This window comes from Mesorhizobium sp. CA4, assembly GCF_020165075.1.
Classification (GTDB): domain Bacteria; phylum Pseudomonadota; class Alphaproteobacteria; order Rhizobiales; family Rhizobiaceae; genus Mesorhizobium.
In genome coordinates, this window is the sequence record NZ_JAIUHK010000019.1 from 56842 (window position 1) to 111638 (window position 54797).

Annotated in this window: 56 protein-coding genes, 1 tRNA gene and 1 pseudogene (2 of these 58 only partly in view); 19 read left to right on the top strand and 39 right to left on the bottom strand. The window is 64.2% G+C overall.

All coding sequences use genetic code 11. The features are described 5' to 3' along the window. Together LB528_RS16935 and LB528_RS16940 are read left to right on the top strand one after the other, a co-directional pair. Positions 1–933, top strand: the 3' portion of a protein-coding gene (locus LB528_RS16935; RefSeq protein WP_224715614.1) for an acyltransferase family protein. The gene continues 159 nt to the left of window position 1, outside the view; the window shows 933 of its 1092 coding nt (coding positions 160–1092); its start codon lies beyond the left edge, outside the window; its stop codon occupies positions 931–933. A 25-nt stretch (positions 934–958) separates the two neighbouring features. After that, positions 959–2242: an O-antigen ligase family protein gene (locus tag LB528_RS16940; protein WP_224715615.1), complete on the top strand. Its 1284-nt coding sequence runs from the start codon at positions 959–961 to the stop codon at positions 2240–2242. Positions 2243–2339: 97 nt separating this feature from the next. On the opposite strand, the gene LB528_RS16945 is transcribed toward LB528_RS16940, so the two are convergent. The 10 genes from LB528_RS16945 to LB528_RS16990 all read right to left on the bottom strand — a co-directional run bounded on the left by LB528_RS16945 (position 2340) and on the right by LB528_RS16990 (position 12230). Next, complete coding sequence (locus tag LB528_RS16945) at positions 2340–2915, bottom strand: DUF1349 domain-containing protein (protein ID WP_224715616.1); 576 nt, start codon at positions 2913–2915, stop codon at positions 2340–2342. Between the two features lie 20 nt (positions 2916–2935). Continuing rightward, positions 2936–4375, bottom strand: coding sequence for an aldehyde dehydrogenase family protein (locus LB528_RS16950; RefSeq protein WP_224715617.1), 1440 nt, complete (start codon positions 4373–4375; stop codon positions 2936–2938). Positions 4376–4489: 114 nt separating this feature from the next. Beyond that, positions 4490–4975: a hypothetical protein gene (locus LB528_RS16955; RefSeq protein ID WP_224715618.1), complete on the bottom strand. Its 486-nt coding sequence runs from the start codon at positions 4973–4975 to the stop codon at positions 4490–4492. Between the two features lie 72 nt (positions 4976–5047). Further along, positions 5048–6112: an ABC transporter ATP-binding protein gene (locus tag LB528_RS16960; protein WP_224715619.1), complete on the bottom strand. Its 1065-nt coding sequence runs from the start codon at positions 6110–6112 to the stop codon at positions 5048–5050. A gap of 3 nt (positions 6113–6115) precedes the next feature. Beyond that, on the bottom strand, positions 6116–6964 hold the full coding sequence (locus LB528_RS16965) for a carbohydrate ABC transporter permease (protein ID WP_127234467.1): 849 nt from the start codon (positions 6962–6964) through the stop codon (positions 6116–6118). Beyond that, positions 6964–7887 (bottom strand): carbohydrate ABC transporter permease, encoded by a 924-nt coding sequence (locus LB528_RS16970; protein WP_224715620.1) that lies wholly within the window; start codon positions 7885–7887, stop codon positions 6964–6966. The genes LB528_RS16965 and LB528_RS16970 overlap by 1 nt, the downstream gene beginning before the upstream one ends. A gap of 186 nt (positions 7888–8073) precedes the next feature. Continuing rightward, positions 8074–9351, bottom strand: coding sequence for an ABC transporter substrate-binding protein (locus LB528_RS16975; RefSeq protein WP_224715621.1), 1278 nt, complete (start codon positions 9349–9351; stop codon positions 8074–8076). Between the two features lie 24 nt (positions 9352–9375). After that, positions 9376–10596, bottom strand: coding sequence for a PLP-dependent transferase (locus LB528_RS16980; RefSeq protein ID WP_224715622.1), 1221 nt, complete (start codon positions 10594–10596; stop codon positions 9376–9378). Then, complete coding sequence (locus tag LB528_RS16985) at positions 10593–11324, bottom strand: FadR/GntR family transcriptional regulator (RefSeq protein ID WP_224715623.1); 732 nt, start codon at positions 11322–11324, stop codon at positions 10593–10595. The genes LB528_RS16980 and LB528_RS16985 overlap by 4 nt, the downstream gene beginning before the upstream one ends. 198 nt (positions 11325–11522) lie before the next feature. Continuing rightward, the gene (locus LB528_RS16990) at positions 11523–12230 is read right to left on the bottom strand and encodes a DJ-1/PfpI family protein (protein ID WP_224715624.1); all 708 of its coding nucleotides are present in this window, start codon (positions 12228–12230) and stop codon (positions 11523–11525) included. A gap of 86 nt (positions 12231–12316) precedes the next feature. Between LB528_RS16990 and LB528_RS16995 the strand changes: the two are divergent. Then, positions 12317–13265 (top strand): annotated as a pseudogene (locus LB528_RS16995) (GlxA family transcriptional regulator). 176 nt (positions 13266–13441) lie between these two features. Here the strand turns inward: LB528_RS16995 and LB528_RS17000 are convergent. The 11 genes from LB528_RS17000 to LB528_RS17050 form a co-directional block, all read right to left on the bottom strand. Then, on the bottom strand, positions 13442–14095 hold the full coding sequence (locus LB528_RS17000) for a DUF2161 domain-containing phosphodiesterase (protein ID WP_224715625.1): 654 nt from the start codon (positions 14093–14095) through the stop codon (positions 13442–13444). A 68-nt stretch (positions 14096–14163) separates the two neighbouring features. Beyond that, complete coding sequence (locus LB528_RS17005; RefSeq protein ID WP_224715626.1) at positions 14164–15441, bottom strand: L-fuconate dehydratase; 1278 nt, start codon at positions 15439–15441, stop codon at positions 14164–14166. Between the two features lie 51 nt (positions 15442–15492). Continuing rightward, positions 15493–16224: an SDR family oxidoreductase gene (locus tag LB528_RS17010; RefSeq protein WP_224715627.1), complete on the bottom strand. Its 732-nt coding sequence runs from the start codon at positions 16222–16224 to the stop codon at positions 15493–15495. Between the two features lie 17 nt (positions 16225–16241). Continuing rightward, a complete protein-coding gene (locus LB528_RS17015; protein WP_224511642.1) occupies positions 16242–16688 on the bottom strand; it encodes a MaoC/PaaZ C-terminal domain-containing protein in 447 nt (148 codons plus the stop codon). Positions 16689–16696: 8 nt separating this feature from the next. Beyond that, the gene (locus LB528_RS17020; RefSeq protein WP_224511643.1) at positions 16697–17770 is read right to left on the bottom strand and encodes a Gfo/Idh/MocA family protein; all 1074 of its coding nucleotides are present in this window, start codon (positions 17768–17770) and stop codon (positions 16697–16699) included. Then, a complete protein-coding gene (locus LB528_RS17025; protein WP_224715628.1) occupies positions 17763–18092 on the bottom strand; it encodes an L-rhamnose mutarotase in 330 nt (109 codons plus the stop codon). Before LB528_RS17025 ends, LB528_RS17020 begins: the two co-directional genes overlap by 8 nt. Positions 18093–18103: 11 nt before the next feature. Continuing rightward, complete coding sequence (locus LB528_RS17030; RefSeq protein ID WP_224715629.1) at positions 18104–19216, bottom strand: mandelate racemase/muconate lactonizing enzyme family protein; 1113 nt, start codon at positions 19214–19216, stop codon at positions 18104–18106. 1 nt (position 19217) lies between these two features. Beyond that, entirely contained in the window at positions 19218–20315 is a 1098-nt protein-coding gene (locus tag LB528_RS17035; RefSeq protein WP_224715630.1) for an ABC transporter ATP-binding protein, read from the bottom strand. 5 nt (positions 20316–20320) lie between these two features. Further along, positions 20321–21187, bottom strand: a complete 867-nt coding sequence (locus LB528_RS17040) for a carbohydrate ABC transporter permease (protein WP_224715631.1) — start codon at positions 21185–21187, stop codon at positions 20321–20323. Positions 21188–21189: 2 nt separating this feature from the next. Further along, positions 21190–22086 (bottom strand): carbohydrate ABC transporter permease, encoded by an 897-nt coding sequence (locus LB528_RS17045; protein WP_224715632.1) that lies wholly within the window; start codon positions 22084–22086, stop codon positions 21190–21192. A gap of 119 nt (positions 22087–22205) precedes the next feature. After that, entirely contained in the window at positions 22206–23522 is a 1317-nt protein-coding gene (locus tag LB528_RS17050) for an ABC transporter substrate-binding protein (RefSeq protein WP_224715633.1), read from the bottom strand. Between the two features lie 148 nt (positions 23523–23670). Between LB528_RS17050 and LB528_RS17055 the strand changes: the two genes are divergently transcribed. Together LB528_RS17055 and LB528_RS17060 are read left to right on the top strand one after the other, a co-directional pair. Beyond that, a complete protein-coding gene (locus LB528_RS17055) occupies positions 23671–24459 on the top strand; it encodes an IclR family transcriptional regulator (protein ID WP_224715634.1) in 789 nt (262 codons plus the stop codon). 164 nt (positions 24460–24623) lie between these two features. Further along, positions 24624–25463: an amidohydrolase family protein gene (locus LB528_RS17060; RefSeq protein ID WP_224715635.1), complete on the top strand. Its 840-nt coding sequence runs from the start codon at positions 24624–24626 to the stop codon at positions 25461–25463. Positions 25464–25486: 23 nt separating this feature from the next. On the opposite strand, the gene LB528_RS17065 is transcribed toward LB528_RS17060, so the two are convergent. The 10 genes from LB528_RS17065 to LB528_RS17110 form a co-directional block, all read right to left on the bottom strand. Continuing rightward, positions 25487–25921: a type II toxin-antitoxin system VapC family toxin gene (locus LB528_RS17065; RefSeq protein ID WP_224715636.1), complete on the bottom strand. Its 435-nt coding sequence runs from the start codon at positions 25919–25921 to the stop codon at positions 25487–25489. Further along, positions 25921–26163, bottom strand: a complete 243-nt coding sequence (locus LB528_RS17070; protein ID WP_224715637.1) for a type II toxin-antitoxin system Phd/YefM family antitoxin — start codon at positions 26161–26163, stop codon at positions 25921–25923. Before LB528_RS17070 ends, LB528_RS17065 begins: the two co-directional genes overlap by 1 nt. Positions 26164–26320: 157 nt before the next feature. Beyond that, the gene (locus tag LB528_RS17075; protein WP_224715638.1) at positions 26321–27286 is read right to left on the bottom strand and encodes an ABC transporter permease; all 966 of its coding nucleotides are present in this window, start codon (positions 27284–27286) and stop codon (positions 26321–26323) included. Positions 27287–27290: 4 nt separating this feature from the next. Beyond that, entirely contained in the window at positions 27291–28232 is a 942-nt protein-coding gene (locus LB528_RS17080; protein ID WP_224511668.1) for an ABC transporter permease, read from the bottom strand. Then, complete coding sequence (locus tag LB528_RS17085; RefSeq protein ID WP_224511670.1) at positions 28229–28966, bottom strand: ATP-binding cassette domain-containing protein; 738 nt, start codon at positions 28964–28966, stop codon at positions 28229–28231. Before LB528_RS17085 ends, LB528_RS17080 begins: the two co-directional genes overlap by 4 nt. After that, the gene (locus LB528_RS17090; protein WP_224511672.1) at positions 28959–29696 is read right to left on the bottom strand and encodes an ATP-binding cassette domain-containing protein; all 738 of its coding nucleotides are present in this window, start codon (positions 29694–29696) and stop codon (positions 28959–28961) included. The genes LB528_RS17085 and LB528_RS17090 overlap by 8 nt, the downstream gene beginning before the upstream one ends. Positions 29697–29891: 195 nt before the next feature. Continuing rightward, positions 29892–31076: a substrate-binding domain-containing protein gene (locus LB528_RS17095; RefSeq protein ID WP_224715639.1), complete on the bottom strand. Its 1185-nt coding sequence runs from the start codon at positions 31074–31076 to the stop codon at positions 29892–29894. Between the two features lie 26 nt (positions 31077–31102). Beyond that, positions 31103–32230 (bottom strand): extracellular solute-binding protein, encoded by a 1128-nt coding sequence (locus tag LB528_RS17100; protein ID WP_224715659.1) that lies wholly within the window; start codon positions 32228–32230, stop codon positions 31103–31105. Positions 32231–32244: 14 nt separating this feature from the next. Further along, complete coding sequence (locus LB528_RS17105) at positions 32245–33405, bottom strand: CaiB/BaiF CoA transferase family protein (RefSeq protein WP_224715640.1); 1161 nt, start codon at positions 33403–33405, stop codon at positions 32245–32247. 3 nt (positions 33406–33408) lie between these two features. After that, complete coding sequence (locus LB528_RS17110; protein WP_224715641.1) at positions 33409–33960, bottom strand: MaoC family dehydratase; 552 nt, start codon at positions 33958–33960, stop codon at positions 33409–33411. Between the two features lie 204 nt (positions 33961–34164). On the opposite strand from LB528_RS17110, the gene LB528_RS17115 reads away from it, so the two are divergent. Then, positions 34165–35277 (top strand): lactonase family protein, encoded by a 1113-nt coding sequence (locus LB528_RS17115; RefSeq protein WP_224715642.1) that lies wholly within the window; start codon positions 34165–34167, stop codon positions 35275–35277. Between the two features lie 13 nt (positions 35278–35290). On the opposite strand, the gene LB528_RS17120 is transcribed toward LB528_RS17115, so the two are convergent. Then, the gene (locus LB528_RS17120; protein ID WP_224715643.1) at positions 35291–35647 is read right to left on the bottom strand and encodes a hypothetical protein; all 357 of its coding nucleotides are present in this window, start codon (positions 35645–35647) and stop codon (positions 35291–35293) included. Between the two features lie 521 nt (positions 35648–36168). On the opposite strand from LB528_RS17120, the gene LB528_RS17125 reads away from it, so the two are divergent. The 4 genes from LB528_RS17125 (at position 36169) to LB528_RS17140 (ending at position 38407) form a co-directional block, all read left to right on the top strand. Continuing rightward, the gene (locus LB528_RS17125) at positions 36169–36627 is read left to right on the top strand and encodes a YbhB/YbcL family Raf kinase inhibitor-like protein (RefSeq protein WP_224511684.1); all 459 of its coding nucleotides are present in this window, start codon (positions 36169–36171) and stop codon (positions 36625–36627) included. 63 nt (positions 36628–36690) lie between these two features. Next, positions 36691–37191 carry a DUF6496 domain-containing protein gene (locus LB528_RS17130; RefSeq protein ID WP_224511686.1) on the top strand — a complete coding sequence of 167 codons (501 nt, stop codon included), beginning with the start codon at positions 36691–36693 and terminating at the stop codon, positions 37189–37191. A gap of 191 nt (positions 37192–37382) precedes the next feature. After that, on the top strand, positions 37383–38120 hold the full coding sequence (locus LB528_RS17135; RefSeq protein WP_224511689.1) for a Crp/Fnr family transcriptional regulator: 738 nt from the start codon (positions 37383–37385) through the stop codon (positions 38118–38120). A 41-nt stretch (positions 38121–38161) separates the two neighbouring features. Then, positions 38162–38407: a hypothetical protein gene (locus LB528_RS17140; protein ID WP_224715644.1), complete on the top strand. Its 246-nt coding sequence runs from the start codon at positions 38162–38164 to the stop codon at positions 38405–38407. Positions 38408–38782: 375 nt separating this feature from the next. Here the strand turns inward: LB528_RS17140 and LB528_RS17145 are convergent. Together LB528_RS17145 and LB528_RS17150 are read right to left on the bottom strand one after the other, a co-directional pair. Further along, a tRNA-Ala gene (locus tag LB528_RS17145) sits at positions 38783–38858 on the bottom strand. Between the two features lie 175 nt (positions 38859–39033). Continuing rightward, complete coding sequence (locus LB528_RS17150; protein WP_224511695.1) at positions 39034–39426, bottom strand: TIGR02300 family protein; 393 nt, start codon at positions 39424–39426, stop codon at positions 39034–39036. 194 nt (positions 39427–39620) lie between these two features. Here LB528_RS17150 and aroA point away from each other — a divergent pair, with 194 nt between their 5' ends. From aroA to rpsA, 3 genes are all read left to right on the top strand, one after another. Further along, positions 39621–40979 carry a 3-phosphoshikimate 1-carboxyvinyltransferase gene (aroA, locus tag LB528_RS17155; RefSeq protein ID WP_224715645.1) on the top strand — a complete coding sequence of 453 codons (1359 nt, stop codon included), beginning with the start codon at positions 39621–39623 and terminating at the stop codon, positions 40977–40979. Positions 40980–41076: 97 nt separating this feature from the next. After that, on the top strand, positions 41077–41727 hold the full coding sequence (cmk, locus tag LB528_RS17160) for a (d)CMP kinase (RefSeq protein WP_224511697.1): 651 nt from the start codon (positions 41077–41079) through the stop codon (positions 41725–41727). A 194-nt stretch (positions 41728–41921) separates the two neighbouring features. Further along, positions 41922–43619, top strand: coding sequence for a 30S ribosomal protein S1 (gene rpsA, locus LB528_RS17165; RefSeq protein ID WP_224511698.1), 1698 nt, complete (start codon positions 41922–41924; stop codon positions 43617–43619). Positions 43620–43698: 79 nt separating this feature from the next. Here the strand turns inward: rpsA and LB528_RS17170 are convergent, their stop codons facing one another. From LB528_RS17170 to LB528_RS17185, 4 genes are all read right to left on the bottom strand, one after another. After that, entirely contained in the window at positions 43699–44406 is a 708-nt protein-coding gene (locus LB528_RS17170; RefSeq protein ID WP_224511699.1) for an SDR family NAD(P)-dependent oxidoreductase, read from the bottom strand. Between the two features lie 198 nt (positions 44407–44604). Continuing rightward, entirely contained in the window at positions 44605–46185 is a 1581-nt protein-coding gene (locus LB528_RS17175) for a 5-guanidino-2-oxopentanoate decarboxylase (RefSeq protein WP_224715646.1), read from the bottom strand. After that, the gene (locus LB528_RS17180; protein WP_224715647.1) at positions 46182–46856 is read right to left on the bottom strand and encodes a TetR family transcriptional regulator C-terminal domain-containing protein; all 675 of its coding nucleotides are present in this window, start codon (positions 46854–46856) and stop codon (positions 46182–46184) included. Before LB528_RS17180 ends, LB528_RS17175 begins: the two co-directional genes overlap by 4 nt. Then, positions 46826–47698, bottom strand: a complete 873-nt coding sequence (locus tag LB528_RS17185; protein WP_224715648.1) for a dimethylarginine dimethylaminohydrolase family protein — start codon at positions 47696–47698, stop codon at positions 46826–46828. Before LB528_RS17185 ends, LB528_RS17180 begins: the two co-directional genes overlap by 31 nt. Before the next feature lie 210 nt (positions 47699–47908). Between LB528_RS17185 and LB528_RS17190 the strand changes: the two genes are divergently transcribed. The 6 genes from LB528_RS17190 to LB528_RS17215 all read left to right on the top strand — a co-directional run bounded on the left by LB528_RS17190 (position 47909) and on the right by LB528_RS17215 (position 53586). After that, complete coding sequence (locus LB528_RS17190; protein WP_318012312.1) at positions 47909–48724, top strand: ABC transporter ATP-binding protein; 816 nt, start codon at positions 47909–47911, stop codon at positions 48722–48724. 53 nt (positions 48725–48777) lie between these two features. Further along, a complete protein-coding gene (locus tag LB528_RS17195) occupies positions 48778–49575 on the top strand; it encodes a transporter substrate-binding domain-containing protein (protein WP_224715649.1) in 798 nt (265 codons plus the stop codon). A 147-nt stretch (positions 49576–49722) separates the two neighbouring features. Next, positions 49723–50433, top strand: coding sequence for an ABC transporter permease (locus LB528_RS17200; protein WP_224715650.1), 711 nt, complete (start codon positions 49723–49725; stop codon positions 50431–50433). Beyond that, a complete protein-coding gene (locus tag LB528_RS17205; RefSeq protein WP_224715651.1) occupies positions 50433–51242 on the top strand; it encodes an ABC transporter permease in 810 nt (269 codons plus the stop codon). Before LB528_RS17200 ends, LB528_RS17205 begins: the two co-directional genes overlap by 1 nt. Positions 51243–51347: 105 nt before the next feature. Continuing rightward, positions 51348–52349 carry an Ldh family oxidoreductase gene (locus LB528_RS17210; protein ID WP_224715652.1) on the top strand — a complete coding sequence of 334 codons (1002 nt, stop codon included), beginning with the start codon at positions 51348–51350 and terminating at the stop codon, positions 52347–52349. A gap of 253 nt (positions 52350–52602) precedes the next feature. Further along, positions 52603–53586, top strand: a complete 984-nt coding sequence (locus LB528_RS17215) for a complex I NDUFA9 subunit family protein (RefSeq protein ID WP_224511712.1) — start codon at positions 52603–52605, stop codon at positions 53584–53586. A 109-nt stretch (positions 53587–53695) separates the two neighbouring features. Here the strand turns inward: LB528_RS17215 and LB528_RS17220 are convergent, their stop codons facing one another. Further along, positions 53696–54797 carry the 3' portion of a cytochrome P450 gene (locus LB528_RS17220; RefSeq protein ID WP_224715653.1) on the bottom strand. It continues 269 nt past the right edge of the window, so only the last 1102 of its 1371 coding nucleotides appear in the window; its start codon lies off the right edge, out of view; the stop codon is at positions 53696–53698.

Consider the following 54797-nt stretch of genomic DNA (forward strand, 5'->3'; position numbering starts at 1 on the left):
GGCTTCGTCATCGCGCATGCCTATGACCGCAAGATCGAGAGCGGCATGGGCTTCGGCACGTTCGTGGCCATCCGCCTGATCCGGCTCTATCCGCTCTATCTCGCCGGCACGCTGCTCGGCTTCTTCTACCTGCTGGTCAAGAACAGGCTGATGCCGGCCGAATACATGCCGTTGTCCGAGATCGGCATGCAGCTGACGACCGGCATGTTCTTCATTCCGCTGGTCAGCGACGCCTACCACACGATCTTCCCGCTCAATCCGGCGTCATGGTCGCTGTTCTTCGAGCTCATCGTCAACATCGCCTATGTCGCGGTCTTCGTGCTCTTGTCGAGGCGCGTGCTGACGGGGATCGTCGCCGTCAGCCTCGTGCTGCTCGTCGTCGCTTCGATCCTCGCCGGCACGCTGGATTTCGGCATGACCGGCAACACCATCCTCAGCGGCCTACCGCGGGTGACATTCTCCTTCTTCCTGGGCGTGCTGCTCTGCCGGTCGATGACGCGCTGGCAGGGCGGCCTCGGCTTCCTGCGGCGCGGCTTGTGGGTCGAGGGCGCGATCCTGCTCACGCTTGCCGTCTTCGCCATCGCTCCGGCGGGCGGCGCGCGCGTTGTCTACGACCTCGCGGCAATCGTCATCGCCTTCCCGATCATGGTGATGACCGGCGCGGTGGCCCCGACCGCGCCGCTTCTGTCAGGCTTCTATGGCTGGCTCGGGCGGATTTCCTATCCGGTCTACATCATCCACACGCCGATGCTGATGATCATCGCCGGGGCCGGCAAGGCCTTCTCGATCGATCCTTTCGCGCATCATCCCTGGTTCGGCATCGTAATGGCGGCCTCGGTCGTCGTCATTGCCGATATCGCCACGCGCGTCTATGACGAGCCGGTGCGGCGCTTCCTGCAGCGGCAGATGCAGCGCGCCCGGGCCGTGGCGTAGGAAAGGGCTCGACGGACAATCCGGCATGAAGATTCTGAAATCCATTCTGATCGATCCCGATCGCAACGAGACCTACGGCACCTTCGCCGTCGCGGTTTCCATGATCGCTTTCGCCTACTCGCCCAATTTCGGCCAGATCCTGATCCTCGCCTATTACGCGGTCTGGCTGCCGCTGCTGTTCGTCGATTACCGGCGCTTCACCTGGAGGCTATCCAGCGCCTGGCTGCCCATTCTGCTTGCGGCCTATGTCTGCTTCTCGGTGTTCTGGTCCCAGGCGGCGGGCATCAGCGCGCGCGCAGCGGTGCAATATTCCTCGCATATCGTCTGCGCCTATGTCGCGGCGCGCACAATCAGCGTGCGCACGCTGGTGGTCGGCTCGCTGATCGGCACTTTCGTCGTTCTGCTCTATTCACTCGGAGTCGGCGGTTACGCGCTCGATACGATCGACGGCACGGTCAATTTCGTCGGCGCCTTCGGTTCCAAGAACCAGATCGGCTTCTTCTCTTCGCTCGGCATCTTCTTCTGCCTGGCGTTCCTTGTCTTCTACCGGCGCAATTGGCTGGGCTTCGTATGGACCGCGCCGATCATGCTCTTGTCGGTCTATATGCTGGCCATCGCCCATTCGGCGACGTCGGTGGCTTCGCTGCCGGCGGTGGTCGGCATCGTGATGCTGCTCAGCATGACCAAGGTGTTGTCGCTGCGCTATCGCCGCGTGCTGTTCATCATCGGCGCCGGGGCGCTGGTGACGGGCGTCGCGGCAGCGCTCAACCTTGGCCTGCTGGATTTCGTGCTCGGCATCTTCGGCAAGGATTCGACACTCACCGGCCGCACCTATCTGTGGGAGCAGGGCTGGGCAGCGGCGCAGGAGCATCCGCTGCTCGGCTATGGCTATGCCGCCTATTGGGTGCAGGGTTTTGCCGACCCGGAGCGGCTGTGGGCGGAATTCTATATCTCTACGCGCTCCGGCTTCCATTTCCACAACACCTATGTCGAGACGCTGGTCGAGATCGGCTTCGTCGGCGTCACCTTGCTGGCGCTGGTCATCCTGCGCTCTTTCTACGGTCATGTGTCGAAAGTGGTGTTCGGGGAATGGAGCGCCGATTCGGTGGTGCTTGCCGGCGCGACCGGGCTGATGCTGATCCGCTCCTTCTTCGAGGTCGAGATGCTCGGCCCCTATTTCATGGCGTCCTTCATCGTCTATTACGGCCTGTTCACGCTGACTCCGTTGCCGGCTTTCCGGCGCCGCAGAGTGGCCCTTCCAGCCGAGGACGAGAGTCCTGCCAATGGCCGTATGCCGGCCCCGGTCTGATTGGGGCAACTCCTGGAAGTGGGCGGCGGCGTAAATTCCGGGCGGAGGGTTACGCCGATGGCGCCACCTGACCGCTCACACTTTTCCTGGAATTGCTCTAATCGTGCAACTCCTTGGAAATCGGCGGACCAACCACAAAATCCGAAAAGGTCGCCTCGAAACCTTCGCGTTGCGGCGAGCAGCACATCATGCCGACATCGACCGATTTCGAGATCGGGAAGTAGGCCAGCCGCACCGGTTTCCAGTGGCCATCCGAGGCGTCCAGATATTGGATGCGGATCGCCTCGGCGTGACGGGTCAGGCGGATCCTGACGCCGTCCTTCCCGGCGGCGATGGCGACCAGCGACCAGTCGGAGGTGTCGTTGGTGACGACGACGGAGAAGTAGGCCAGCCCGTCGGTGTATTCGACGCCGGCCTTGATCCAGTGCGTTTCGCTCAGGCGCAGCATCAGCCCCGCCTGATCGTAGAGCACTTTGTAGTCGCCCTTGACGGTGACCTCGGCGCTGAAGTCACCCTCGACGGGACGGTAGAGGAAATGGCCGTTGTCGCGCCAGAAACCGTAGAAGGTCTCGCGCCAGAAGTCAGTGTCCTTGCCCGTTCGGACGGTGAGCGTGCCCTCGCCGACCGTGTGGTGCGGCGGCGGGTTGAGCCATGTCATGTCGGCCACGCTCATCGGTCTGCTCCCGGATTGGATTAGCCGGCGAATGTATAGGCGGTCTTCACCGTGGTGTAGAACTCCATGGCGTAACGGCCCTGCTCGCGCGGACCGTAGCTGGAGCCCTTGCGGCCGCCGAACGGCACGTGGAAGTCGACGCCGGCCGTCGGCAAATTGACCATCACCATGCCGGCCTCGGAATTGCGCTTGAAATGCGTCGCGTGCTTCAGGCTGGTGGTACAAATGCCGGAGGTGAGGCCGAACGGTGTGTCGTTGGCAACGCTGAGCGCCTCGTCATAGTCCTTGACGCGGATGACATTGGCGACCGGGCCGAAAATCTCCTCGCGCGAGATGCGCATTTCGTTCGTCGAGCCGAGGAACAGTGCCGGCCTCAAATAGAAGCCGGGCGTTTCGCGCTCCAGCCGCTCGCCGCCGAAGGCGAGCTCGGCGCCTTCCTGGCGGCCGATGGCGATATAGTCCTCGTCCTGCTTGAGCTGGGTCTGATCGACGACCGGGCCGATCTGCGTCTTGGCATCGAGCGCGTCGCCGATGACGAGCTTGTCCAACCGCTCCTTCACCGCATCGACGAAACGGTCGTGGATGCCCTCGGTGACGATCAGGCGCGAGGACGCGGTGCAGCGCTGGCCGGTCGAGAAATAGGCGCCGTTGATCGCGCAATCGACGGCCACCGCGAGGTCGGCGTCATCGAGCACGACAAGGGGGTTCTTGCCGCCCATTTCGAGCTGGAACTTGCGCATATGCTCGACGCTCGCCGCGGCGACACGCTTGCCTGTGCCGGCAGAGCCGGTGAAGGAGATGGCATTGACGTCGGGGCTATCGAGCATCGCCTGGCCGACCACCGAGCCTTTGCCCATGACGAGATTGAGCACGCCCTTGGGCAGGCCGGCGCGATGCAGGATATCGACGATGGTCCAGGCGCTTTCGGGAACGAGTTCCGCCGGCTTGAACACGATCGTGTTGCCATAGGCCAACGCCGGAGCGATCTTCCAGGCGGGAATAGCGATCGGGAAATTCCACGGCGTGATGATGCCGACGACGCCGACGCCCTCGCGGGTCATCTCGACGCCGACGCCCGGCCGCACACTCGGCACCATCTCGCCCGACAGGCGCAGCGTCTCACCGGCGAAGAAATCGAATATCTGCGCGGCGCGGATGGTCTCGCCGACGCCCTCGGCCAGCGTCTTGCCTTCCTCGCGGGCGAGCGATCGGCCGATCTCGTCTTTGCGCGCCATGATCTCGTCGGAAGTCTTCTTCAGCACGGCGTGGCGGGCAAGAGGCCCGGAACGCGACCAGGCAGGGAAGGCCGCCTTAGCGGCGGCGATGGCCTGTTTTGCCTCCTCCGGCCCGGCCGAAGCGTATTCGCCGACGACATCGTTGGTGTTCGAGGGATTGATGTTGCGCGAGCCGGCCTCGCCAAGCCACTCGCCGTCGATCAGGTTCTTGCGCAGCACGGTCATGTTCTTTTTCCTTGGGTTTGGTCGCGGCGGCCTTCGGCCGAGGTCAATTGTCAGACAAATGATATAGCCATTGCCTGGCAGGAGGTCTACCCGCCTATGCGACAAAGCTAGGACTCAGGTCGAGAACGACCAGAACAGGCAGGCGAGCGTGACCGCGCCGAAGATGACGAAGAACAGGCTTCTGAGCAGGATGTTGCGGCGAAGCTCGTTCATGGTGAGATGCGCCGCTACGATCACTGCCACGAACAGGAAGCGCCAGTTGAAGAGCGCCCAAAGCACCTCATGCTGGCCGAAGGCCCATCTGGCGGCCAGCGAGCCGACGATGGTCGCGAACAGCATGATCGTCGCCCAGAAGACCGCATCGGCGGCATGCGTCAGCACGATGCCGGCGGCGCGGATCGGCAGGATCATCATCAGCATCGCGCCGAAAAAATAGACGGCGGCGATCGCAAGGAAGGAGCCGGCGTCGGCAGTACCGTCGAGACGCTTCACGCCGAACGCGCCATAGGGGTAGCCGTGCCTCGCCACGGCCAATGACAGCGCCATCAGCAAGGCGCTCAGAACCGTGATCAGTGCGAATGTGCCGAGGGCCTTGCTCATGCCTTTTCCTGTCGAGACGAATCAACAGGTGCGATTTTAGCCCAGGGCCTTTCGCCCCGCATCGACGACAGGCTAGCCGATCCGATTTCCGCTCTTCGGATCGAACAGATGCAGTGCAGCCGGATCGGCGGCGAGGCGGATCGTGTCGCCCGGCCTCACGTCGCTGCGGCCCATGACGAAGACGCAGACCTGCTGGTTGGCCAGCCTGACATAGAACTGCGTCGACAGGCCGAGCGGCTCGACCACCTCGACCTCGGCCTTCAGCGCGCCGTCGACCAGCTTGATGTGCTCGGGCCGCAGTCCGATGGTGAGGTCATCGCCGTCGCTCAGCGGCAACCCATCCGGCAGCCGTAGCTTCTGGCCATCGGCGAGCACGGCATCGACCTTGCCACCCTTGGCGACCTTGGCCGGCAAGAAGTTCATGCCCGGCGAGCCGATGAAGCCGGCGACGAAGGCGTTGACCGGACGGTCGTAAAGCTCCAGCGGACGGCCGACCTGCTGCACAAAGCCGTCATGCATGACGACGATGCGGTCGGCCATCGTCATCGCCTCAACCTGATCATGGGTGACATAGACCGACGTGGTCTTGAGCTGCTGGTGCAGCGCCTTGATCTCGGCGCGCATATGGACGCGCAATTTGGCGTCGAGGTTCGACAGCGGCTCATCGAACAGGAACACTTTCGGGTCGCGCACGATGGCGCGGCCCATGGCGACGCGCTGGCGCTGGCCGCCGGAGAGCTGGCGCGGCAGGCGGCCGAGATAGGGGTCGAGGCCGAGTCGCTTGGCGGCGGCGCCCACCCTGCCGTCGATCGTCGTCTTCTCGGCCTTCTTCAGCATCAGGCTGAAGCCCATGTTGGAGGAGACATCCATATGCGGGTAGAGCGCATAGGACTGGAACACCATGGCGATGTCGCGGTCCTTCGGCGCGACATCGTTGACCAGCCGCTCGCCGATATGGATCTCGCCGCCGGTGACTTCTTCCAGGCCGGCGATCATGCGCAGCAGCGTGGACTTGCCGCAGCCGGACGGGCCGACCAGCACGACGAACTCGCCATCAGCGATCTCGAGATCGACGCCGTGCAGGATGCGCAGCGCGCCATAGTCCTTCTCGACGTTTTGCAGCGTGACGGAAGCCATCTTTTATCCTTTGACCGCGCCGGCGGTGAGACCGGTGACGAGATAGCGTTGCAGGAAGGCGAAGAAGACGCAGACCGGGATGAGCGCCAGGATGGAGGCCGCCATCATCTGCCCCCAGTCGACGGCGAACTTGCCGATGAAGGTGAGCAGGCCGACGGCGAAGGTCTTCTGCTCGTCGCTGGAGATCAGCATCAGCGCGAACAGCAATTCGCTCCAGGCGGCGGTGAAGACGAAGCCCAGCGTGGCGCCCATTCCCGGCAAGGTCAGCGGCACGATCACCCGGCGCATCGCCTGAGCGCGGGTGCAACCGTCGATCATCGCCGCCTCCTCAAGATCCTTCGGGATGCCGTCGAAGAAGGATTGCATCAGGAAGGTGGCGAAGGCGGTGTTGAAGGCGGTGTAGATGATGATCAGGCCGATCAAGCTGTTGGTGAGGCCGAGGTCGCCCATGATGCGGTAGATCGGCGGGATGACCATGACGAGCGGGAAGGTCTGGGTGAGCAGCAACAGGATCGCCAGCGTCGCCTTGCCGCGGAAAGTGAAGCGCGACATGGCATAGCCGGCAAGCGTGGCGATGACCGTGACAAAGGCGGCCGTCGACACCGAGACGATGACGCTGTTCAGGAAATAACGCGGAAAGTCGGAGGCCTCCAGCACCGTGGCGAAGTTCTTCAGCGTCGTCTGCGACGGCCAGAAGGTGATGCCTTCGGAATAGAGCAGGCGCTCGGGCGTCACCGAGATCTTCAGCGTCCAGAAGATCGGGAAAAGCGCGAAGATCACGTAAGCCGCGATAGCCGCATAGAGGCCGATGCCGCCGAAAATGCGCGAGGAGGTGGAGCGACCGGCGATCATCAGACGTGCCTCACCAGCGTGCGGCGGATGGCGATCAGGCCGATGGCGTAGGCGATGAGCAGCACCAGAAGCAGCACCGCGACAGCCGAGGCATAGCCTTTGTCCAGCGACTTGAAGGCGCTGACATAGATGTAGACCGGCACCGTGCTGGTCGAGCCCGCCGGTCCGCCCTCGGTCATGACGAAGATCAGGTCGGCGAAGGTGGCGATCCAGATGGTGCGCAGCATGACGGTAATGACGATGGTCGGCGCCAGGAAGGGCAGCGTCACCTTGGTGAAGCGCTGCCATGGCGAAGCGCCGTCGATGGCAGCCGCCTCATGCAGTTCGGAGGGGATCGACTTCAGCGCCGCAAGCAGCGTGATGGCGAAAAAGGGAATGCCGAACCAGATGTTGGCGACGATCGGCCCCCACATGGCAGTGGCCGGATCGGACAGAATATTCGTCGGCTCCGCTTTCAGGCCAAGCGCGAACAGCCAATGCGGCAGCGGCCCGATGATCGGGTTGAACAGCCAGGCCCAGGTGAGGCCCGAAAGAAAGGACGGCACCGCCCAAGGCAGGAACACGACAGCCTGCACGACCTTGCGGCCGTAGAAGGGCTTGTCGAGGAGCAGCGCCAGGCCCAGGCCAAGGAAGAACTGAAAGAACAGGCTGGCGACCGTCCACCACAGCGTGTTGATCAGCGCCTGGCCGAGCACCTGGTCGGAGAGCATCGCCTGATACTGGGCGAGACCGACATATTGCGACTTGAAGGCCGAGAATTTGCGGAAGGAATAGCTGATGCCGATGATCAGCGGCACCAAAAGCACCAGGACCAGCAGGACGATAGAAGGCGAAAGATAGAGCCACGGCTCGACCGCGGCCTTGCTCAGCCGTTGCTTTCGCGGCCGGGCGGCGGATCGGATCTCGGACACTGCGTAGGTCATGCGTGTTGGCTCTACGGTGGTGAGTGGGTGCCGCCATGGCGGCAGCTTCCTTCTCCCCGTTCAACGGGGAGAAGATGCCGGCAGGCAGATGAGAGGCCGCGCGAACTTATGAAATGCTGGCGCCGCCCCCTCATCCGTCACTTCGTGACACCTTCTCCCCGTGAACGGAGAGAAGGAAGAAGGGCGTCACTTCTTGTTTTTCGCCAGCCAGTCCTGCTGTTCCTTGGTCAGGAACTTGGCCCATTCGTCGGCCACGTCCTTGGCCTGCTTCTGGCCGAGCAGCACTTCCTGAAAATTCTTGATCGCCACCTGGTCGACGAAGTTGCCGAGGTTTTCCAGATGCGTCGGCGGTGTCACCATTTCATATTTGGAGCTGTCGTTGAGCTCGGTAAACCAGCCCTTGAACTGCTCGGTCTTGAAATGCGCGTCCTGGTCGGCGCCGTTGTGGATCGGCACGACGCCGACTTCCTTGGCCCATTCCAGATTGTCCTTGGGCGACAGAAGTGTGGCCATCAGCTTCCAGGCCTCGTCCTTGTGCTGGGAATTGGCGAACATCGCCCAGCCGGCATAGCCCAGCGTCGGATAGGATTTACCGCTCGGACCCACGGGAAGCGGCGCCACCGCGAAGTCGTCGGCGCTCATCTTGTCTGCGATGCCGAGCAGCGCGTCGGGATCCTGGTTCAGCATGGCGCAGGTGCCGGAATAGAAGCCGGTGACGGTCTCATTGAAGCCCCAGCTCACGGAATCTTTCGGCGCCAGACCGTTCTTGTACATGTCGGCCAGCATCTGCAGCCCCTTGACCGAGCCTTCGTCATTGATGGTCGAGACACCATCGTCGGTGAAATAGCCGCCCTTGCCGTCGGCGATGTTCATGAACATGTGCATGCCGTTGAAGGCGCCGGGGCCGCCGCGCAGGCAGTAGCCGTATTTGCCGGGAATGGCGGAGATCTTCTTGGAAAAGGAGACGAACTCGTCGAGGTTTTCCGGCGGCCGGTCGAGGCCGGCTTCCTTGAAGAGCTTCTTGTTCCAGAACAGCGCGTTCACATAGTAGCCATAAGGGATCATGAACTGCGTGTTGTTGACGGTCGAGCCGAACTGCTTGGCGCGGTCGCCGAGCGTCTTGGCGTCGGGCCATTTGGCCATGTAAGGGCCGAGATCCTCAAGCTGGCCGTTGTTCGCGTAAAGGCCCATCCAGCGCTCGGGCATTTCGACGACGTCGGGCGTGTCGCCCGCCTGCACCATGGTGAGGAACTTCTCGAAGGCCTGGCCCCAGGGCAGCGAGACCACCTCCACCTTGATGCCCGGATTCGCCGTCTCGAATTCGGCGATCTGCTTCTTCAGGAATTCGGTGCGCGGCGGGCTGGTGATGACCTCGACCAGCTTGATGGTGGTATCGGCCAGCGCGCCGCTGGCGGAAATCGCCAGGCCGGCCACGGCGGCAAACATGATGGTCAGTTTTTTCATCTTCGGGACTCCCATTTTGGACGACTATTTTTTTGATTTGTCGAAGGCTTTACTTTTGTCGAAGGCTTGGGCGATGTCGGCCCAGAGGTCCTCGACATTTTCCAATCCGACGTTGAAGCGGATGGTTCGAGGGCTGACGCCGAAGCGCGCCATCGAATTGATGCCCGGTGTCTGCTCGAGCGAGGCTTTTGCCGGCACGACCAGGCTTTCATGGCCGCCCCAGCTGACGCCGATGCGGAAATATTTCAGCGCGTCGACGAAAGCCGGGATGTCGACATCCTCGGTGACCTCGAAGGAGAACAGTCCGGCATAGCCGGCTAAAGTCTTCTTGCCGGGGTGGTTGGAATAGGCGGGGTGGTTGACCCGCTCGACCTTGCCATGCGCCTTCAGCCGCTCGGCAATGATGAGCCCGCTTTTCATGTGGTGCGGCAGGCGCAGCGGCAGCGTGCGCAGGCCGCGCAGCAACAGCCAGCCTTCGAAGGGCGACAGCTTGCCGCCAAGCTGCGAATAGGTCTGCTCGTTGATGTGCTTGATGTGGGCGGACGAACCCGCCACCACGCCGGCGACGGTGTCGCTGTGGCCGCTCAAATATTTCGAGGCCGAATGCAGCACCAGGTCGACGCCGTGCGAGATCGGCTTCTGGAAGACGGGCGTCGCCCAGGAATTGTCGATGGTGGTGACGATGCCCTGCTCCTTCGCCAGCCGGGTCAGATGCGCCAGGTCCTGCAGCTCGAACATCATCGAGGTCGGGCTTTCGAGGTAGAGCAGCTTGGCGCCGGGAAGCGCGGCGGCGACCGCATCCGGGTCCGAGCCGTCGACATAATCGACCTTAATATGGAGGCGTGGGAAGAGCCGCTCGAACAGGCGGTAGGCGTCGCCATAGCAGTTGCGCACGGCAACCATGCGCTCGCCGGCGCCGACAAAGGCGAGCACGGTAGCACTGATCGCCGCCATGCCGCTCGAAAAGCCGCGCGCGGCCTCAGCGCCTTCCAAGGCGGCGACACGCGCCTCGAACTCCATCACCGTCGGATTGTCGCCGCGCGAATAGATCGGCTGCTTCCTTCTGCCGGCAAACGTGTCGGCCATGTCGGCGTAATTGGCGAAGGTGAACAGCGAGGTCTGGTAGATCGGCGGCACCACGGCGCCGCCTGGAAACGGATCGTCATGCGCCAGCAACGTCGCCGCCTCGCCGAGATAATCGCCGGCCAGCGGGGCCGGGTCGAAGGTGTTGGGCTGCTCGTTCATCTGCGGTCCGAAAGTTTGAGGTTAGCGGCACCGCGCTTCAGATCGTCCTCGACGGTGGCGATTAGCTTCAGCGCCTCGGCGCGCGCGCCGTCCGGATCATGCGCGGCGATGCGGTCGAAGATGGTGCGGTGATAGGGAAAGCTGGCGTGGCCGAAGTCGCGCACGCCGAGCGGATGCTCCCAGAAGCGGTGGAAGAGCTCATGCATGGCGCTGATGATCTGCTCGAACAGCGGATTGCCCGAGGCGCGGTAGACCGCCTGGTGGAACTCCCAGTCCTCCTCCGAGGACATGCCGGCGCGGGTGCGGAAGGCATCTTCCATGATGTCGAGCTTGCGCTCGATCTCGGCGATCTCGGCCTTGCCGCCGCGGATGGCGCAAAGGGCGGCCGCCTCGGCCTCAAGGGCCCGGCGGATCTCCAGTGTGCGCATCAGGCCGGCGAAATCATTGCCGCCGGACAGCGTCAGCGGCATGTGCAGCATATCAGGCGAGACGGCGGCCTTGAGATAGGTGCCTGAGCCCTGCCGCCGCTCGACGAGGCCGAGACCCTCCCAGCGGGTCAGGGCCTCGCGCACCGTGTTGCGGCTGACCCTGAGGCGTCCGGCGAGAATGCGCTCTGTCGGAAGCTTCTCGCCGGGGCCTAGGGCCTCCTGCCGCACGAAGCCCGCCAAGGCCTTCAGCACCGCGTCATCGCGGGCCGTGGTCTGGATAGGGGGCAGGAAATCGGTCACGCCAGGAGAAGCCAAATTGGTTCAATGGTCCAACCAATTCTGCACAGGCCGCGGGACGTGTCAACGGTCGAAACGAGGCTTGGCCGAACGGCGCGGATTTCCGCCATTCGGCCCTCTTTGTTGAGCGATTCCGGACAGAAGGCGACGGCGAAGTCGCCGAGCTTAACCGCTCACGCTTCTCCCGGAATTGCTAGGGTTTCAGGCGTGGATGCGCGCCGGCGTGGCCGCCGCGCGCTCCTCGCGCCAGCGCGCGAACATCTCCTCACGCACCCGCCGCGAACCCGAGAGCCGCGCTTTCGCCTCCGCCAGGACGGCCGGCGAGGCCTCAGCCGGTGTGCCGGAGCGGAAGGGAGGCGCCGGCGCGTATTCGAGCGAGAGCTGCACGACCTCCGCTTCGGCCTGCCCCAGCAACCTTGCAACCAGCGCCAGGCCGAAATCGATGCCCGAGGTGACGCCGCCGGCGGTGATCAAATTGCTGTCCTCGACGATGCGCGCATCGACAGGGATCGCGCCGAACTCCTCAAGGAAATCATGTGCATACCAATGCGTGGTGGCGCGCTTGCCCTTGAGCAGCCCGGCCGCGCCGAGCACCAGCGCGCCGCTGCACACCGAGGTGATGTAGCGCGCCTGCGTCGCGCGCTTCCGGACGAAATCGAGAACCGTCTTGTCCTCCAGGAGCGCGTTGACGCCGCCACCGCCTGGAATGCACAGCACGTCGAGAGGCGGGCAATCGTCGAAGGTCGCCGTCGGCATGAGGGACAGCCGCGTCGACGATGTCACCGGATTGCGATCCTTCCAGATCAATTCCACTTCGGCGCCCTTGACCGTTGCCATGACCTCGTAAGGCCCGGTGAGGTCGAGCTGCTGGACGTTGGGAAATACGAGGATGCCGAAACGAAGGGACATGGGAATCTCCACTGGTTGACTCCGGGCAATCTAAGGCACCATGCTTTGGCACGATCGCCATTCACCCCTCATTTCAGGCCAAACCCATGCACCGCATCGAAATCCTCGCCTATCCAGACGTCCAGCTCCTCGATGTCAGCGGACCGCTCCAGGTTTTCGCCAGCGCCAACGACTTCAGGACACAGGCCGGCGACGCGCCCGCCTATGAGGTCGTCGTCGTCGCCGCTTCGCTGCGGATCAGGACATCGTCCGGTCTGGTGCTGGAGGCAGCGGCACTGCCGGCGCACGGGAGCGAGATCGACACGGTGATCGTGCCCGGCGGCTGGGGCGTCAACGCTGCCTGCGAGGATGCCGAGCTGGTCCAATGGATCATCGGCCGCTCGCGCGACGCGACGCGGACAGCCTCCGTCTGCAGCGGCGCCATGCTGCTGGCCGAGGCCGGCCTGCTCGACGGGCGCCGCGCGGTTACCCACTGGGGCCGCTGCGCGGAGTTCGCCAAGCGCTTTTCCGGCCGTCCGGCTGGAACCCGACCCGATCTTCATTCGCGACGGCAGTGTCTGGACCTCGGCCGGTGTGACGGCGGGCATCGACCTTGCGCTGTCCTTCGTCGAGGCCGACCTTGGCCGACGCTTGGCATTGGCCGTGGCGCGCGAGCTGGTCGTCTTCCTGAAACGTCCCGGCGGCCAGGCGCAGTTCAGCCAGACCCTCAAGCTGCAGGAAGGCGACGGGCGCTTCGACCGGCTGCATGGCTGGATCCTGGACAATCTGAGCGCCGACCTTTCCCTGGAGCAGTTGGCCGAGCGCGCCGCCATGAGCCGGCGCAGTTTCTCGCGCCGCTATCAAGAGGCAACCGGGCGGACACCCGCCCGTGCCGTCGAGGAGATCCGCATTGAAGCGGCGCGGCGGATGCTGGAGCGGGGGCAGACGGTCAGCCAGACGGCCCGGCGCTGCGGCTTCGGCTCCGAGGAAACGATGCGGCGCGGCTTTCTACGCGTCCTCGGCACCAACCCGCGCGACTACCGCGAGCGTTTCTGATCGCGATAGCCGCGCGAGTGGAATAGTTTCGCGATCTCCGTCACGGCGGATCTTTCGGAGCGCGCCAGGGAAGGACACCGCTGGCGCAACCCGGTCTGGCGCACAAGGACGGTTCCTTCGGCGAGTGGTAAGCCGGGCCAAGTGGCAAGCCGGCGAAGATTCGCCGGCGCGAGGGCCTATAGCGCCGCCGGCCCAATCGCGGCAAGGCCGGCTTCTGTCAGCGCGTAGATGCCGCGCTCGGCGCGGGCGAACCAGCCATAGTAATTATGCTGCAGGATGCTGGCAGCGCGCGGCGAAAGGGTTTTGAGATCGCGCGGCCGTTTCGGACCGTCGGCCATAGCGGCGGCGCAGGCCAGCGCCTCCTGGCGATAAGCGGTCATGATCGGCTTCTTGCGCGTGCTGCCGCCGATGGATGGATCGCCCTTGCGGCGATGGTGCTCCTCGACCAACCGCGAGCGTCGGCGCGGGTCGCGGCGCGGCGGCAAGGCGGCGGGACTGAGCAGCAACTCCACCTCGCCCTTCTTGCCGACGCCCAACAGGCCGAAGCCGAGACGGCGGCAGAGCGCGCGGAAGCGGCGGTCGTGCTCGCGGCCCTTGCCGCGCGCCGACATCAAAGCAGCCAGCCAGACCTCGTCGCAGGCCGCCGCGCGGTCGACGGCTTGCAGGACGAGCTCGAGGTTGAACTGCAGCTTGAGCTCACAGATGACGACGACATCCGGCTCGCCCGCGCGCACGCCGACCACGTCGCAGCCGCCGATCTCGCCCTTGACGGCGAAATCCATGCTCTCGAGGAACCGCTTCACCGGCTCGTAGAGGGAAGTCTCCTGCATGCGATATGCCATAGCCGATTCGCAGCGGTCCGGTCGCGCGGGCGTAGCACAGTTTGCAGCGCCAGCCTTCAGGGGCGATGCAGGTAATCCTCGATCGACTGGGGTTTCATCTCGATCGAGAAGCCGGGGGCACCTGGGGGCATATAGGCGGCGTTGCGGATCACGCAGGGTTCCAGGAAATGCTCGTGCAGGTGGTCGACATATTCGATGACCCGCCCGTCCTTGCTGCCTGATACCGCGACATAGTCGATCATCGACAGATGCTGGACATATTCGCATAACCCCACGCCGCCGGCATGCGGCCATACCGGCAGGCCGAATTTGGCGGCGATCAGCAGCACCGCCAGAACCTCGTTCAGCCCGCCCATGCGGCAGGAATCGATCTGCACGACGTCGATCGCGCCGCCTGCGATGAACTGCTTGAACATGATGCGGTTCTGGCACATCTCGCCGGTCGCGACCTTGATCGGCGCCACAGCCTTGCGGATCTTGGCGTGGCCGGCGACGTCGTCGGGACTGGTCGGCTCCTCGATGAAGAAGGGCTTGGCGAAGGCGAGGTCCTTGAGCCAGTCGATCGCCTGGTCGACCTCCCAGACCTGGTTGGCGTCGATCATCAGGTGACGGTCCTGACCGATTACCTCGCGAGCGATCCTGAGACGGCGGATATCGTCGGCGCGGTCGCGGCCGACCTTCAGCTTGATGTGGTTGAACCCGTCGTCGACCGCTTCCTGGCAGAGGCGCCTGAGCTTGTCGTCCGGATAACCGAGCCAGCCGGCCGAGGTGGTGTAGCAGGCATAGCCTTCGCGCTCGAGCGTGGCGATGCGCTCGGCCTTGCCGGCCTCGGCCTTCTTCAAAATCTCCAGCGCCTCGGCCGGCATGATGGCGTCGGTGAGATAGCGAAAGTCGACGATGCGCACGATCTCTTCCGGGCTCATCTCGGCGACCAGGCGCCAGACCGGCTTGCCGGCTTCCTTGGCCCAGAGATCCCAGACCGCGTTGACCACCGCGCCAACGGCAAGATGCATGGCGCCCTTGTCCGGCCCGATCCAGCGCAATTGGCTGTCGCCGGTGACGTGATGCCAAAAGCGGCCGGGGTCCTCTTTCACCCAGTCGAGATCAAGCCCGACGACGAGATGGCGCAGCGCTTCGATCGCCGCGCAGCATATCTCGTTGCCACGGCCGATGGTGAAGGTGAGGCCATGGCCTTTCAGCGACGGAACATCGGTGTCGAGAATGACATAGGCGGCCGAATAGTCCGGGTCCGGATTCATCGCGTCCGAGCCGTCGAGGCTTTGCGATGTCGGGAAGCGCAGGTCGAGGGTTCTGAGGTCTGTGATTTTTGTCATTGCTGCCTCTTAACTGGCCTGTCTCGTAACTCAACTGGCGGCCGAACGGCCTCAGATCGACCAGCCGCCGTCGATGTTATAGGCCTGCCCCGTCGTATAGGTGGCGCCGGCCAGATAGACTGCAAGATCGGCGATCTCTTCCGGCGTGCCGATCCTGCCCATCGGCTGGCGGGAGATGAAGGCCGCGCGCGCCGCCTCATAGTCGCCCTGCGCCTGCATGCGGCCCTGAAGCGAGGGGCTCTCGACGGTGCCCGGGCAGATGGCGTTGCAACGTATGCCCTTGGCGACGTAGTCGGCGGCAATCGATTTTGTCATCCCGATCACGGCCGCCTTGGTCACGCCATAGGCAAAGCGGTTCGGCACGCCCTTCGGCGCGCCGGCGACGGAGGCCATGTTGATGATCGAACCATCGCCGCGCTCCAGCATGCCGGGCAGCACGGCGCGGATGGTGCGGATCATGGCGCGCACATTGAGATTGAAGGCGAAGTCGAGATCCTCGTCCTTCATCTCCAGGATCGAGCCGGCATGGACGAAGCCGGCGCAGTTGAACAGCACGTCGACTTGGCCGATTTCGGCGAAGGCGGCTTTCACCGCGTCGTCGTTCAGCACATCGAGTTTTCGCGTCGTAATACCGGGCGTCTTGCTAAGTTCGGCCAGGGCCGCTTCGTTGATGTCTGTGGCATGGACAATGGCGCCCGCCTTGGCGAAAGCCAGCGCGCTTGCCCGTCCGATGCCCTGTGCGGCCGCCGTGACGACCACGACCTTGCCAGTGATATCCGCCATGTTCCTGTCTCCGTCTTTCAGCCGGGCCGTCGCTCGACGATATAGATGTGATCCGCCGCCAGCACGACCTCGTCGCGCTGGTTCAAAACCTCGACGCGTTCGATGACGCGTCCCGCGTTTGGCCGTTTCGGGTCGTCTTCCTTGGCGGCGATGGTGGTGCGCGTGCGGATCGTGTCGCCGATGAAGACCGGCTTGATGAAGCGCAGCCGGTCGTAGCCGTAGGAGAAGGCGACGGGATTGACGATGCTCGCCGTCAGCCCGACGCCGACCGAGAAGACCAGCGTGCCATGCGCGATGCGCTGGCTGAAGGGCGTCGTCTTCATGAACTCGGCATCCATGTGATGCGGGAAGAAATCGCCGGTGTGGCCCGCATGGACGACGAAGTCCGTCTCCGTAATGGTGCGGCCGCTGGTGAGGCGCGACGAGCCGATCTCGTACTCCTCGAAATAGGTGGTCTGTTCCATGTCCGGCCTTACGGCTTTGCGGCCAGCGGCGTCGCCGGCGCGGCACTCGATTTGTAGGCGGCCTCGACCAGCGCCATGGTGTGCCAGGCATCCTCGACGGAGCTGACCAGTTCGGCGTCTTCGCCGGATGCGAAGCGCTGGACGTTGGCCATTCGGCCGACAAAGGCATCAGGGAACCATTCGCCGGCGAGCGGCACGGCGACCCAATCTGACCCGCCTTTCGGATAGATTTCCAGAATATCAGGCTCGCCGCGCGGATAATCGAGGTTGAGGCCGAGCTTGACATAGGCCGCGCCCTCGGTGCCGCAGATGCGGAACTCGCAGGCCTGGTAGCGGCGCCCGAATTTGTGGTCGTGGTTGATCGAGAGCGCGCAGCGCACCGTGTCGCCATAGTCCAGTATGGCGCTGGTGCGCGTCTGCGCCACCTTGTGGTTGGGGTGGCCGAGCGTCTTGGCGTGCACGCCCAGCGGATTGCCGAGAAGCTGGCGGATCAGGTCGAGATAATGGATCGAATGCATGGCGATCTCGACGCGCGGCGCCTTGAGCAGGAATTCCCAGAGCTGCCAGGGCGTGTCTAGCGCCAGAAGCGCGTCGAAATCCACCACCTCGCCCAGCCAGCCCTTGGCGATCGCGTCCTTCAGCGCCAGCATCATCGGCGCGAAACGGAGTTGGAAATTGACCGCCGCTTTGAGCTGCTTGGCGCGGCAGATTTCGAGGATTTCCGTCGCTTCGCCGAGATAATTGCCCATCGGCTTCTGGATCAGCGCCACCGCGCCATCCGGCAAAGCCTTCAGCACCTCGGCATGCCGGCCCGGCGGGGTGGCGAGATCGAAGATCACGTCCTTTACCGCAGCCGCTTCCTCGACCGAACGGAACGCCGTCACGCCCCATGCCTCGGCGAGTTTTTGCGCCTTGGCCTGGTCCGGATCGTAGAGGCCGGAAATCGGGAAGCCGGCCTTACGATAGGCGGGGAAATGCGCATCGCCGACGATCGAGCCGGCGCCGAACGTCACAATCGGGCGCGGTTCTAAAGGCTTCGGCCAGGACTGCGCCAGCGATGCCGGATCAAAGGAATCAGTCATAATGGAAGACCTCGTCCATCGAGGCCCACCACTCGCCTTCCTTTCGCGTCTCCAGCGGCTCCTGGCAAGGCATGCACACGGCCCACCATTCCTGCGTCTTCGGGTCGGCGGCCATCTTGGCCATGTCGGCGGCATAGTCGGTGCCGTGATATTCGAAATAGGAGAAAAGCAGGTTCTCCGGCCGCTTCAGATAGATCGAATAGTTCTTGATGTTGCAGGCCGAGATCATGGTCAGCACGTCCGGCCATACATCGGCATGGAGGCGGACATATTCCTCGACCTTTTCGGGCTTCAGGCCCAGCACCATTCCCATACGCTGCATCATCCGTCTCCCTATTTCGCGATCGCCCTGGTGAACTCGGCGATGCTCTTTGCCTTCACGGCATCCCAGTCCCAGTCGATGCCGATGCCGGGCTCGCTGGGCGCCAGCGCATGGCCATTCTCGATGCGCATCTTGGCGCCCGTCAACTCGTCGAGCTGCGGAATATATTCGACATATTTGCCGTTCTGGACGGCGCAGACCAGGCTGACATGCAACTCCATCAGGAAATGCGGGCAGACCGGCATGTCGAAAGCTTCCGCGGCGTGGGCGACTTTCAGCCAGGGGGTGATGCCGCCGATGCGGCCGACATCGACCTGGACGATGTTGCAGGCGCCCTTCTGCATGTATTCGCGAAAGTGTCTGATCGAATAGAGCGACTCGCCGACCGCGATCGGCGTGGTGGTCGAGTTCGACAGCCGCACATGGCCGTCGATGTCGTCGGCCGGCAGCGGCTCCTCGATCCAGGCGAGGTCGAGATCGCGCAACCGCTCGGCGCGGCGGATCGCCTCGTCGACGGAAAAGCCCTGATTGCAGTCGGTCATGATCTCGTAGCCGTCGCCGACCGCCTTGCGCACCGCCGACAGCCGCGCGACGTCCTCCGAACCGTGCGGCTTGCCTATCTTCACCTTGGAGCCGGTGAAGCCCTTGGCCTTCGCTTCCAGTGCATCGTCGACCAGTGCCTGCGTTTCGATATGCAGCCAGCCGCCCTCTGTCGTATAGAGCGGGCAGCGGTCCTTGGCGCCGCCGGCAAGCTTCCAGAGCGGCAGGTTCTGCTTCCTGGCGCGCAGGTCCCAAAGGGCGGTATCGATGGCGGCGAGCGCGATCGCGGTGATGGCGCCGATGGTGGTGGCGTGGGTGGCGAATTCGAGCTCGTGCCAGATCGCCTCGATCTGGTCGGCGTCGCGGCCGATCAGGCGCGGCGCGAGATGGTCGGTCAGAAGCCGCATCACCGATGAGCCGCCGGTGCCGATCGTATAGCTGTAGCCGGTGCCGGTTGCGCCTTCGGAATCGGTGATGGTGACGATCGGCGTCTCCTGGCTGACGAAGCTTTGGATGGCGTCGGTGCGCTTCACCTTCGGCACGAGGTCGACCATGCGCAGCTCGATTTTCTCGATTTTCGCCATGTCAGCTCCTCAGCGATTTGCCGGTTTCGGCGGAGAACAGATGTGCGCGGCTCAGGTCGAAGCTCATGCCGATCCTGTCGCCGGCTTTCAGCGGCTTCGGATTGAGCATGCGCGAGACCCAATCGGTGCCGTTGAACTCGGCGAAGACCAGCGTTTCATTGCCGAGCGGCTCGGTGATGCTGACCGGCAGCTCGACGCGGTGGACTTCGGTTTCGCCGCCGGAGCTCAGGCCGTGGCCGGTCGGATAGAAATCATCCGGGCGGATGCCGAACACGACCCTGTCGCCGGCAGCCGCCTTCGACTTGAACTGGCCAGGCAAAGGCAAGCTGTCGCCGCCGCTGAACATCAGTCGCCCGTCGCTCACCGTCGCTTCGTGCAGGTTCATCGGCGGCGAGCCGATGAAGCCGGCGACGAAGCGGGTGGCGGGCCGGCTGAACACCTCGTCCGGCGTGCCGACCTGCTCGATATGGCCTGAGCGCATGATGACGATGCGATCCGCAAGCGTCATCGCCTCGACCTGGTCGTGGGTGACGTAGATGACCGTCGACTTCACCTTGGCGTGCAGTTTCTTGATCTCGGTGCGCATCTGCGTGCGCAGCTTGGCGTCGAGGTTGGAGAGCGGCTCGTCGAAGAGGAAGACATCCGGGTCGCGCACGATGGCGCGGCCCATGGCGACGCGCTGGCGCTGGCCGCCGGAAAGCTGCGAGGGACGGCGCTCAAGCAGTTCGTCGAGGCCGAGGATGGCGGAAGCCTCGGCGACGCGCCGCTCCATGTCGTCCTTGGCAGCGCCCGCGATCTTCAAGGAGAAGCTGAGATTCTCGCGCACCGTCATATGCGGGTAGAGCGCGTAGGACTGGAACACCATCGAGATGTTGCGCGAGCGCGGCGGCAGGTCGTTGACCATGCGCCCGCCGATGTCGATCATGCCGCCGCTGATGTCCTCGAGGCCTGCGATCATGCGCAACGTCGTCGATTTGCCACAGCCAGACGGGCCGACCAGCGCGATAAATTCGCGGTCGGCGATCTCGAGATCGATGCCGTGCACGATCTCCATGTTGCCGTAGCGCTTGGTGAGCTGTTTCAGCGAAACCGTTGCCATGGCATTCAACCTTTCACCGCGCCGGAGGTCAGGCCGCCGACGAGATGCTTCTGGACGATATAGGTGAGGGTCAACGCCGGAATGATCATCACCACGGCCAGCGCGCACATGCCGCGCCAGTCGATGGTGAACTCGGCCGTATAATCGAGCAGCCCGACCGGCAGCGTCTTGGAATTAACGGAACGTGTAAGCTGCGAGGCCAAAGCGAACTCGTTCCAGCAGGTGAGGAAGGCGAAGATCGCGGCCGAGGCGATACCCGGGCGCGCCAGCGGGAATTCGACCTGCCAGAAGGCTTGCCAACGCGTGCAGCCGTCGATCTGGGCTGCTTCGGCAAGGTCCTTCGGCACCTGGCGGAAGAAGCCGTCGATCAGCCAGATCGTGAACGGCACGTTGAGCGCGACATAAGCGAGGATCATGCCGATATGGGTGTCGATGATGCCCAGCCGCACATAGAGGAAAAACAAGGGCAGCGAGAGCGCGATGCCGGGCACGGTGCGCGTCAGCATCAGGCCGAGGAACATGCCCGACTTGCCGCGGAAGCGGTAGCGCGCGAAGGCGTAGCCGCCGGCCATGCCGATGGCCACAGCGATCACCGTCGAGGTGACGGAGATGATCAGCGAGTTGCGGAAATAGTCGAGCACCGGGATGCCGCCTTTGCCGATGCCGCTGAACATGGCGATATAGGCATCGAAGGAGAGCTGCTGCGGGATCCAGACCGGCGGCTTGGCCATGATCTCGACCGTGGGCCTGAGCGACGACAGCACGATCCAGATGCCCGGGAGGCAGATGACCAGCATGGCGAGGAACAGGCCGACACGATGCGCGACGGTGAGCGCGCGGCGCGTGAGGCGGGCGGAGGCGTTCTCGTCCATCCTCACCACTCCGCGCCGATCTGCGCGCGCGCCGCGGCGAGCTTGTTGTAGAAATAGACGGTGAAGGCGATGGACAGCAGGATCGAGAAATAGGCCATGGCGTTGGCGAGGCCCATGCGCGCGTCGCTATAGGCGGTGCGCCCGACCAGCGTCCACAAAAGCTCGGTGCGGCCGGCCGGGCCGCCGTCGGTCATGATCTTGACGATGTCATAGGCGCGCGCGACGTCGAGCGAGCGGATCGTCATGGCGATATAGGCGAAGGGCATCACGAAGGGCCAGATGACATAGCGGAAGGTCTGCCAGGGCGTGCAGCCGTCGACGCGCGCCGCCTCGATCGGCTCCTTGGGCATGGCGAGCAGTCCGGCCAGGATCAGGATGGCGAAGATCGAGGTCGACGACCAGATCTCGGCGATCGCGATGGCGATGAAGGCGAGATGGCCTTCAATCAGCCACGGGATCGCATCCTGTGTGATGCCCAACGACTGCAGCGCGTTGTTCACCAGGCCGATATTGTCGTTGAACATGAATTTGAACTGAAAGCCGACCAGGATCGGCGAGAACATCATCGGGAACATCATCAGCGTGCGCAGGACACGCTGGCCGCGCGTCGCCTTCTCGACCAGCATCGCCAGGCCGAGGCCGAGCAGCATTTCGAGGTTGAGCGCGATGGTGAGCAACAGAACGGTGCGGCCGAAGGCCCACCAGAAATCCGCATTGGACAGGATCGACAGATAGTTCCTGAAGCCGACGAAGACGAAGAAGGTTTCGGGACGCGTCAGCCGGAACGGGGTGAAGCTGGAATAGAGCGACAGGATCAAAGCCACCACCACCACCGCCGCCAGCACGACGATGGCCGGGAGCAGCAGCAGAAACGGCGCGGATGGCTTGAAGCCCTTCATCGGGACCCTGTGAAAGAAACGACTGAGCCAGCCCCGGCCGAAGCCTGGGTGAGATTTGAGCAGCCGCAAAGGCTGCGGCCTCCCCGGGTTGCCGGGGAGGCCATTTGCGAGCGCGATGCCTAGAGCTTGCCTGCGTCCTGAAGGATTTGCGTCGCCTTGGCGGCCGCCTCGTCCAGGGCCTGCTTGGACGTCTTGTCGCCAAGGATCGCCGCCTGCAGTTCGGGGTAGACGGCGTTGGAGATCTCGATCCACTCAGGCGTCTGCGGCACGGCGAAGGCGTGCTTGGCTTCCTCCTGGAAGGCGGCCAGAACCTCCTTCTTGTACGGATCGTTCTCAGCCTGCTTCAGGTCCCAGTCCCAAACCGCGGTGCGGGTCGGCAGCGGGCCGGCGGCGGCTTCCAGCTTCTGGCTGTCCTCATTGGTCAGCCACCATACGAGCGAAGCGGCGGCTTCCTTGTTGGCGCAGTTCTCGGTCACCGAGAACCCGTGGAAACCCGACCAGCCGGTGCGCTTGCCGGAAGAGCCCTTGGGCGCCACCTTCACGCCGACATTGCCCGCGACCTTCGAGGACTTCGGATCGTTGAAGAACCCGGCCCAGCCCGGCCAGTCGAGGTTGATCGCCACGGTGCCCGAGGCGAAGCCCTGGCCGAGATCGTCCCACAGATAGTTGGTGGTGCCGGCCGGCACAGCCTTGGCCTTGTAGAGGTTAACGAACCAGTCGAGCGCGCGGATACCGGCCTCGGAGTTGAAGACGGGCTTGCCGTCCTTGTCGAGATACTCGCCGCCCTCGGCGACCACCATCTCGTAGAAGCGGCCGTTGATCGCCTCTTCCTTGCCGGCGAACTGCGTGCCGTAGAAATTGGGCGGGTTGGCGAAGAATTCGGCCTGGTCGGTGACTTCCTTCCAGGTGTCGGGCGGCGCAAGATCGTAGCCGTATTTGGCCTTGAACTTGGCCTTGTTGTCGGCGTTCTCGTAGAGGCTCTTCTGGTAGTAGAGCGCCGAGACGTCGAACTGCGCGCGCGGCAGCATCTCCAGCTTGCCGTCGATGGTCGCGGCCTTGATCGTCGACGGCACGAAAGCGTCGATCTCTTCCTTCGGCAAGAGCTTGCTAAGGTCGGTGTAAAGGCCTGTATATTGCGGCGCGAAGGACGAATGGTTCCAGCCGACGCACCAGTTGGTGCTGCCCGAGGCGATGTCGGACTTCAGTTCCTTGTCGATGTCGAAGCCGTTCTTCTTGGTCAGGATGTTGACCTTGGCGCCAGTCGCCTTCTCCCATTCGGGGATGCGCTCGTAGAGCTTTTCATATTGCTGGCCGCCGATCAGCTTCACGTCGATCGTCACGCCGGGAAATTTGCCGGGCAGATCGGCCGAAAACGCTGTGCCGCTCAGCAGCAGGCCAGCCAGGCCGGCGGAAATGCCTAGAACCAGTCTCGTCATGTTCTCCTCCCATGGGCTTGCAGCGACAGCCCGCCGAGTGCTTCATTCATATGCAAATAGCATTTTCATTCCCGGGGTCAAGGCGATTGTGCTTTCCGCCGAGTGAAGTTCATGCATATATGCAGATCGAAATTCACTGGAGGGGCAGGTGGCAGAGGAAGAAGACGGGGACCGCTACCGCGCGCCGGCGCTGGACAAGGGGTTGGACATCCTCGAGCTGCTGTCGAGCGTGGACGGCGGACTGACGCAGGCGGAGATCGCCAAGCGGCTTGATCGCAGCCCAAACGAGTTCTACCGCATGCTCGACCGCCTGGTACGGCGCGGCTATGTCACCAAGATCGACGGCGACCGCTATTCGCTAACGCTCAAGCTTTTCGGCCTCGCGCAATTGCACGCGCCGGTGCGGCGGCTGGTGTCCTATGCGACACCGATCATGCGGGAACTGGCAGAGACGTCATGGCAGGCCAACCAGCTGGTGGTATTCGACCGCGGCGCCGCGGTGGTCATTGCCCAGCAGGAAGCGCCGCGCTACTGGGGCATCTCGATCCGCGTCGGCTCGCATATCAGCCTGTTCGACACCGGCTCCGGCCATGTGCTGCTTGCCTTCCGCTCGCCCGAAGAGCGCAAAATGATGATCGCCGAGCATCTGCAGAGCACCGAACAGTTCAACCTGAGGCCGGAGTTCTTCGCCCGCCTCGACCAGGTGCGCGACCGCGGCTACGAGATGATGGCCTCGCTGCAGACCGCCGGGGTTTATAACTTGTCGACGCCGGTGTTGGGCCCGGACGGCAGGGCCATCGCGGCGCTGACCATCCCCTATATCACCCTCGTCAACGCCCCCACGGCGCCGGACATCACGCTGACGATTCGGCATCTGCAGGGTGCTGCCGCCAGGCTCTCGCAGCTTGCCGGGTCCGATGTGCCGCAATCGTCGTAATTTCTTATTTGAATAATGGATTTTTCGGCGGGATAGTGTCTTAGAGCGGGATGAACTCAAAGGCAGCCGGTCATCCCGCTCTAATGCTTTGTTTTTGGAGGATGATCTTATTCGAAAAGTCTGCAACTTTTCGGGATCATTCTCCAGGCCAGGGAGGATAGGCCATGATCATCGACACACATCTGCATCTGATCGACCAGAGCGCGCTTCGCTATCCGTGGCTGGCCGGCGTGCCGGCGCTGAACCGCGACTTCTCCTATGAGGAATACGCCGCCGATGCGCGACGCTCAGGCATCGAGGGCGTCCTGCATATGGAGGTCGATGTCGATCCGGCCGACATCGTTGCCGAGACCGCTTATGTGAAGTCGGTCGCCGGCCGGGCCGGGAGCCTGCTTCGCGGAGCGATCGCCGCCTGCAGGCCGGAAGAGGCCGGTTTCGAGGCCTATCTGGAGAGGGTCAAGGCCGACCCGTTCGTCAAGGGATTCCGCCGCGTGCTGCATGTCGTGCCCGACGACCTGTCGGAAGGGACGCTGTTTCGCCAGAACATCAAGCGGCTGGCCGGCACCGGCCTGACCTTCGACCTGGTGGTGCTGCCGCATCAAATCCCGAAGGCGATGGCGCTCGCCGACCTCGCGCCCGACGTGCATTTCATCCTCGATCATTGCGGCGTGCCCGAAATCAAGGGCAATGCCGAGCATCCGTGGCGCGAGCATATGGAAGCCATCGCCAAGCGTCCGAATGTGGTTGGCAAAATCTCCGGCGTCGTCGCCTATGCCGATCCGGCAACCTGGACGGTCGAGACGCTCAAACCCTATGTCGAGCACACGATCAGCAGCTTCGGCTGGGACCGGGTGATCTGGGGCAGCGACTGGCCGGTCTGCACGCTGGGCGGCGGGCTGACGACATGGATTGCCGCCACGCACGCGCTGCTTGCCGGCGCAAGCGACTCGGAGCGGACACGGCTGCTCTCCGGCAATGCGCGACGGCTCTGGCGGCTTGGATAGGCTATGAGAAACTCGCCTGCAAACTAATCGCTGTCAGCGAGCATTTGCGCCGGCACACCGAGTTCCGGCCCGGCGTCGGCGAGCCGCTGATCAAGCGTATATACCGTGGCTCCATGCTCCGATGCGATGGCGAGATGCAGCGCGTCCCCTGCTCGAAGCCCAAGGTCGTGCCGATCGGCAAACTTCGCTGCCGCACGGAACTGCCCACCCGTCACGCCAAGGACTGTAAAACTCTCGGCGACCAGCCTATTGAACATGGCAAGCACCGCGGCGCGCTGTTCCAGGCTGATTTGCCCCGTGCGGAGCTTGATTGCCATGGCGGACGACATCTCGGTGACTGTCCAGTCACTGATGAGAAGCTGCACCGGGTCCTGTTCCGTAAGCCAAGCCTGAACACGCGGCGTCATCGCTTCGTTGGTCAGCGCCGCGACGACGAGCGACGTGTCGAGATAAAGCATCAGTAGCGATCGCCATCCCGCATCGACCGCACGAGGCCGGCGGCGCTCTGGGACTGGGCCGGCATCGCTGCCGTCAGCGATCGAAGCAGCGCGACATCGATCGGTTTGCGCGGCCGGGCTACGGCAGTGAGCCGCGCGACCGGTTTGCCACGGCGGATGATATCGATCGAATCACCCGCCTCGACCCGATCGACCAGTTCGCTGAGGCGGGCCTTGGCATCCGCCAGATTGATCGGATTCATGCAACGCTCCTGACCATGTAGATGGTCATATAGCGCATCGGGCTTGGCAATTCCAGATCGATGCTTCGCTGCGATCAGCTGAGAGTAGGCTGACAAGGCGTCGTCTTTGGGGGTCGCTTGAGCGCGACATTATACGAGGGCGACCAGGATCAAATAGCTAGATCGTCGTGCGGACGTGGCGCTCGCGCCCGTAGAGCGAGACCAAGAGCAGGATGACAAGGCCGAGCGCCGCCTGGACCGTCGACGGCCGGAAGCCGAGGCCGATCAGCAGCGTGTTGATTTCGGTCAGCACCAGGACGCCGGCGATGGTGCCGAGATAGCTGCCGCGGCCGCCAACCAATGCCGCGCCGCCGACCACGACCGCGGCGATCGTCTGGAACAGATAAGGCTGGCCGACATCGCCATAGGCCGAACCTGTGAAGCCGAGCAGCAGCACGCCGGCAACCGCCGCGAAGAAAGCGCTCGCCGCGTAGGTGATGATCCACATGCGGAGCGGATCGATGAGCGCCAGCGGCGCTGCTTCCGGGTTGCTGCCGACTGCATACAGCCGGCGCCCATAGGGCGTGCGGGCAAGCACCAGCACGATCAGCACCGTCAGCACCACCAGGCAAGGCACCAGCAAGGGCGCGGGCAAGGGACCGACCGAACCGCCTATCGAGACGAAGCGGGACACCGCTTCGGGCGCCGACCCTGACGGAAAACCGCCGGTCCACAACAGCACGGCGCCCTGGACGATCATGCCGATGCCGAGCGTGACGATCAGCGGATGGATGTTGAGCCCGCGCGAGATCAGCCCGTTCAGTGCGCCGATCGCGATGGCAAGTATTCCGACGAGAACGCAGACCAGCGCGAAGTTCCAGCCTTGGCCGTAAAGCTGCGCCGCCACGACATTGGCGAAGCCAATGACGAAGGGGATGGAAAGATCGATGCCGCCGAGGATGACGACCAGCGTCTGGCCGATCGAAGCCACCGCCAGCAGCGAGGCGATGACCAGCAGCGCGCGGATGGCGAAGGGCGCCGAGTAGCCGGGAATGAGCAGCGTGCCGACGATCTGCAGCAGCAGCGCCATCATGAAGGCGCCGGCGATGCGGGCGTTGGTGGACTGGAACCAGTTGCCTGTCATCCGGTCACCCTTTCCGCCTCGACAGCCGTTCCTGCACCGCCGTCAGCACCACGGCGATAACGAGGATCAGGCCATAGGCGATCTGCAGCACATAGGTTGAAACGTTGAAGGTGGTGAGCAGGCTCTGGAGCAGGAAGATGTCGATAGCGCCGATCGCGGCACCACCTAGCCCGCCGCGGCCGCCGGCGAGGCTGACACCGCCGAGCGCCACGGCGGCAATCGCAATCAGCGTATAGGTCGGGCCGATATTGGGGTCTGCAGAGCCGATCAGCGAGGTGAGCATCAGCCCGGCGGCGGCGGCGAAGATCCCGGTCAGGACATAGGCGATGAGCCGCACCCTGGTCACCGGCACGCCAGCCGTGTAGGCGGCGCGGTCGTCGCTGCCGACAGCCATCAGCAGGTCATGATAGGGCGTGCGGTGGATGAAGAGCCAGCTCAGGCCGATCAGCGCCAGCGGCACAATCGAGAGCGGCCCTGCCATGGCCTTCAGCCAGTCCGGCGCCGGACCGATCGGTGCCGGCAGGATGGTAAGCGTGACGCCGGTGAGGAACAGATAGGTGCCGAGCGTCGCCACGATCGGCTGAATGCGGACGATTGTGGCAAGCGTGCCGTTCGCGGCGCCGACCAACGCCCCAACCAGCAGCGCGGCCGGAACGATGATCCACGGCGACGAAATGCCGAGGTTGAGGAACAGAAGCTGGATGACCAGGGCGTTGACGAAGCCCATCAGCGGACCGACCGAGATGTCGATGCCGCCGCGCCCCGCTAGGATGACCGGCGCCGAGGCGACGGCCGCGCCGATCAGCGGTGCGGCCAGCCCCAACAGCGCGCCCCAGGACGAAGGCTGAAAGCGTGCCGGATTGAGCGCGACGTTGAGCACGAGCAGGACGACGAGCATCACCACGGCAAAGCCAACGCCGCGTAGCTTGCGAAGGACCGGGCTCATGCGGCGCGTCCGAACATGGCGGCGATCACCCTGTCGGTGGTCATCTCCGCGCCTGAGAATTCGGCCGACACGCGCTGCTCGCGGAACACCAGCACACGGTGGCAGAGAAGCAGTATCTCCTCGATCTCGCTGGACAGGATCACCAGGGCCATGCCCTCGGCGGCAAGGCCGCGGAAAACGTCGTAGAGCACATGCCGGGTCGCCACGTCGACGCCGCGCGTCGGATCGTTGAGCAGAAGGAAGTTCGGCTCCAGCGCAAGGGCCCGCGCGAGCAGCACCTTCTGCTGATTGCCGCCGGACAGCGTGGTTATGGCCGCGTCGGGACGCGGCGCGACAATGCTGAGTTTCTGCCTATAAGCCTCGTACCGCCTGCGCCGTGCCGCGAAGGAGAGAAGGCCGAAGCGTCGGTCTTTCGACACGGTGGAGATGGCGAAGTTGTCGAGCACCGACTGGGTCGGGAAAATGCCGGTCGAACGGCGGTCGCGCGGCAAATAGGCGATACCGCTGGCGACGGCCTTGCGGAAGCTGGTGATCGATCCTGCCTTGCCGTCGACGGCGATCTCGCCCGCGACCGGCCGTTCGAGCCCGGCCAGCGCGCGCAGGAAACGTTCCTGGCCATGGCCGTCGAGCCCGGCAAGACCGACGATCTCGCCCGGCGCGATCGTCTGGCTGATCGGATCGACGCCGGGAGCGATGACGAGGTCGCGTACACGAAGAGCCTTTGCCTCAGCCATGCGCCAGCTCCGCCGCCGTCTGCGGCGCCATCGCCGCGAGGAGCTCGGCGGGGGTCGATACGCCGCGCTCCTCGGTCTTCACCACGCGGCCGGCGCGCAGGATGGATATGCGGTCGGACAAAGCCATCACCTCATCCATGCGGTGTGTGATGAACAGGATCAGCGTGCCTGCCCCGGCCATAGCGCGCATCAGCGCGAAGACCGACTCGCGATCCGCGAAGTCGAGCGCCGCGGTCACCTCGTCGAGGATCAAGACACGCGGGTTGCGGATGACGGCGCGGGCGAGCACGACCAGCTGTCTTGCGGCAAGCGGCAGCTCGCCGCATGGCCGGTCGAGATCGATCGGCGTCACCGCGAAGCGGCCGAGCGCGGCATGTGCCCTCGCGCGCCGCTCGCCCCGCGGCACGCCTCGTCGCCACAGGCCGTCCAGGCCAAGCAGGATGTTGTCGGTCACCGAGCGATCGGGCGCAACCAGCACCTCCTGGAAGACGGTGGCGAAGCCGGCGGCCTGGAAGGCGGCGGGCTGCGTGCCGGAAAACGCCTTGCCGTCGAGCAGGATCGCGCCGCCGTCCGGCTGGACGATGCCGGACAAAAGCTTCACCAGCGTGCTCTTGCCCGAGCCGTTCTCGCCCAGGATCGTATGGATCGTGCCGGCACGGAAGGCGATTGACGCCTCGGCCAGCGCGACGGTTTCGCCATAGCGTTTGGAGACGCCTTGGACTTCGAGCATGTGTCTTTCCGAAAGAGGAGAAGCCGGCCCTTAAGGTGTGTTGAGATTCAGGTCAGGCCGCGCCGAAATGGTGGCTTCCGAGAACCGGAGCGGAGCGTACTTTTCGTACGTGAGCGCCGGAAGCGCGAGGAAGCCGTCATTTGCAGGCCGGCATAACCTGAATATCAGCACACCGAGAGCCGGCTTCACATGACATCACTTGGCGCAGGCGTCCGGCACCTTCGAATAGTCCCAGCCCTTGGTCGGCGCAGGATTGCTGAAATAGGCGTCGAGCATGTTTTCGGGCATCGGGTCGGTCGGCGGCACCGGGAAGACCGAAACGGCGTCCGGCGTCATACAGTCCTTGTACCATTTGCCGAGCTCGGCGGCATGCACCGGCGGGATCGGGATCAGCAGCGTGTTGAGCTTCGGCTTCTGGCCGTCGAGCATACGCTCGCCGACGCGAAACAGCGTCTGCGCCGTCCAGCCTGGCAGCACGGCATGGCCCTCGAAGCGGTATTTGTCGGGATTGACCTTCCAGTAGCCGAGCGCGTCGCCGGTGATCGAGCCGGTGATGAGCGGCGCCGGCCGGCCGGCTTCAGCGAAAGCCTCGGCGACCACGCGGCTTTCGCTGCCGGTCGTCCATACCGCGTCGATCGGCGCCGGGTTGGTGGCGATCGCCTGCAGCACCACGGTCTTGGTGACATTGGCCGTCCAGTTGCCGTTGACGGTGCGCGCGACCTTGAGGCCCTTGTTCTCGGCCAGCGCCTTGTCGGCGCCCTGCTTTTCCTGAACCACGATTGGATGTCCGGCGATGCCTTCGACCATCAGCACGCTGGAATCGGGCTTGGCCTTGCCGATCGCCGTCATCATGTCATAGCCCCAGCGGGCATAGTTGGAATCGACATTGATGGCGTTGGGGCTGGTGACCGAGCCGGCCGCCGTGATGAAGGGAATGCCCGCCTTGGCCGCTGCATCGACGGCATCGTCGAGCGCCGTCGCCGAGCCCGGGATCGAGGTGATGATCGAGCACTTCTTGTCGATGAAGGCGCGGATCTGATTGATCTGCTGGCTCGGGTCGTTGTTCGAATCCGACACTTCGAAGCTCGATACCGTGCCGTCGGCGATGAGGCCGTCGACCAGCCGCTTCAGCTCCTTGGTGACCGAGACGCGCCACGGATTGCCCTGGTAGCTCTCCGAGTGGCACCACTTCCAGGGCTTGGGCAGCGGCGTGAAATTATCCCAGGCCGAGGGCAGAACTTTCTGCGGCGCGCCGTCATATTGCGCCTTGAGATCGGCCGGCAGGCCGTCGATCACCGACTTCACGTCGGCGGCATGGGCGGCGAACGGGATCGAGACTATGGCAGTTGCGGCGAGCAGGCCGCGTATCAGGCTGGTCATTTTTTTCCTCCCTTGGTGCAGTGGAACTAGCCGGCGGCGGCCGGCGCGAAACTCTCCCGGAACAGGCGGTTGATGTCGGCGACGACGCGGCGGACGTCCTGCCGGCCGGCAAGGCCTTCGTTGATGCGGTCCGAGGCTTGCTGCTGAAACGCCATGTAGCCGTCGTGGCGCGGACGAACCCAGGCGCCTTCGAGCGTGGCGCGCGTAGCGCGATAGAAGTCGCCGGTCGCGGCGTTGACGGCATCGTCTTCCCAGGCCGCGGCATGGCCAGGCTGGCCGCCTGCGGCGGCATAAGGGCCGCGCTGCACGTCGCCGCTGGCGATCCAATAGCCGAAGTCGATCGCCGCCTCGCGCGCGGCGGAAAAGGCGGAGACGGCAATGCCGGTGCCGCCAAGCGCGGAGCCGACCGGGCCGTTGCCGCCGACAACCGGCATGTCGGCGAAGGCGAGGCGGTGCGGCCGGAAACCTGCCACCGCATAAGGAACATAGCCGTAGATCAGCGGCGCGCAGGCGATGCGCGAGCCGGGCTCTACCATCCTTTCGAACACCGCGATCGGGTCCATCGTCAGGCATGCGGGATCGACCCGCGCCGCAATCTCGCGCAACATCTCGAAGGCGGTTTCGCCGGTCTCGCCTTCGACAAGGTCGGCCGAACCGTCGACTATGCATGGCCGGCCGAGATCGGCGGCCAAAGTATAGAAGCACATCAGCGAATGCGGCGGCCGGAGCGGCAAGAGCACGCGGCCCTGTTCGGCAAGGGCCAGCACCTCGGTCCAGATCGCCGGCGCGGCTTCGATCAGATCCGGCCGCCAGGCTTGCACCTGGGTCGCGGCGTCGATCGGGAAAGCCCACTGCCGGCCTTGCCAGGTGTAGCTTGGATAGGATTTGCCGACGCTTCCCTTGGCCAGCGCCTCGCGTTCCGCGTCGCGTCTCGGCACATCGAGCGGCGCCAGGCATTTCTCGGCGGTGATCTGGCCGACATGCGGATGATCGATGACGATCAGATCATAGGCGCGGGCAAGCTCCTCCACCGGGAATGACTCGAAATCCTGCAGCGAACGCTTCTCCCATTCGATCGAGACGCCGGTCTTTTCCTTCCAGAGCGCCGAGCACGCCACCATCGGGTCGTAGCCGCGCGGATGGTTCCAGGTCATGCCTTTCAACCGGATCACAGGCCGAACTCCGCGCGGATCTTGTCGCTGTGCTCGCCGATGCGTGGGGCGGCGCGAGCCACCTTGGCGCGCGCGCCGTCGACGCGCAGCGGCGTGCGGGTGGTGAGGATCGAGACATTGTCCTCGCGCGTTACGGTCTGCAGCATGTCGAGGCTCTTGAAGCCGTCGCTTTCCATCAGTTCCGGCCAGGTCAGCACCTTGGCGCACCAGACGTCGGCGGGCTCGAGGATGGCCAGCCATTCGTCGATGGTTTTCTCCGCGATGCGTTTGGCGATGATCACCTTGATCTCGTCGCGGGCGGTGAACCAGGTCGCCGGTCTGTCGCGGAACGGGGACAGCTCAGGCAATCCGAGCAGATCGGCAATCTTCGGGATCGGCGTCATGGCGATCGCCAGATAGCCGTCATTGGCCGGGTAGACGCCGTAAGGCGCCGAGAGATAGGCATGCGCGCTGCGGAAGGACGAGCGCTTCGGCGGGCGTCGGCCGTCGTTGAGATGCGTGGTCAGCACTTCGAACTGGAAATCGATCAGCGCTTCGAGCAGGCTGGTTTCGACATGGCCGCCCTCGCCGGTGATGCCGCGCCGCACCAGCTTGGCGAGGATGCCTTGGGCGCAGGCAGCGCCCGCCAGCATATCGGCGATCGCCAGGCCGAACGGCACCGGCCCCTGCTCCTCGTCGCCATTCAGCCACATCACACCGGAACGAGCCTGCGCGAGCAGATCCTGCCCAGGGCGCTTCACCCATGGCCCTTCCTCGCCATAGCCGCTGATCGAGGCATAGACGAGCCGGGGGTTGATTGTGCTGACATGCTCATAGTCGAGGCCGAGCCGCTCAATGACGCCCGGCCGGAAATTCTGGATCAACACGTCGGCTTTGGCGATCAGGCCGCGCAGCGCGGCGAGGTCGGCTTCATTCTTCAAATCGACGGCAAGGCTTTCCTTGCCGCGGTTGATGGCGTGAAAAATAGTGGAATCGCCGCCGATCTCGGTGTCGCTGAGATAGAGCCGGCGCGACAGGTCGCCGCCGTCGGGCCGCTCGATCTTGATGACGCGCGCGCCGAGGTCGAGCAGGCGCAGCGAGCAATAGGGTCCCGACAGGAACTGACTCATGTCGACGACGACGAGGCCGGTCAGCGGGAGTTCGTTGTCAGCGGCCACGGTTCACTTCTCGGTCTTGCCGACAAAATCGGCCGGGTTCTTGTACTTCACCGTCTGCAGATGCTCGCAGTAGAGCACCAGTTCTCCTTCACCCTTGAAGACTTCATAGCTGGCGCGGATCAGGCCCATGTTCTGGTAGCGCGGCTTTTTGTCGAGGTTGGTGCGGATCGAATAGATGGTGTCGCCGATGAAGACCGGCTTGATGAAGCGCAATTTGTCGTAGCCATAGGAAAAGGCGTTGAGGCAGTTTGTGGCGACCAGCCCGAGCCCGGCCGAAAACACGAAGGCGCCCGCCACCAGCCGCCGACCGAAGATGCCTTCCTTTTCGGCGAACATCTGGTCCTGCACGTAAGGGTGGATATCGAGCACCAGCACATTGAACATGTGGCTTTCGCCCTCGGCGATGGTGCGGCGAAGCGAGCGGATTTTGTGGCCGACCTGCCAGTCCTCGTAGAACCAGTTTTCCGAATTCCAGACAGGGATTTTGGCATGCGCCTCAGGCATGTCGGCCGGATGCGTCGAGGCCACACCGACGGTCGGCGAGAACGTGCTCATGCCACTCTCCGGGGGCTTCCGGCGCGGCCTGCAAGGCGGTTCCGGGCACCATGCCGGATGGCGAGACGCATGATCGCTTTCCTCCCGTCAGTTTTCTTTTGTGAATAATATTTTCACATATGGGATTGCCTTGCAAGCGACGATCGGCGAAATTTTTGGAAGCCGGCACGGGCACAGGAGCCGCCCGTGACGGGAGGAAGATCGATGCAAAGCGCCTGTCTTGTCTTTGTCGGCAGCCTCAACCGCGAGGCGCCCTATTTCCAGGGCGCGCGCGGTGTTGGCCTCGGCGTCTACGCCTTCGACGAGGCGACGCTTGCCGTGCGGAAGCTTGTCGAGACCGACGAGATCGACAATCCGACCTTCCTGTCGGTGACGCCGGACGGGACGCGGATCTATGCCAATTCGGAAGTCTTTGCCTGGCGCGAGGGAACGGTCTCTGCCTATCGCTTCGAGCGCGCCACCAACTCACTCGCCTATGTCAACAAGCAGCCCTCGCTCGGCAGCATCACCGCGCACAACACGATCACCCGCGACGGCAGCAAGCTTCTGGTCGCGAATTACGGCATGGGCAGCGGCGGCCCCGACAAGGCGGTCGCCGTGTTCGGCTTTGCGGCCGGCGGCGGCCTGACCGCGCCGCTGGCGAGCGTTGCCCATTACGGCACCGGTCCCAACGCCGAGCGGCAGGAGCGGTCGCATGCGCATAGCGTCACCGAGATCATCCAGGGCGGCGTCGCCATCGTCGCCGATCTCGGCATCGACCAATTGGTCTCCTACCGGATCGAACCGGACGGCACCCTGGTGAAGCTCGCTTCCTCGGCGCTCGCGCCCGGCGCGGGGCCGCGTCACGTCGCGCTGCATCCGAACGGCCGCTTCGTCTTCGTCATGAACGAGCTTGACTCGACGGTCGTCTCGCTGGCGCTTGAGCCCTCTTCAAGCAGGCTTGAACTCATCGACACCAAGCCGGCGGTGCCCGGAGAGGCTCGCGCGCATAATCACTGCGCCGACATCCAGATCTCGCCCGACGGCCGCTTCCTCTACGGCTCCAACCGCGGCCATGACAGCGTCGCCATTTTTGCCGTCGACCAGCAGTCTGGGAAACTGGAGCTGGTCGACTTCACCCCCTGCGGCGGCGCGACGCCGCGCAACCTCGCGCTGACGCCATCCGGCAGGCATCTGTTTTCGGCCAATCAGAATGCCGACCGCATCTCGATCTTCGCCCGCGACGAGCAGAGCGGCCGGCTGACCGACACGGGGCATGCCATCGAAATCGGAACGCCGACGTGCGTGCGGATCACGCGCGACCCGCTTCAATCTTAGCGGCCGGCGTTGCTTACTGGCTGACCCGGGCGAACGAGCCTGTATAGGTCTGGCCGGCAAGCGCGTAGGTGACGTTGAGCGTTCCCGGCGACGCCATCGTGGCGGTGATGTCCGCGCCGTTCGGCAAGCGCCCGAGCTTCAATGTGTTGCCGACGATCCTGCCGGAGCCGTCGGCGACGCCCGGCTTGTTGTCGGCCAGATCGCCCCATGCGTAGCTGGCCGTCACCTGCCCGCCTGAAGACACGGTCAGCACCGCCAGCTTGCCGTCATACATGCCGTTGAGCTGCCCCGCCCATATGCCGGAGAATGCGGCGTATCTGGCCGGAACGCCCTTGCCAGGCGGAACGACCGCAGCCGTCTGATCCAGCACAGCCGAATTCGGCGAAGCCGGAGCGGGAGCAACAATGGCGGCAGGAGCAGGTTGCGGGTCAGCAACAGGCTGCGTGTCTGGAGTCGATTGACAAGCGGCAACCGCGACCGCAATGCAAAACATCGGCAAGAGACTGTTTGGCCGGGCAAGCAGTCCAGCCCGTCCCTGCACCAGTTTCCCACCCAAAACCGGAACTCTCATAAGCATCCCTCCGACAGGAAGCCTTAGCCTAGTTGCGGCCACCGGCATAGGGATTTCCTCCGGCGCTTGTTTCGCCGAATATGACCTGCGTTCGCTTCCGTTGGAGCGGCTTTCCCAGGGACGATAGCGCCACTTGCAAAGCATTCATCGAGCTCCGTTGCGGGGGCATGATGCCGGAACCCCCGCCGATGCCCTGCGTTGCCAACAAACCAGCGGCGATTGCGCTCCACCAATCCAAGCAAAGATCGTTCGCGGACCTCTCGACAAGAACGCGATAAGAGCACGAAGTAAGAGCGCGATAAGAGCACGGAGTTCCAGCCATGGCTTTCACGCTTGAGAGTCCAGCCTTTGAAAACGGGCAGACCGTTCCTGAGCCCTATGTCCGCAACGGAGGCAATCTGTCTCCTCCCCTGCGATGGAAGAACGCGCCAGCCGGGACCAAAAGCTTCATGCTTGTCGTGGAGGATCCTGATGCGCCACGCGGCATGTTTCGCCATTGGGCGGTCTATGACATTGCCGCCGGCCGGGACCGCCTGCCCGAAGGCACCGCCGGGCCGGAAAGTTTCCGCCAAGGCGTCAACGACTTTAGCAACGCCCATTACGACGGACCCCAGCCGCCAAAGGGACACGGCGTTCACCACTATCACTTCCGCCTTTTGGCACTCGACGTTGAAACGCTGGAAACCGGCGGGAAGACGGGAATCGCCGATCTTCTGGCGTTTGCAAAGCCGCATGTGATCGCCACTGCCGACCTCATCGGCACATATGAAAGCCGCTGAGGCGCGATCCGAAGCGGCCTGTCGGCTTTCGATTATGCCCCCGTTCGAATAAGGAGAAAAACAATGCCGGACAAGAAGACCATCGAAAAGGCGCGCAAGGACAAGCGCGAAGGCAAGTCGGCAAGCACGCAGGCCGGCGAATTCGTTCACGCGGAAATCGACAAGATCCGCCAAGGCAAGCACGGCGCCCGCTCCACCAAGCAGGCGATCGCCATCGGCCTTTCGGAGGCGCGCCGCGCGGGCGTCGACCTGCCGCCGCCCAAAAAAGGCGATGTGAAGGAGAGCACGCGCAAGAGCGCCGAATACGCTTATGAGGCAGGCCAGGGCGAACGGAAGCCGAAGCGTCAGCCGAAGGTCTCGAAGGCGGTGTCGAAGGTGCTCGAAGGCGAGCCGAAAAGCACCGCCTCCCGCAAGGCCCTGTCGCGGCAGGCCAAGAGCGCCGCATCCGGCCGCACAGCCGAAGAGCGGTCGGCGGCGGCGAGGAAAGCCGCGCAGACCAAAGGCGCCGCCGGACGATCGGCGGCAGCGCGCAAAGCAGCCAGAACCCGGGCCGAGCGCGGTTAGCGTAGTTCCAGGAAGACTGTGAGCGGCTAAGTTGGACGCTTTCGCCGTAACCTTCCGTCAGGAAGGACCCCGCACAGCTGGAAAGTTTGCCAGTCGTCCATTTGAGGCGTATGGTTTGACATCGGCCGCCAGACATTCGGATGCAGCCGACAGTAAGAGGTACGTGCTCTTGCCCGTCAGGGAGAAGAGCCATGCCTCAACCCGTCCTTCGCAACCAAATTTTGAAAACTCTTCCTCCGGACGATTTCGCGCTTTTGCAGCCGTCCATGCATCGCGTGGAACTGGCTGTCAAAGCCCGACTTGAGGACCCCTATCAACCGATAGAGCACGTCTATTTTCTGGAGAGCGGTATTGCGTCGGTGGTCGCCACCTTGACCGGAGGGCGGCAGAGCGAAGTCGGCATCATCGGCCATGACGGTATGACGGGACTCGCGGTCATTCTCGGGCAAGACAGATCTCCCAACGAAACCTATATCCAAGTCGCCGGCAATGGCTGGTGCCTGCCGGTTGAAAATCTTCGCGCTGCCATTGCAGAAAGCCTGAGCCTTCATGAGGCGCTGCTTCGCTACGCCCACGCATTCCTGGTGCAATCATCCCGAACGGCGCTGGTGAACGGCCACTCGAAAATCGAGGAAAGGCTGGCCCGCTGGCTGCTGATGGTCCACGACCGGACTGAGGGAAAAATCTACCTGACGCATGAATTCCTGGCGACCATGCTTGGCGCGCGGCGTCCCGGCGTTACTACCGCCCTCCAAATGCTCGAATACCGGGGGCTAATCCACGCCAAGCGCGGTGAGATCACGATTGTCGACCGCATCGGGATGATAAAACTCACTCATGGCGCCTATGGCGAGGAGGAGCAACGGCACTTCGGCATAGCCTCCGAATTGTCCGCTATCGGACATACGCTTGAAGGCCGCCGGAAATAGGCCGTTAATCGTGTTGGTTTGGGTTCAGGGAGGAACTCTTGATGACCAACACGTACCGGACTGTCACGGTTGAAAAAGCCGCCGAGGCCTATGTTCTTTCCAGAGGCAAGGCCGGGTTCCTGTCCATCGCGCAGGCAATCCGGGCAATCCGAACACTGATGCCAGACTGCAAGGCTTCCGACCGCGAGTTGGAGGAAATGCTGGCGACGGCATGCATCGTTCACAGCGTGCCCGTAGCTTTCGACGCAGCAACGGCCGGTAGCGCAACATCGCGGCTCCATTCATAGGTCGGATATGTCCGCGCCTACGCAGCCGACTGCTTCACCGGACATTCGCCAAGCGATTGTCCTTTACCTGGTCGACAATGTCGACGATCCGAGCATTTCCTTAACAGAGGTTGTCCTCGCGGTGAGAAAGACGTTTCCGCTTTGCGAGCTCACAGATTGGGAACTTGGCGATCTCATAGCGCGAAGCGCTATCAATGCCGGATTTGCTGTCGAGTTCGACGCCGAGCTTCCCTGATCGTCGGGTCCATCCTGCACCCGCAGTTCATGGAGGTACAGAATTTCCCGCGCTATGGACCACCTATGTGGACCACCTTGCCGGCGTATACCCATGAAACCCAAGGTTCTTTGGGAAGATCAATAGCCTAGAGAGTGACTTGGTGGAGCCAATCGGAATCGAACCGACGACCTCTTGAATGCCATTCAAGCGCTCTCCCAACTGAGCTATGGCCCCACTCCCGGCAGTCAGCCGGCGCCGTTTCCGGCGAAGAGATCCGGCGCGGTTGGGACCGCGCCGTCGTTTAGTGCTGGCGGCTTCTAGCGCCGCCTTCGGTCAAGATCAAGCCTTCAAAGACCGCTTTTTCGTCACAGGTGAAAATGGCCGGCAAACAATCGCGCCGAGGCTGGAATCAGACCTCATCCTCGTCGTCGCCGACGCCGATCATATCGGCGACGTCGTCATCCTCTTCCTCTTCGTCGGCAAGGAAGGTGTCGTCGTCATCGTCGCCGAGGTCCACGTCCTCGTCGTCGCCGAGATCGGGAAGATCATCGCCGCCGCCCTTGGCCTCGTCATCGGCTTCCTCGAGCGAGACGACTTCGGCGCCCTCCTCCTCGTCGGCGTCCAGTTCCTTGTCGGCGACCTCCTCATCCTCCTCGATGGCGGAAATCTTGCCTTCATCGAAATAGGAGCGCGGATAGCTCTTGCCGGTATAGGGCGAGACGATCGGGTCCTTGTTGAGATCGTAGAATTTCCGTCCCGTCTCAGGGTCGATGCGTTTGGTGCCAAGTTCAGCTTTTGCCACGTCAGGCCTCGTCAATAAAAGAGTGGTCCCCTTAACCGCAGTTTGGAGCGCTGTCAAAGCCAAAAGCCGGCGTTGTAAAGGGTTGCGTTCGAACGGCCGCGCCAAGGGGATGACCATTGCCGCGCGCCGTGATACGAGACCGCCGCAACACGACGAACCGGGCCGGTCAGCCGGCATTTCATTTGGACGACAAAATGTCTCATTCCGCCGCCGCCAAACCAGCCACGGCCCGCAAATCCCCTGCCCTTGCCGGCACGGCGCGCGTGCCGGGCGACAAGTCGATCTCGCACCGCTCCTTTATGTTCGGCGGCCTGGCCTCCGGCGAGACCCGAATTACCGGCCTGCTCGAGGGCGAGGACGTGATGCGCACCGGTGCCGCCATGAAGGCAATGGGTGCGCATATCGAAAAGACGGGCGCCGAATGGGTGATCCGCGGCACCGGCAACGGCGCGCTGCTGCAACCGGAGGGCCCGCTCGATTTCGGCAATGCCGGCACCGGCTCGCGCCTCACCATGGGCCTCGTCGGCACCTATGACATGGAGACGACCTTCATCGGCGACGCCTCGCTCTCCGGCCGGCCGATGGGCCGCGTGCTCGACCCGCTGCGCCAGATGGGCGTGCAGGTGCTGCGGGCAGCACCCGGAGACCGCATGCCGATCACACTGCGCGGACCGAAGCACGCCGCGCCAATCACCTATCGCGTGCCGATGGCGTCGGCCCAGGTGAAGTCGGCGGTGCTGCTTGCCGGCTTGAACACGCCGGGCATCACCACGGTCATCGAGCCGGTGATGACGCGCGACCATACCGAAAAGATGCTGAAAGGCTTTGGCGCAAACCTGACCGTGGAGACTGACGAGCGCGGCGTGCGCCACATCTTCATCGAGGGCCAGGGCAAGCTCACCGGACAGACGATCGCCGTGCCGGGCGACCCCTCCTCCGCCGGCTTCCCGCTGGTGGCGGCGCTGATCGTGCCGGGTTCGGACATCCTCATCGAGAACGTGCTGATGAACCCGACCCGCACCGGGCTGCTCATGACCTTGCAGGAAATGGGCGGCCGTATCGACGTCCTCAACCCGCGCAATGCCGGCGGCGAGGACGTGGCGGATTTGCGCGTGCGCTCCTCCGAACTCAAGGGCGTCATCGTGCCGCCGGAACGCGCGCCGTCGATGATCGACGAATATCCGGTGCTGGCCGTCGCGGCGAGCTTCGCCGAAGGCGAGACACTGATGCAGGGGCTGGAGGAATTGCGCGTCAAGGAATCCGACCGGTTGGCGGCGGTGGCCAATGGGCTGGAGCTCAATGGCGTCGATTGCACCGAGGGCGAAGTTTCGCTCGCCGTGCGCGGCAGACCGGGCGGCAAGGGGCTGGGCGCTCATCCGAACGGCCCCGATACGGCCGTGAAGACCCATCTCGATCATCGCATCGCCATGAGCTTCCTGGTGATGGGGCTGGCGACGGAAAAGCCCGTGACCATCGACGACGCCAATATGATCGCGACGAGCTTTCCGGAGTTCATGGGACTGATGAAGGGACTGGGCGCGGAGATCGAGTGACGGCGATGAGATTGAGCCGACTTGAGACGTTGGCGGGGTGTGAAGGATCGCGGCGCTCGCCATTTGCATCGCCTCCTTCGATCACTGTGGCCGGCCAATGAGCACCCCCTTCACCATCGCCATCGACGGACCCGCCGGCGCCGGCAAGGGCACGCTCGCCCGCCGGCTCGCCGATCACTATCGCCTGAACCTGCTCGACACCGGCCTTACCTACCGCGCCGTCGCCCATAAGCTGCTCGAGCTCGGTCTGCCGCTAGATAATGTCTCGGCGGCCGAGACCGCGGCGCGGCAGGTTGATCTCTCGAACCTCGACCGGACAGTGCTATCCGCGCATGCGGTGGGCGAGGCGGCATCGAAGGTCGCAGTCATCCCGACGGTGCGGCGCATCTTGGTCGAGAAGCAGCGGGTTTTCGCCAAGGCGCCGCCGGGTGCTGTGCTCGACGGCCGCGACATCGGCACGGTGGTGTGCCCGGATGCCGACATCAAGCTCTATGTCACGGCGAGCGCCGAAGTGCGCGCCAGGCGCCGGCTGGCCGAGATCGAGAGCATGGGCGGCAGCGCCGATTTCGCTACCATCCTCGCCGACATCGAGCGCCGCGACGAGCGCGACATGGGCCGCGCCGACTCGCCGTTGAAGCCCGCGGCAGACGCGCACTTGCTTGATACCAGCGAAATGGCTATAGAAGCCGCGTTTCTGGCGGCGATGGCGATCGTTGACGAGGTCCTCGCCAAGAGAAACAAGGCCTGATCGGGCTTTTCGGTTGCCTTGAGCGGCGAAAATACCCATATCGGGCACGCACCAGCCTGCCAGCATTCTTCATGCGCCGGACTTGCCACTTAATAAGTGGCCAAGGGCTCTTCAGCCCGGAACGCCGGCAGGCTCACGCAACGCTAACCCACGGCGCCCGCTCCGCCAGCGCGCGGAGCATTCCAGGAGAAACAATGTCAGCTGCTAATCCGTCTCGCGACGATTTCGCGAGCATGCTCGAAGAATCATTCACCGCCGGCCATTCCGGCGAGGGCCAGGTCGTCCGGGGCACGATCACCGCGATCGAAAAGGACATGGCCATCATCGATGTCGGCCTCAAGGTCGAAGGCCGCGTGCCGCTGAAGGAATTCGGCGCCAAGGGCAAGGAATCCTCCCTCAAGGTCGGCGACACCGTCGAAGTCTATGTCGAGCGCATCGAGAACGCGCTTGGCGAAGCCATGCTGTCGCGCGAGAAGGCTCGCCGCGAAGAGAGCTGGGTGCGCCTCGAAGAGAAGTTCACCAAGGGTGAGCGCGTCGAAGGCGTCATCTTCAACCAGGTCAAGGGCGGCTTCACCGTCGACCTCGACGGCGCCGTGGCCTTCCTGCCGCGCAGCCAGGTCGATATCCGCCCGATCCGCGACGTCACCCCGCTGATGCACAACCCGCAGCCCTTCGAGATCCTCAAGATGGATCGCCGCCGCGGCAACATCGTGGTATCGCGCCGCACCGTGCTCGAGGAGAGCCGCGCCGAACAGCGTTCGGAAATCGTGCAGAACCTCGAGGAAGGCCAGGTGGTCGAAGGCGTGGTCAAGAACATCACCGATTACGGTGCGTTCGTCGACCTTGGCGGCATCGACGGCCTGCTGCATGTCACCGACATGGCTTGGCGCCGCGTCAACCATCCGACCGAAATCCTCAACATCGGCCAGACGGTCAAGGTGCAGATCATCCGCATCAACCAGGAAACCCACCGCATCTCGCTCGGCATGAAGCAGCTCGAGTCGGATCCGTGGTCGGATATCGGCACCAAGTTCCCGATCGGCAAGAAGATCAAGGGCACCGTCACCAACATCACCGACTACGGCGCGTTCGTCGAGTTGGAGCCGGGCATCGAGGGCCTCATCCACGTTTCGGAAATGTCGTGGACGAAGAAGAACGTGCACCCCGGCAAGATCCTGTCGACGACCCAGGAAGTCGACGTGGTCGTGCTCGAGGTCGATCCGGCCAAGCGCCGCATCTCGCTCGGCCTCAAGCAGACGCTGGAGAACCCGTGGGAAGCCTTCGCGCGCAACCATCCGGTCGGCAGCCAGGTCGAGGGCGAGGTCAAGAACAAGACCGAGTTCGGCCTGTTCATCGGCCTGGAAGGCGACGTGGACGGCATGGTGCACCTCTCCGACCTCGACTGGACCCGTCCGGGCGAGCAGGTCATCGAAGAGTACAATCGCGGCGACATGGTCAAGGCGCAGGTGCTCGACGTCGACATCGAGAAGGAGCGCATCTCGCTCGGCATCAAGCAGTTGGCCCGTGACACGGTCGGCGAAGCGGCCACCAGCGGCGAGCTGCGCAAGAACGCCGTCGTCACCTGCGAGGTCATCGGCGTGAAGGATGGCGGTCTGGACGTGCGGCTGGTCGACAGCGGCATCGAGACCTTCATCAAGCGTTCCGACCTTTCGCGCGACCGCGACGAGCAGCGCCCCGAGCGCTTCACCGTCGGCCAGAAGGTCGACGCCCGCGTCATCGCCTTCGACAAGAAGACCCGCAAGCTGCAGGTCTCGATCAAGGCGCTGGAAATCGCCGAGGAAAAGGAAGCGGTCGCCCAGTACGGCTCGACCGACTCCGGCGCGTCGCTCGGCGACATCCTGGGCGCGGCGCTGAAGAAGCAGGGCAACTAAGCTTCTTCGCTGAGCAGTGACAAAAAACCCCGCCGGAGCGATCCGGCGGGGTATTTCTTTTATCGGAATATCTGTGCTGTCAGGCCCGGCCGTAGAGCGGAACCAGCGTGCCGCTCATGGCCTGGTTGGCGGGTGAGGCGAGATAGGCGATCGCTTCGGCCGCGGCCTCGAGGCTGACCCATTTGCTGAAATCGGCGTCCGGCATGCTGTCGCGGTTGGCCTGCGTGTCGAGCGTCGAGGGGGCCACGGCGTTGACCAGGATGCCCTTGTGCTTCAGCTCCTCGGCCATGGCGACCGTCATGGCCGCGACCGCCGCCTTGCTCGCCGTATAGGCGACCATGCCCGAACCTTTGCGCGGTTCCAGCGCCGCCCGCGCGGTGACGTTGACGATACGGCCGGCCGTGTTGGACGCCAGCATCGAGCGCACCGCGGCGCGGCTGCATAAGAAGGCCGTGCGGGCGTTGGTGTCCATCATTTCGGCGAAGGAAGCCGACTCGATCTTTTCGACCGGCGCCATGGTGAAGCCGCCGGCAAGGTGGATCGAGGCCCAGAGCGCGGGCACCTGATGGTAGAAGGCGTCGACCTTGGCCGAATCCGACAGGTCGACATTGTGCGCCAGATGCACGCTGGCATGGGCTGCGTAAGGAAAATGCGGCGGGGCCGCCGCGTGGGCATTGGGCACGTGGCAGATCGCGCCTTGCTCCAGCAACCTGCCGACAACCGCGCCGCCGAGCGCCCCAGTGCCGCCCGTCACCACGACATGCCTGCCATTCAGCGTTTCCTTCATACTTAGACCGCTCCTGTCATTTTTTTATGATTATATCTTGGGTTATGCCTCCCCAGGCTGGAACGTCGCGCCTTTCGCGCTGTCACTCAATTGAAATATCGACATGGCTGGCGCAGCGTCTTTGCATGCGTCGAACCGTAGCAGGCGACGCCAATTGGCGGTGCGCCAGCATGGGCCGAGCAACGGTGGCACCAGCCTTCAGTCGACGGTGATTTCGATGACGCGCGGCTTGGCCGCCGCCCGCGCGCGCTTCAGCGCCTCCACCAGACCGCCGACCCCGGTCAGGCGCTCGGCCTCAATGCCGTAGGCTTCGGCGAGCTTGCAGAAATCCGGCGGCGCCGGCGAGACGCCGACCGGCTCGACGCCGACATCGAGCATCGAGGTTTCGATCTCGCGATAGCCGCGATTGTTCCATACGACGAAGATCACCGGCGTCTCGGCGTCGAGCGCGGCGCCGATCTCCGGCAAGGTGAACTGGAAGCCGCCATCCCCGGTGAGGCACACCACCGGCGCCTCGGGCACGGCAAGTGCCGCGCCGATCGCCGCCGGCGGACCGTAGCCCAGCGCGCCGAAGCCGGTCGCGGCGTTGAACCAGCCGCCGGGACGGTCGTGGTCGTAATAGAGGTTGGCGGCATAGATCGGCTGGGTCGAATCGCCGACGATGATGGCGCCCGGCAGCGCGTCGCGGATCATCTCCACGGCGCGAACCTGCGCCAGGTATTCGGGCTTCAGCTCGGCCCACGCTGCCCTCCGCGCGGCGGCCGCACGGACTTCGCCGTCCTTCGCCGCAGCATGACCCGGCCCGATTGCCGACAGCAAGGCTTCGATCCCTTCGGCGCAATCGGCCTGGATGCCGACCGTGACCGGCCGGCGCGCGATCTGGTCGGCGCCGATATCGATGCGAATCAGGTTCTTCGGCAGCACAAAGCCGCCGTCGCCATAGCCGTCATAGTCGGTCGGGCCGAACTCGGTGCCGGCGGCGATCACCAGATCGGCGTCCGCCATCAACGCGCGCACCGCCTTCAGGCTGGGGCTGGCCGGCACGCAAAGCGGATGGCCATGCAGCAGGCCACGCGCATTGGCCGTCTCGACGACGGGCGCGCCAAGCGTCTCGGCCAGGCGCCGCAGCGCCGCGTCGGCTTTCCTGGCGCCGCCGCCCGAAAGGATAAGCGGGCGGGTGGCGGCCTTGATCAGCTTCGCCGCTTCGGCGACCGCCGCCGCGTCCGGGGCGGGCGGCGCAGCATTGCTCAGCGCCGCCGCTATGCCGTCGGCGGGCTTGACCATGACATCGGTGGGAATCTCGATATGCACCGGCCCCGGCCGCGCCGACGAAAACAGCGCGAAGGCGCGGGCGAGCGCGCCAGGCAGTTGCCCGGCCTCGGTAATGCGCTCGGAAGACAGCGCCACCTTCTCCATCATGCCGCGTTGGTCGGGCAGTTCATGCAGGAAGCCCAGCCCCTTGCCGAGCGTATCGGTGGCGTTGACGCCGGAGATGATCAGCATGGGCACCGAATCGGCGCGCGCCTGGCCCATGGCGGTGATGGTGTTGGTGAGGCCCGGTCCGGTGATGACGAAGGCGACGCCCGGCCGGCCGCCGGCGCGCGCATAGCCGTCGGCCATGAAGCCGGCGCCCTGCTCGTGGCGCGGCGTGACATGGCGGATATTCGAGCGCGCCAGCCCGCGATAGAGCTCGACCGTATGCACGCCCGGAATGCCGAAAACAGTGTCGACGCCATGCGCCTCGAGCAGCGTGATCAGCGCCTCGCCGATGGTGGTCATTGGTTTCCTCCCTTTAGCTCAAGTGGCCCAAGGCCGAGTTCGGCCTCGACGGCCTTGATGCCGATCGCCGCCAGCTCGCCGGGCGAGAACATCTCGCCGGCCAGGCAGCCTTCGATCCAGAGCCCGTCGATGATCGCGTTGATGGCAATGGCATGATGGCGCAGCTCGGCCGCGTCCGGCTTGCGCCGTTCGGCGGCGAGCACTTCGGCGACAACCGCTTCCACCTCGTTGCGAAAGCCGAGATAGCCTTCGCGATGGGCGCGGGCGAGCGTCGGATCCGCTCCGGCGCGGCCGATGAAGGTCGCCCAGAGCGAGAACACCCGCTGGTCGATGATCGGCGCGTCGAGGTTGGCGGTGACGAAAGCGGCGAGGCGTTGGCGCGGCGAGGCGTCCTCCATGGCCAAAGCCGCTTTCGCCTGCTCGGTCATGCGACCCATCAATGTCGCATAGGCCTCCTGCAGCAAATCTTCCTTGCCGGGGAAATAGTGGCGGATTAGCCCGGCGGTGACGCCGGCACGCAAGGCGATGGTGCGCAAGGTAGCGCCCTCAAGGCCATGTTTCGCCACGCTGTCCAGGGTGGCATCGATCAGATCCTGCCGCCGCCGCTCCTCGCCCTCGCGGCGGAACTTGCGGCGCGCACTCATTGGCGCAGGATCGGCCGCGTCAGGCATGTCGGCCCGCCTTCGCAGGCGATGCAGAGCGCATCCGCCTCGAATATCTCGACCGTGCAGCCGGCGGCTTCCATGGCGGCTTTGGTCTTTGGGAACCCTGCCACGGCAATGACCTTCAACGGGCTGGTCGGCAGCACGTTCAGGCTGAGGCCATTGGAGGCGGCAAACTCTTGCGGGTGGCCTTCGACCAGGCGGATGCCCCGCGCCTTCAGCATCTGGTAGAACGGCGCCGGCAAAAGCGGCGAATAGACCAGGGCGAGGTCGTCGGCCAGCGGGCTGATCACCGACATCAGATGCAGGCACGCCTCTTCGCCCTGCCACAGCGGCAGATCGAAGCCGTAGACCGAAATGCCCAGCGGCGTCAGCAGGTTGGCAACCTGCTGAATGCCCTCTTGGTTGGTGCGCACACCGCGCCCGATCGCCAGCGTGCGGGCATCCACCCATACGCAGTCGCCACCTTCGACTTGGCCGGGAGCCTCGACGCGGCCGAGGATCGGAATGCCCAGCCTTTTGTAGGTTTCCTCATGCAGCGAGGGCTCTTTGGCGCGCAACGGCTTGCCCATGGACAGGATCAGCGCGCCGCGGTCGGTCATCAGCGACGGGTCATGCGTGAACACTGAATCCGAAAGGCCGTCGGCCTTGTCCTCGATCCACTCGATCTCGGCGCCGGAAGCCACCACCAGTTCGGCAAGGGCCGCGTGCTGCGCGGCGGCTTTCGCCGGGTTGAACCCCGGCCCATAGTGCCAGGCAGCCCTGTCGGCGTCGCGCATGGCATTGGCTGCCGAACGCATCAGCACACGCCGCAGCGGCGCCGCCATGGACTGTGATCCGAAAGCGCTCATGGATGCCCTTTTATGCTGAAAAAAATCGAAAAAATTTCATGAGAGGCTATTTATACACTTGCACAACAACGCCGCAAGTGCCGTAATGAGCGGGATTGACGGGCTCGCGCTGTCGGGTCCATGCTGAAGTCTGGAGTGGGCAGGACAGCGTATGTTGATTAGCCGGATGGACGTTCGACGACCTGCCGTCGGCCCAATAGAGGTCACCCGGTGAGCGCGGTGGAAGCTGCCGCAGTCCGATCCGGCGAGGCGCAAAACGGCGCCGCCGAAGCCATCCACGTCGAAAACCTGCATAAGAAGTTCGGCCAGCTGCACGTGCTGAAGGGCGTTTCGCTGTCGGCGCGCGACGGCGAGGTGGTCGCCATCATCGGCGGCTCCGGCTCCGGCAAATCGACGCTTCTGCGTTGCATCAACTGCCTGGAGAACCCGACCAGCGGCATCATTCGGGTCAATGGCGAGGAGATCAAGCTCAAGGCCGACAGCCACGGCCACACCGTTCCGGCCGACCGCAGGCAGATCGAGCGTATCCGCACGCGGCTCGGCATGGTGTTCCAGAATTTCAACCTGTGGAGCCACATGACGCTGATCGAGAACGTCATCGAGGTTCCGGTGCATGTACTGGGCGTCAAGCGAAACGAGGCGATCGCCCAGGCCGAGAAGCTGCTTGCCCGCGTCGGGCTGGCGGAGAAGCGCGACGTCTATCCGGCCTTCCTGTCCGGCGGACAGCAGCAGCGCGCCGCGATCGCCCGGGCGCTGGCGATCAATCCGCGCGTCATGCTGTTCGACGAGCCGACGTCGGCGCTCGATCCCGAGCTGGTCGGCGAGGTGCTGAAGGTGATCGGCGACCTGGCGCGCGAGGGGCGCACCATGGTGCTGGTGACGCATGAAATGAAGTTCGCCCGCGAGGTCGCGACGCATGTCGTCTATCTCTACAACGGGCTGATCGAGGAAGAAGGTCCGCCGGAACAATTGTTCGGCGCTCCCAAATCCGAAAGGCTCAAACAATTCCTCCGCAATGTCGGCTAGCCGGCATCAGCGGAGCGAAAAACCGGGAACAACAACAAACTGGGAGTCCTGACATGAAGACTGTTCTCAAGACCTTCGGCGCGGCGCTGCTTATCGGCGTCGCAGCGATGGGCGGCGTGGCTAAGGCCGAGCAGGTCAAGATCGGCATCGCCGCCGAACCCTATCCGCCCTTCACCTCGCCCGATGCCAGCGGCAAATGGGTGGGTTGGGAAATCGACTTCGTCAACGCCGTCTGCGCCGAGGAGAAGCTCGACTGCGTCATCACGCCGGTTGCCTGGGACGGCATCATCCCGGCGCTGACCACCAAGAAGATCGACGCCATCGTCTCCTCCATGTCGATCACCGACGAACGCAAGAAGACGATCGACTTCTCGGACAAGTACTACAACACCCCGACCGCGATCATCGGGCCGAAGGACCAGAAATTCGGCGCCACGCCGGACGACCTCAAGGGCAAGGTGATCGGCGTCCAGGTGTCTACGGTGCATGCGGTCTACGCCAAGAAGCACTTCACCGGCGCGCAGGAGATCAAGGAATACCAGACGCAGGACGAAGCCAATAACGATCTGGCCGCCGGCCGTATCGACGCGGTGCAGGCCGACTCGATCGCGCTCGGCGAATTCCTCAAGACCGACCAGGGCAAGGCCTGCTGCGACCTGAAGGGCATGGTGGCCCCGGACGACGAAGTGCTCGGACCGGGCGTTGGCGTCGGCGTCCGCAAGGAAGACACCGCGCTCAAGGAAAAGTTCAACGCCGGCATCAAGGCGATCCGCGCCAACGGCAAGTATGACGAGATCTCGAAGAAATATTTCGACTTCGACATCTATGGCGGCGCCACGCAGTCGAACTGAGCCCTCTCGCACACGAGTGAGGGCATGGCGCGCGCCGTGCCCGACCTTGCCACGCATGCAAGTCGCTGATCCGATGATCAGCGGCTTGCCAGCAATCCGGGGGCGAAGCTGATCGATGCCTTTCTTCCGGCCTCCGCGGCCGGCATCATGGAACTCCTGTCGCCCGTGGCGCCCGGCTGGGGCGGCACGCTGCTTGTCGGGCTGCTGCATTCGATCGAGATCGCCGTGGGCGCCACCTGCCTCGGCCTCATGATCGGCACCGCCGGCGCCTTCGGCAAGCTCTATGGCGGCCCGGTGACGCGCGATCTGCTCGCGGTCTACACGACCATCGTGCGCGCCGTGCCGGAACTGGTGCTGATCCTATTGCTCTATTATGCCGGGACAGATCTCATCAATCAGATGCTGACGGCGATCGGCTGCAGCCGTGTCGACATCAGCGGGCTCGCGGCCGGCATTTTCGTGCTGGGTTTCGTGCAGGGCGCCTATTCGACCGAAGTCATCCGCGGCGCTATCCTCGCCATCCCGCAAGGCCAGATCGAGGCCGCCCGCGCCTACGGGATGTCGCCCGGCCTGATGCTGCGGCGCATCACGCTGCCGGCCATGCTGCCCTTCGCCATCCCCGGCCTTGCCAATCTTTGGCTGATCGCCACGAAGGACACCGCGCTGCTTGCCGTCGTCGGCTTCTTCGAACTGACGCTGGCGACGCGCCAGGCGGCCGGCGTCACCAAGGCCTATCTGCTCTTCTACCTTGCGGCCGGCGCGCTCTATCTCGCGCTCACGCTCTTCTCCAACCTGATCATCGGCCGCGTCGAAGCCTGGTCGCGGCGCGGCATGCCCTCCGTCAAGGAGGCGCGCTGATGTCGGCCGAAGCCGTCGCGATAAACATGGCGGCGCGGGCCTCAATCTGGCTCAAGCCGCACCGCATCGTTCTTATCCTGATCGCGTTGACGCTGGTGCTCTGCGCAGCCTTCTTCATGCGCTGGGACTGGCTGCCGCAATATTGGGAAATGGGCCTGATAGGTCTATGGCGGTCGCTCTGGATCCTCGCCGTCACCTGCGCGCTGGGCTTTGCGCTTGCGGTGCCGCTCGGGCTCGCCCAGGCCGGAGGACCGATCTGGTTCTCGGCGCCGGCAAAAGCCTTCTGCACCATCATCCGGGGAACGCCGCTGCTCCTGCAGCTCTGGCTGCTCTACTACGGCCTCGGCTCGATCTTTCCGCAATATCCGTGGATCCGTGAATCCTGGCTATGGCCGTATCTCAGGCAGGCCTGGCCCTATGCCGTGGTGGCGCTGACCTTTTCCTTCGCCGGCTATGAGGGCGAGGTGATGCGCGGCGCCTTCGCCGGCGTTCCGAGAGGCCAGCTCGAGGCCGCTCGCGCCTTCGGCATGAGCCGCTGGAAAATCTTCCGCCGCATCTGGCTGCCGCAAGCCTTCTACCGGGCGCTGCCGACGCTGACCGGCGAGACGGTGCTGCAGCTGAAGTCGACACCGCTGGTGGCGACGATCAGCGTCATCGATATCTTCGCCGTCTCCTCCAAGGTGCGCCAGGACACCTATCTGACCTACGAGCCTTTGCTGCTCCTGGCGCTGATCTATATGACGATCACCGGCATCCTGGTCTTCGTCTTCAGCCGGATCGAGGCGCGGATTCCGGTAAAGATCGGATAGTGAATGGTGAATGGAAAAATGGTGAATAGGCCTCGATTCGCCTTACCTATGACTTCTCACTGATTACCATTCACCATTGACTATTCACCATTCACCAGAGGCAGTATGCAACTCACCCTCGCCCAGGCAACAGGCCTATGCCGGATGGCGGCGCTTGGCGCCGGCGCCAATGAGGAGGCGGCACAGTCGCTGACCGCCTCGATTATCGCCGCCGAAGCCGAAGGCCTGTCGACGGTGGGGTTGTCGCATTTCATCGACTATCTGGAGGCGCTCGAAGCCGGCCGCATCGACGGCAATGCCGATCCGGTGATCACCCGGCCGGCGCTTGCAGTCTATCTCTCCGACGCGCGCCGCGGTCTTGCCCATACCGGCTTCGACCGCACGATCGACGACCTGGTCAAGGCGGCAAAACTGTTCGGCGTCTCGATCTTCTCGCAGAAGAACGCCTATACGTGCGGGGCGCTCGGCTATTTCACCGGTCGGCTGGCGGAACAGGGGCTGGTGTCCTTCGCCGCCACCAACGGGCCGGCAGTGCTTGCCGGCTCGGGCTCGGTCAAGCCGGTCTATTGCACCAATCCGATGTCCTTTGCGTCGCCCGCCGGCGAGGGGCCGCCGCTGGTCATCGATCAGTCATCGAGCGCCACCGCCTTCGTCAACATCCGCAAAGCGGCCGAGGACGGCAAGAAGATCCCCGAAGGCTGGGCGCTGGATGCCAGCGGCAACCCGACCACCGATCCTGCGGCAGCGATGAAAGGCGCGATGCTTGCCTTTGGCGGCCAGCGCGGCGCCAACATCGCCTTGATGGTCGAAGTGCTGGCCGCAGGCATTTCCGGCGCCAACTGGTCGCTCGACGCGCCCTGGTTCACCGATGGGGTGGAGAGCCCCGGCACCGGCCTTTTCGTTCTGGCCATCGAGCCAAAACTGCTCGACCCGGATTTCGAGCGGCGCATGACGGACCAGCTCGACCGGCTGCGGCGGCGTTATGGCGTGCATATTCCCGGCCGCTCTCGCGCCGAAGCCGCGGAGAAGGCAAAGGCGCGCGGCATCACCACATCCAGAGCCGTCGTGCAGCGCATTTCGGAATTCGCCGAGCGCTATTCGGCCTGATTTTCGCTGCCCTGTTGCACTTTTCCCGGCCTGACGCACCCATATCCGGCACCCTACGCCGCGAGCCGCCTTGGCTTTGTCCGGCTCGCGGTTGGCGGTGCTGCGCCAGGCGTTTAGGCGTGGACACTGCCCGGAAAACCCCGCTTCTTGAGAGCAGCGAAATCAAGCCGACGGCGACTTCCGGTCGCTCTTTGCCTTTGGCGAGAAACGGATTAAGAAACGGCTTCAGCCAAGCATTCGCGCGGAGCCAGTCATGACCGAAATCCTGCAGACCCCCAAGCTCGTCGTCGTCTTCGGCGGCTCGGGCTTCGTCGGTCGCCATGTGGTGCGCGCGCTCGCCAAGCGCGGCTATCGCATCCGGGTCGCCTGCCGGCGGCCCGACCTTGCCGGCCATGTGCAGCCGCTGGGCAATGTCGGCCAGATCCAGCCCGTGCAGGCCAATGTGCGCGTGCGCTGGTCGGTGGACCGCGCCGTGCAGGGCGCCGACCATGTCGTCAACCTAGTCGCCATCCTGCATGAGACCGGGCGCCAGAAATTCGGCGCCGTGCACGATTTCGGCGCGCGCGCCGTCGGTGAGGCCGCGCGCTCGGTCGGCGCCGGCCTCACCCAGATCTCGGCGCTCGGCGCCGATCTCAATTCGCCGTCCGAGTACGCCCGCACCAAGGCGCTGGGCGAAAAGGCGGTATTCGAGACGATTCAGGATGCCGTCATCTTCCGGCCGTCGATCAATTTCGGACCGGAGGACCGCTTCTTCAACCGCTTCGCCGGCATGGCGCGCCTGTCGCCCATCCTGCCGCTGATCGGCGGCGGGCAGAACAAGCTGCAGCCGGTCTATGTCGGCGACGTCGCCGAAGCGATCGCGCGCTCGGTCGACGGCAATGTCAAGGGCGGCCAGATTTATGAACTCGGCGGCCCGCAGGTGCTGACCTTCAAGGAATGCATGGAGGAAATGCTTGCCGTGATCGACCGCAGGCGCCTCCTGGTGCCGGTGCCGTGGTGGGTGGCGAACATCCAGGCGTCGATCCTTCAGCTGCTGCCCAATCCGCTCTTGACCAAGGACCAGGTGCTGCAGTTACGTGAGGACAACGTGGTCTCGGACGAAGCCGTCAAGGCCGCGAGGACGCTTGCCGGGCTGGGCATCCAGCCGCAGGCGATCGCCACCATCCTGCCCAGCTATCTCTGGCGCTTCCGCGCCGCCGGCCAATTCCAGCAGCGCCGGCCGATCGCCGACCGTTAGATCAGGATGACGTTTCGTTGAATCGCCACACTGATCTAACTTTTTGTCAAAGCATGATCTTTTCCGAAAACCGGTTCCCACTTTTCGGGACCATGCTCTTGAAACAGCTCTACGCCCGCCGGGAGACCTGCATTGGCAGGCCGCCCTGCGGCTGCGTGGTGAGCTTCTGCACCGGCCACGGCCGGGTCTCAGCCGTCACATCGAAGCGGAAGCGTGACAGCAGGATCGCCAGCGCGATGATCGCCTCCTGCATGGCGAAGCTGGCGCCGATGCAGACGCGCGGGCCGGCACCAAAGGGCAGGTACTGGAAGCGATCGATCCGGTCGCGGTTTTCCGGATGGAAGCGCTCCGGCAGGAAGGCGTCCGGCCTGTCCCAGAGTTTTCTGTGGCGATGCACGACCCAGGGCATCACCAGCACGGCGGCATATTTCGGGATATAGAGACCGTTCCAGGTCTCCGGCTCGATCGGCTCGCGGTTGATCGAGGGCGCCGGCGGATAGAGCCGCAGCGCCTCCTCGAAAGCGGCGCGGGTGAGCGGCATGTCATCCAGCCACTTGGTCGGATCGGGCTCGCGCGCCAGCACGACGTCGATCTCCTGCTCGACCTTGTCGCGCTCCCAGGGCGCCTCGGCGAGGCAATAGATGGTCCAGCCCAGCGCCCGCGCGGTCGTCTCATGGCCGGCGCCGATGAAGGTGATGATGTTGTCCTCGACCTCGGCGCGGGTCAGCCCGTCCGGCCCCTCGGCGCGCAGCAGAAGCGTGAGAAAATCCTGCGGCACGCCGTCGGGATCGCGCTTCAGCCGCTCCTCGCGCATCTTCACTGTGTTCGCCACGATATTGCGGAAATAGGCCATGGTCTTGCGGCCGCGGATGCGGGTTAGCCGCGGCAGCCATTCCGGCGCGCGCAGAAGGTCAAGCGGGTCGACACGGCCCATGGTCTCGAACAGGCGGTCGATCTCCTTGGCGAAGCTGCCGGGCTCGCCGGCGATCTCGCCGGAAAACAGCGTTTCGGCGAGGATGTCGTAGGTGAGCAGCGTCATGTCATGCGCGACATCGGTCATGCCGCCGGCCTCGTAGCGGGTGACGAAATCCAGCGTGCGCTTCAGCATCGGCCCGGCGAAGCCGAAGATGTGGCGCGGTGTGAACACCGGCGCCATCGCCTTGCGCGAGCGCCTCCACACCTCGCCTTCGGCGGTCAGCAGCCCGTCGCGC

What these genes read in the sequence shown, in the direction of transcription:
- LB528_RS16940 (WP_224715615.1), top strand. Translation starts at nt 959, where the DNA reads ATGAAGATTCTGAAATCCATTCTGATCGATCCCGATCGCAACGAGACC.
- LB528_RS16945 (WP_224715616.1), bottom strand. Translation starts at nt 2,915, where the DNA reads ATGAGCGTGGCCGACATGACATGGCTCAACCCGCCGCCGCACCACACG.
- LB528_RS16950 (WP_224715617.1), bottom strand. Translation starts at nt 4,375, where the DNA reads ATGACCGTGCTGCGCAAGAACCTGATCGACGGCGAGTGGCTTGGCGAG.
- LB528_RS16955 (WP_224715618.1), bottom strand. Translation starts at nt 4,975, where the DNA reads ATGAGCAAGGCCCTCGGCACATTCGCACTGATCACGGTTCTGAGCGCC.
- LB528_RS16960 (WP_224715619.1), bottom strand. Translation starts at nt 6,112, where the DNA reads ATGGCTTCCGTCACGCTGCAAAACGTCGAGAAGGACTATGGCGCGCTG.
- LB528_RS16965 (WP_127234467.1), bottom strand. Translation starts at nt 6,964, where the DNA reads ATGATCGCCGGTCGCTCCACCTCCTCGCGCATTTTCGGCGGCATCGGC.
- LB528_RS16970 (WP_224715620.1), bottom strand. Translation starts at nt 7,887, where the DNA reads ATGACCTACGCAGTGTCCGAGATCCGATCCGCCGCCCGGCCGCGAAAG.
- LB528_RS16975 (WP_224715621.1), bottom strand. Translation starts at nt 9,351, where the DNA reads ATGAAAAAACTGACCATCATGTTTGCCGCCGTGGCCGGCCTGGCGATT.
- LB528_RS16980 (WP_224715622.1), bottom strand. Translation starts at nt 10,596, where the DNA reads ATGAACGAGCAGCCCAACACCTTCGACCCGGCCCCGCTGGCCGGCGAT.
- LB528_RS16990 (WP_224715624.1), bottom strand. Translation starts at nt 12,230, where the DNA reads ATGTCCCTTCGTTTCGGCATCCTCGTATTTCCCAACGTCCAGCAGCTC.
- LB528_RS17000 (WP_224715625.1), bottom strand. Translation starts at nt 14,095, where the DNA reads ATGCAGGAGACTTCCCTCTACGAGCCGGTGAAGCGGTTCCTCGAGAGC.
- LB528_RS17005 (WP_224715626.1), bottom strand. Translation starts at nt 15,441, where the DNA reads ATGACAAAAATCACAGACCTCAGAACCCTCGACCTGCGCTTCCCGACA.
- LB528_RS17010 (WP_224715627.1), bottom strand. Translation starts at nt 16,224, where the DNA reads ATGGCGGATATCACTGGCAAGGTCGTGGTCGTCACGGCGGCCGCACAG.
- LB528_RS17015 (WP_224511642.1), bottom strand. Translation starts at nt 16,688, where the DNA reads ATGGAACAGACCACCTATTTCGAGGAGTACGAGATCGGCTCGTCGCGC.
- LB528_RS17020 (WP_224511643.1), bottom strand. Translation starts at nt 17,770, where the DNA reads ATGACTGATTCCTTTGATCCGGCATCGCTGGCGCAGTCCTGGCCGAAG.
- LB528_RS17025 (WP_224715628.1), bottom strand. Translation starts at nt 18,092, where the DNA reads ATGCAGCGTATGGGAATGGTGCTGGGCCTGAAGCCCGAAAAGGTCGAG.
- LB528_RS17030 (WP_224715629.1), bottom strand. Translation starts at nt 19,216, where the DNA reads ATGGCGAAAATCGAGAAAATCGAGCTGCGCATGGTCGACCTCGTGCCG.
- LB528_RS17035 (WP_224715630.1), bottom strand. Translation starts at nt 20,315, where the DNA reads ATGGCAACGGTTTCGCTGAAACAGCTCACCAAGCGCTACGGCAACATG.
- LB528_RS17040 (WP_224715631.1), bottom strand. Translation starts at nt 21,187, where the DNA reads ATGGACGAGAACGCCTCCGCCCGCCTCACGCGCCGCGCGCTCACCGTC.
- LB528_RS17045 (WP_224715632.1), bottom strand. Translation starts at nt 22,086, where the DNA reads ATGAAGGGCTTCAAGCCATCCGCGCCGTTTCTGCTGCTGCTCCCGGCC.
- LB528_RS17050 (WP_224715633.1), bottom strand. Translation starts at nt 23,522, where the DNA reads ATGACGAGACTGGTTCTAGGCATTTCCGCCGGCCTGGCTGGCCTGCTG.
- LB528_RS17060 (WP_224715635.1), top strand. Translation starts at nt 24,624, where the DNA reads ATGATCATCGACACACATCTGCATCTGATCGACCAGAGCGCGCTTCGC.
- LB528_RS17065 (WP_224715636.1), bottom strand. Translation starts at nt 25,921, where the DNA reads ATGCTTTATCTCGACACGTCGCTCGTCGTCGCGGCGCTGACCAACGAA.
- LB528_RS17070 (WP_224715637.1), bottom strand. Translation starts at nt 26,163, where the DNA reads ATGAATCCGATCAATCTGGCGGATGCCAAGGCCCGCCTCAGCGAACTG.
- LB528_RS17075 (WP_224715638.1), bottom strand. Translation starts at nt 27,286, where the DNA reads ATGACAGGCAACTGGTTCCAGTCCACCAACGCCCGCATCGCCGGCGCC.
- LB528_RS17080 (WP_224511668.1), bottom strand. Translation starts at nt 28,232, where the DNA reads ATGAGCCCGGTCCTTCGCAAGCTACGCGGCGTTGGCTTTGCCGTGGTG.
- LB528_RS17085 (WP_224511670.1), bottom strand. Translation starts at nt 28,966, where the DNA reads ATGGCTGAGGCAAAGGCTCTTCGTGTACGCGACCTCGTCATCGCTCCC.
- LB528_RS17090 (WP_224511672.1), bottom strand. Translation starts at nt 29,696, where the DNA reads ATGCTCGAAGTCCAAGGCGTCTCCAAACGCTATGGCGAAACCGTCGCG.
- LB528_RS17095 (WP_224715639.1), bottom strand. Translation starts at nt 31,076, where the DNA reads ATGACCAGCCTGATACGCGGCCTGCTCGCCGCAACTGCCATAGTCTCG.
- LB528_RS17100 (WP_224715659.1), bottom strand. Translation starts at nt 32,230, where the DNA reads ATGACCTGGAACCATCCGCGCGGCTACGACCCGATGGTGGCGTGCTCG.
- LB528_RS17110 (WP_224715641.1), bottom strand. Translation starts at nt 33,960, where the DNA reads ATGAGCACGTTCTCGCCGACCGTCGGTGTGGCCTCGACGCATCCGGCC.
- LB528_RS17115 (WP_224715642.1), top strand. Translation starts at nt 34,165, where the DNA reads ATGCAAAGCGCCTGTCTTGTCTTTGTCGGCAGCCTCAACCGCGAGGCG.
- LB528_RS17125 (WP_224511684.1), top strand. Translation starts at nt 36,169, where the DNA reads ATGGCTTTCACGCTTGAGAGTCCAGCCTTTGAAAACGGGCAGACCGTT.
- LB528_RS17130 (WP_224511686.1), top strand. Translation starts at nt 36,691, where the DNA reads ATGCCGGACAAGAAGACCATCGAAAAGGCGCGCAAGGACAAGCGCGAA.
- LB528_RS17135 (WP_224511689.1), top strand. Translation starts at nt 37,383, where the DNA reads ATGCCTCAACCCGTCCTTCGCAACCAAATTTTGAAAACTCTTCCTCCG.
- LB528_RS17140 (WP_224715644.1), top strand. Translation starts at nt 38,162, where the DNA reads ATGACCAACACGTACCGGACTGTCACGGTTGAAAAAGCCGCCGAGGCC.
- aroA (WP_224715645.1), top strand. Translation starts at nt 39,621, where the DNA reads ATGTCTCATTCCGCCGCCGCCAAACCAGCCACGGCCCGCAAATCCCCT.
- cmk (WP_224511697.1), top strand. Translation starts at nt 41,077, where the DNA reads ATGAGCACCCCCTTCACCATCGCCATCGACGGACCCGCCGGCGCCGGC.
- rpsA (WP_224511698.1), top strand. Translation starts at nt 41,922, where the DNA reads ATGTCAGCTGCTAATCCGTCTCGCGACGATTTCGCGAGCATGCTCGAA.
- LB528_RS17170 (WP_224511699.1), bottom strand. Translation starts at nt 44,406, where the DNA reads ATGAAGGAAACGCTGAATGGCAGGCATGTCGTGGTGACGGGCGGCACT.
- LB528_RS17175 (WP_224715646.1), bottom strand. Translation starts at nt 46,185, where the DNA reads ATGACCACCATCGGCGAGGCGCTGATCACGCTGCTCGAGGCGCATGGC.
- LB528_RS17180 (WP_224715647.1), bottom strand. Translation starts at nt 46,856, where the DNA reads ATGCCTGACGCGGCCGATCCTGCGCCAATGAGTGCGCGCCGCAAGTTC.
- LB528_RS17185 (WP_224715648.1), bottom strand. Translation starts at nt 47,698, where the DNA reads ATGAGCGCTTTCGGATCACAGTCCATGGCGGCGCCGCTGCGGCGTGTG.
- LB528_RS17195 (WP_224715649.1), top strand. Translation starts at nt 48,778, where the DNA reads ATGAAGACTGTTCTCAAGACCTTCGGCGCGGCGCTGCTTATCGGCGTC.
- LB528_RS17200 (WP_224715650.1), top strand. Translation starts at nt 49,723, where the DNA reads ATGGAACTCCTGTCGCCCGTGGCGCCCGGCTGGGGCGGCACGCTGCTT.
- LB528_RS17205 (WP_224715651.1), top strand. Translation starts at nt 50,433, where the DNA reads ATGTCGGCCGAAGCCGTCGCGATAAACATGGCGGCGCGGGCCTCAATC.
- LB528_RS17210 (WP_224715652.1), top strand. Translation starts at nt 51,348, where the DNA reads ATGCAACTCACCCTCGCCCAGGCAACAGGCCTATGCCGGATGGCGGCG.
- LB528_RS17215 (WP_224511712.1), top strand. Translation starts at nt 52,603, where the DNA reads ATGACCGAAATCCTGCAGACCCCCAAGCTCGTCGTCGTCTTCGGCGGC.